The organism is Pseudonocardia hydrocarbonoxydans (assembly GCF_006539565.1).
Classification (GTDB): Bacteria; Actinomycetota; Actinomycetes; order Mycobacteriales; family Pseudonocardiaceae; genus Pseudonocardia; species Pseudonocardia hydrocarbonoxydans.
In genome coordinates this window covers 1-55,283 of the sequence record NZ_BJNG01000040.1, presented here as the reverse complement: position 1 = coordinate 55,283, position 55,283 = coordinate 1, and the positions used below count along the sequence as shown (strand labels likewise).

The following is a 55,283-nucleotide window of genomic DNA, read 5'->3' as shown; positions in this document are numbered from 1 at the left end:
AGGACCCAGGCGCCGACGCCGTCGGCGCCCCCCGCGGCGAAGCCCTCCGCGGCCGCGCGGTACTCCGCGGCCCGGCGCAGGTGCCCGACCTCCGGAACGGCCAGGCCGCGCGGGTCGAGCCCGGCGGTCAGCGCGGTGAGCCGGGCCGCCGCCCGGGCGACGACGCCGCTCGCCGAGCCGAACGGTGCCAGCGCCAGCAACTCTCCGTGCACGACCGCGACCAGCACCGGGGCCGGGGCCCGCGTGCCACCGGTGACGAGACCGGCCAGCAGCGCCAGCCGTTCGGTGACGCCGGGGCCGCTGCGCGGACGGCCCAGCTCGGCGTGGTGCCGGTCGGCGGGCACCAGGTCGGTGGCGGCCAGGACGTGCAGCCGGGCCAGCGCCTGCGAGGGGGAGGTGCGCCACGCGGCGAGCAGCCGGCCGGACTCCTCGGCGATCCGCACGGCGCCCGCGAGCACCGGGTCGGTGACGGTGTCGGGGGACTCGAACGGCGCGCCGTCGAGTGCGGCCGACGCACGGGCCGCGCGGATCCCGGCCTCCGCGGCGCCGGCGGGCCAGCCCTGCCGGTTCGCCGGGTGGTTGTGCACGGCCACCACCGCGTCGCGGGCCCTCGTCACCGCCTCGGCGACGCCGGGGAGCTCGGTCAGCGGAGCGAGCGGGTCGGTGGCGATCACCCGATCCATGCTGCCAGTAGGGGGGGTACTGGTCGGACAGCCGGTGCGCCGGTCGGTGCCGGGCGCTAGCGTCCACCCGAGAACGTGCGCCGGGCACTGACGCTCGGCGTGATGACGAGCAGGAGGGTGTACGGATGGCCGACTCGGGACCCACGTTGAGCAACCTGTCCATGGAGAGCCGCAGCTTCCCTCCCAGCGAGGAGTTCGCCGCCCAGGCCAACGCCACCGAGGAGTGGTACGCCCGCGGTGACGACGACCGCGAGGGGTTCTGGGCCGAGCAGGCCGAGCGGCTGCACTGGCACCAGAAGTGGGACCAGGTGCTGGACTGGCAGCCCCCGTTCGCGAAGTGGTTCGTGGGCGGCAAGCTCAACGTCGCCTACAACTGCGTCGACCGCCACGTCGACGAGGGCCACGGCGACCAGGTCGCGTTCCACTGGGAGGGCGAGCCCGGCGACACCCGCACCATCACCTACGCCGACCTCAAGTCGGAGGTCAGCAAGGCGGCCAACGCGCTCACCGAGCTGGGCGTGCAGGCGGGCGACCGCGTCGCGATCCAGCTGCCGATGATCCCCGAGGCCGTGTTCTCGATGCTGGCGTGTGCGCGCCTGGGCGCGATGCACAGCGTCGTGTTCGGCGGGTTCTCCCCGGGCGCGCTCAAGGCGCGCATCGAGGACGCCGAGTGCAAGCTGCTGATCACCTCCGACGGGCAGTACCGGCGGGGCAAGCCGGCGCCGATGAAGGAGAACACCGACGAGGCGGTCGCGCAGACGCCCACGATCGAGCACGTGCTCGTCGTCAAGCGCACCGAGACCGACGTGCCGTGGACCGAGGGCCGCGACGTCTGGTGGCACGACATCGTCGACCGGCAGTCCGGTGAGCACGAGGCGCAGCCCTTCGACGCCGAGCACCCGCTGTTCATCCTCTACACCTCGGGCACCACCGGGAAGCCCAAGGGCATCCTGCACACCTCGGGCGGCTACCTCACGCAGGCCGCCTACACCCACCACGTGGTGTTCGACCACAAGCCGGGCGAGAGCGTGTACTGGTGCACCGCCGACATCGGCTGGGTGACCGGCCACAGCTACATCGTCTACGGGCCGCTGGCCAACCGCGCCACCTCCGTCATGTACGAGGGCACGCCCAACACCCCGCACGAGGGGCGGCACTGGGAGATCGTGCAGAAGTACGGCGTCTCGATCTACTACACCGCGCCCACGCTGATCCGCACGTTCATGAAGTGGGGCAAGGAGATCCCGGAGAAGTACGACCTCTCCAGCCTCCGCGTGCTCGGCAGCGTCGGCGAGCCGATCAACCCCGAGGCCTGGATGTGGTACCGGGAGAACGTCGGCCGCGACAACTGCCCGATCGTCGACACCTGGTGGCAGACCGAGACCGGCGCGATCATGATCGCGCCGCTGCCCGGCGTCACGGCGACCAAGCCCGGCTCGGCGATGCGCGCCCTGCCCGGCATCAGCGCGGAGGTCGTGACGGAGGAGGCGCAGCCGGTCGGCCCCGGCGGCGGCGGGTACCTGGTGCTCGACAAGCCGTGGCCGTCGATGCTGCGCGGCATCTGGGGCGACGAGGAGCGCTTCCGCGACACCTACTGGTCCCGGTTCGCCGACCAGGGCTACTACTTCGCGGGCGACGGCGCCAAGTACGACGACGACGGCGCGATCTGGCTGCTCGGCCGCGTCGACGACGTGATGAACGTGTCCGGGCACCGCATCTCCACCACCGAGGTGGAGTCGGCGCTGGTCAGCCACCCGACCGTGGCCGAGGCCGCGGTCGTCGGGGCCTCGGACGAGACCACCGGGCAGGGCATCGTCGCGTTCGTCATCCTGCGCGGCAACGCGGCCAAGGACGGCGGCGAGGACGCGATCAAGGCGCTGCGCGACCACGTCGCCAAGGAGATCGGCCCGATCGCGAAGCCGCGCCAGATCATGGTCGTGGAGGAGCTGCCCAAGACCCGCTCGGGCAAGATCATGCGCCGGCTGCTGCGCGACGTCGCGGAGAACCGCGAGGTCGGCGACGTCACCACGCTCGCCGACTCCACCGTCATGGACCTGATCTCCTCGGGGCTGAAGGAAGGCAAGTCGGAGGACTGATCGACGACGACCTGCACGTGCGAGGGCCGCTGGTGCTTCCCGCGAGGGAGCTGCACTGGCGGTTCTCGCGTGCGTCGGGGCCGGGCGGGCAGGGCGTCAACACCACCGACTCCCGGGTGGAGCTGTCGTTCGACCTGGCCCGGTCGCCGAGCGTGCCCGACGACCTGCGCTCCCGGGCGCTCGCCCGGTTGGGCGCACGCCTCGTCGACGGGGTGCTGACGGTGGTCGCCTCGGAGCACCGCAGCCAGTTGCGCAACCGCGAGGCGGCCCGGGAGCGCCTCGCCGCCACCCTGCGGGGCGCCACGGCGGCCGACCCGCCCTCCCGTCGCCCGACGAAGCCGTCGAAGGGGGCCCGGCGCCGCCGGATGGACGAGAAGACCCGGCGGGGCCGGATCAAGCGGCTCCGGGGCCGTCCCGAGGACTGACGGGCCGCAACTCGGGGCCCCGAAACCGCGAACCGCAGGTTAGGGTCTGGTCCAGGTGCGCCGGGAAGTCTGGTCGGCAACGTCGTCGCCGAACCCGAACGACTCCGGAGCCGCCCGTGATCGCCCCCCGCCGCCTGGTCGCCCCGGTCAACGAGTTCGCGCGCTACCTGCGCACCGAGACCGTCGGCGGCGTGGTGCTGCTGGTCGCCACGGCCGTCGCGCTGATCTGGGCGAACTCGCCGTGGGCCGAGGGGTACGTCGCGCTGCGCGGCACCGTGGTGGGCCCCGCGTCCCTGCATCTGGACCTCACGCTGGCCCAGTGGGCCACCGACGGGCTGCTCGCGGTGTTCTTCTTCGTGGTGGGCCTCGAGCTCAAGCGCGAGCTGGTCGTGGGGGAGCTCTCCAGCGTGCGCCAGGCGCTGCTCCCGGTGGCCGCGGCGCTGGGCGGGATGGTCGTCCCGGCCTGCCTCGCGCTGCTGGTCGGGCGGGGGGCGCCGGGGATGGACCAGGCGTGGGCGATCCCCGTCGCCACCGACATCGCGTTCGCGCTGGGGGTGCTCGCGCTCGCCGGGTCCGCGCTGCCGGTCACCGCGCGGGTGTTCCTGCTGGGCCTGGCCGTGGCCGACGACCTGGGGGCCATCGCCGTCATCGCCTTCGTCTTCAGCTCGGGCCTGAACCTGCTCGCGCTCGGGGCCGGGCTGCTCGGCGCGGCGCTGTACTGGTGGCTGCAGCGGCGACGGGTCCGCGCGTGGTGGATCTACGTGCCACTGGGCGTCGCGGTCTGGGTGGCGATCCACGAGGCGGGCATCCACGCCACGATCGCCGGGGTGCTGCTGGGCCTGCTCACCCGCGTCCGCCCCGACGACGGCGAGGAGTACGCGCCCGCCCTGCGCCTGGAGCACCGGCTGCAGCCGTGGTCGGCCGGGTTCTGCGTGCCGGTGTTCGCGCTGTTCGCGGCCGGGGTGCCGGTCGGGGCCGACGCGCTGCGCGAGGTGTTCAGCACCCCGGTGCCGCTGGCCGTCATGGCCGGGCTGCTGGTCGGCAAGATCATCGGCATCCTGGGCTTCGCCTGGCTGGCCATCCGGATCACCCCGGCGTGCCGCCCGCGCGGGCTGGGCTGGCGCGACATGGCGGCGGTGTCGATGCTGGGCGGCGTCGGGTTCACCGTCAGCCTGCTCATCGCGGAGCTGTCCCTCGTCGACCAGCCCGAGGTCCTCGACGCCGCCAAGGCGGCCGTCCTCATCGCCTCCGCGGCGGCCGCGCTGATCGGCGCGGCGCTGCTCGTCCGGCGCGGGCGGGTGCACGCGACGCCCGCCCCGCCACCCTGATCAGGTCGATCCGACGCGCCTGGCCGGGCACCGGGGCCGGGGCCGTGGAAGGATGGCCTCCCGATCATCGAGACGCGCAGACAGCACGTGCAGGAGGACAGTGGTGGCCAGCCCGACCAGCTCCAGCGGCACGGAGGTTCCGCCCGTGCTCCCCTCGATCCCGCTCTCCAAGGAGCCGGTCGTCCCGGCCTCGGAACAGTCGATCGGCGGGCTCGTCCGCGAGGCCACCGCGCAGGTGTCGACGCTGGTGCGCGCCGAGGTCGAGCTCGCCCGGTCCGAGGTCACCGCCGAGGTGAAGAAGGGCCTGCAGGGCAGCGTCTTCTTCATCGTCGCGCTGGTCGTGGCCCTGTTCAGCCTGTTCTTCCTGTTCTTCGCCCTCGGCGAGACGCTGGCGCTGTTCCTCAACCGCTCGGCGTCGTTCTGGATCGTCTTCGGCATCATGATCCTCGTCGCGGGCCTGTTCGGGCTGCTCGGCTACCTGCGGGTGCGCCGGATCCGCAAGCCCGAGCGCACGATCTCCTCGCTCAAGGAGTCGGCGCAGGTGCTGTCGCAGCGCGGCCGCGGCGAGGCGCACCCGCAGCTGAACGGCCACGGCACCCGCTGACGCCGTGCGCGCGCCCGATCCGTCGTCGGTGCGCGTCCCCGGGCCGTGGACGCACCGGGAGGTCTCGGCCAACGGGATCCGGCAGCACGTCGTCGAGTGCGGGGACGGCCCGCTGGTCGTGCTGCTGCACGGGTTCCCGGAGTTCTGGTGGTCCTGGAGACACCAGCTCGTCGGCCTCGCCGAGCGCGGGTTCCGGGCCGTCGCGGTCGACCTGCGCGGCTACGGCGACACCGACAAGCCGCCCCGCGGCTACGACCTGTGGACCCTCGCCGGGGACGCGTCGGGCCTGATCGGCGCGCTGGGGGAGACCCGTGCGCACGTCGTCGGGCACGACTGGGGCGGCCTCATCGGCTGGACCGTCGCCGCGCTGCACCCGCGCCGGGTCCGGACGCTCACCGCGGTCGCCGCGCCGCACCCGCTCGCGGTGCGGTCGGCGTTCGTGCGCGACCTGCGCGGGCAGGGGCGCGCCACGGCGGGCTACGCGCTGGCGTTCCAGGTGCCGCGCCGGCCCGAGCGCGACCTGTGCCGCGACGACGGCGCGCGCGTCGGGGCGATCATGCGCGCGTGGGCGGGGCCCGGGTGGGCGGCGACGGACGACTTCGCCGCCGCCGTGGCCCGCTGCCGCGGCGCGATCGCGGTGCCCGGGGTCGCGCACTGCGCCATGGAGTACTACCGGTGGGCGCTGCGCTCGCAGTTCCGCGGTGACGGGCGCCGGTACGCCGCGGCGGTCTCCCGGCCGGTCGAGGCGCCGGTGCTGCAGATCCACGGGGAGCTGGACCCGTGCCTGCTGCCGTCGACGGCGGTGCGGTCGGCGCGGTGGGCCGCCGGGGAGTTCCGGACGGAGCTGCTGCCCGGCGTCGGCCACTTCCCGCACCAGGAGCGCCCGGACGCCACCACCGAGCTGCTGGCCGGGTTCCTGACCCGCTAGGAGTGGTGCTCCGCGCGGGCGGCCACGGCGGTGTCGGGGTTGTCGGCGAACACCCCGTCGACGCCGGCGGCGAAGAACGCGGCGTACTCGGCGAACACGTCGCCGTAGTCGGTCTCCGACCCGGCCGAGCGCAGGTCGACGGGCAGGAACTGGTTCTCGTTGCGGAAGGTGTAGGGGTGCACCACGAGGCCGACGGCGCGCGCGTCGGCGACCAGCGTGGTGGGCCTGCCCAGCGTGCCGTCGGGGTTGCGGGAGATCACCAGGTCCTTGTCCGGCCCGATGCCGTCGGCGAACGTGGCGAGCTCGGCCAGGCCCTCGGGGGTGACGAGGTCGAGGTAGGTGCGGGTGCCGCCGGCGGCGGCGACGTCGGCCGGGACGCCCTCGGCCTCCAGCAGCGCGACGAGCCGCACCGCGAGCTCGGCGTCGAGCGCGCGCAGGTTCGTCGTCTCGAACGACTGCACGAACACCGGGGCGTCGGCCCGGTTGAGCCCGGCGTCGTCGAGCGCGCGCACCAGAGCGGGCTCGAGCGGGAGGCCCAGCCCGGCGAAGTAGGTGGGGTGCTTGGTCTCCGGGTACACGCCGATCTCGCGGCCCAGCTCGTGCGACAGGCGCTCGCGCAGCTCGAGGACCTCGACGAACGTGGGGATCACGAACCGCCGGTCGTAGATCGTGTTCTCCTGCCGGACCAGCGGGATCCGCTCGACCGCGCGCAGCGTCCGCAGCTCGGCGAGGGTGAAGTCCTCGGTGAACCAGCCGGTGTGCTGGGCGCCGTCCACGGTCTTGGTGGTGCGCCGGCCCGCGAACTCCGGGTGGTCCGCGACGTCGGTCGTGCCGCCGATCTCCGACTCGTGCCGGGCCACCAGCACGCCGTCGGCGGTGGTGACCAGGTCGGGCTCGATGAAGTCGGCGCCCATCCGCGCCGCCAGCTCGTAGGACGCGAGGGTGTGCTCGGGCCGGTAGCCCGAGGCGCCGCGGTGCCCGATGACGACGGGCCACGCCGTCTGCCCCTCCCTCGCCGGGACGACGGGCGCGGCGGCGGAGGGAACCCCCGCCACTGTGACGGCAGCGGCAACGGCCACGGTGAATCCTCGCAGGGGGAGACGGACGGGCATGGGGTCAGACTCGACGGGGCGGGTCAATGCGCCGTCACGGGAGCGCGTCGGTGCCGGGTCGGGGGAGTGAACGGCAGGTGCGGCGACAGTACCGGCGGGGCGCCGCTCTAGGCTCCCCCCGTGCGCGTCCTGGTCGTCGGGTCCGGTGCTCGAGAGCACGCCATCCTCCTCGCCCTCGCGCAGGATCCCGGGGTGACGGCGCTCGCCTGCGCCCCGGGCAATGCGGGAACGGCCTCGGTGGCCGAGCAGCGGGGGCTCGACGTCGTCGATCCCGCCGCCGTCACCGCGCTGGCCGGGCAGTGGCAGGCCGACCTGGTGGTGATCGGGCCCGAGGTGCCGCTGGTCGCCGGCGTCGCCGACGCCGTGCGCGCCGCCGGCATCCCCTGCTTCGGGCCGGGCGCCGAGGCCGCCCGGATCGAGGGCTCCAAGGCGTTCGCCAAGGACGTCATGGCCGCGGCGGGGGTGCCCACCGCCGGCTGCGAGATCGTCGTCAACCCGGCCCACCTCGACGCCGCGCTCGACCGCTTCGACCCGCCGTACGTCGTCAAGGACGACGGGCTCGCGGCCGGCAAGGGCGTCGTCGTCACCCCCGACCGCGATCTCGCCCGCGCGCACGCCATGACCCTGCTCGACGGCGGGCACCCGGTGCTGCTGGAGGCGTTCCTCGACGGGCCGGAGGCGTCGCTGTTCTGCCTCGTCGACGGCGGGACGGTGGTGCCGCTGCTGCCCGCGCAGGACTTCAAGCGCGTCGGTGACGACGACAGCGGCCCCAACACCGGCGGGATGGGCGCCTACGCGCCGCTGCCGTGGGCGTCCCCCGGCCTGGCCGACGAGCTGGTCGAGCTGGTCGTGGCGCCGGTCGCGCGGGAGATGGTGGCACGCGGCACCCCGTTCTCCGGGCTGCTGTACGCCGGGCTGGCGCTCACCTCGCGCGGGCCCTCGGTGATCGAGTTCAACTGCCGGTTCGGCGATCCGGAGACCCAGGCCGTGCTCGCGCTGCTGCGCACCCCGCTGGCCGGTCTGCTGCACGCCACGGCGACCGGCGCGCTGTCCGGCGTACCGCCGCTGGAGTGGGCCGAGGGCGCCGCGGTCACCGTCGTCGTGGCCGCCGAGGGCTACCCGGGCACCCCGCGGGTGGGCGACCCGATCACCGGGGCCGACGGCGAGGGCGTGCTGCACGCCGGCACCCGCCGCCGCGACGACGGTGCCGTGGTCTCCTCCGGGGGGCGGGTGCTGTCGGTCGTGGGCACCGGGGCGGATCTCGCCGCCGCACGCGAGGACGCCTACCGCCGCGTCGACGCGGTGCACCTGGCGGGCTCGCACCACCGCACCGACATCGCCCTGAAGGCCGTCCGCGGAGAGATCACCGTTCCCACGGCCGGGTGACAAGGTTACGCAACGTCACCCGATCTGAGGATGTGACGCGGGCGCTCCCGCATTTGGGGCAGCCTTCCGTGCAGGTCGTGCGCTCATTCGGCGGCGCAACGGGGCGAATCGGTCACTGACGGCAACTTGCGGGCGATCCGGGGAGCGGCCAGTCTCTGCGCGTCCGGAGCCCGACACGGCCGTCGCTCCCCGCATCCACCGGCCGCGGACGCGGTGCTCCGGGCAGCTCCCTTCCCCCGAAGCAGAGGAACACCGCATGAGCAACCCCCGTCACGCCGCTCCGAGCCGGGCCGCCGCACTCGCCGGTCGGGTCGCCGTGGGCGCCGTCGGTGCCCCGGTCGCGCTGCTCGCCGTCGCCGGTCCGGCGTCGGCCGCCGCCCTCGACGACCATCGCCTCTCCGCCGACCTGGCCGCCGACTCCTTCTCCGTCGACGGCGAGATGTCCGAGGCGTCGCTGCCGGAGCCCGCCGGTGTCGGGGGTCTCCCGGCCGGTGACGCCTTCGACCTCGCGGCCCTCCCGGGCCTGCCCGCCCTGCCGGGCCTTCCCGGTGCCGACGGCCTGCCGGAGCTCCCGGCCGACTCGCTGCCGGGCACGGACGCCCTGCCCGCGCTCCCGGGTGCGGACTCGCTGCCCGGCGCCGACGCCCTGCCCGAGATCCCGCTGTCGGCCGCGATGGACCTCGAGGCGGAGAGCGACGACCTTGAGAGCGGCGACCTGGAGAGCGGCGCCGGCACCCTGCCCTCCCCCGGCCTCTTCTCCGCCACGGACCTCGTCAGCGGCATCGTCTGACGTCGTTGGCCGCCGCGGGCGGGCCGGGCTCCTCTGGGGGGAGCGCGGCCCGCCCGTCGCGCTTCCTAGGCTCGACACCGTGACGACCCCCCTGCCGACCGTCTCCCGCCGCGCCGCCATCCCGCCGTTCCACGTCATGGACGTGTGGGCGGCCGCCGCGGAGCGGCAGCGCACGCACGGCGACCTGGTCAACCTCTCCGCGGGCCAGCCCTCGACCGGTGCCCCGCAGGCCGTGCGGGCCGCCGCGACGGCCGCGATCGCCGACGAGGTCCTCGGCTACACCGTGGCGCTGGGCGTCCCCGAGCTGCGGGCCGCGATCGCCGGCCACTACGGCCGTACCCACGGCCTCGACGTGCCGCCCGAGCAGGTCGTGGTCACCACCGGTTCGTCGGGCGGGTTCCTGCTCGCGTTCCTCGCCGCCTTCGACGCGGGTGACCGCGTCGCGATGGCCCGCCCCGGCTACCCCTGCTACCGCAACATCCTCTCGGCGCTGGGCTGCGAGGTCGTCGAGCTGCCGTGCGGGCCGCAGACGCGCTACCAGCCGACCGTGGAGATGCTGGAGGCGCTCGACGAGCCGGTGAAGGGCCTGGTCGTGGCCAGCCCGGCGAACCCGACGGGCACCGTGCTCGATCCCGCCGAGCTCGCGGCGCTCGCGCGGTACTGCGAGCGCAGCGGCGTCCAGCTCGTCAGCGACGAGATCTACCACGGCATCTCCTACCCCGGCGCGCCCGCGACCTCGTGCGCCTGGGAGACCTCGCGCGAGGCGATCGTCGTCAACTCCTTCTCCAAGTACTTCTCGATGACGGGCTGGCGGCTGGGCTGGCTGCTGCTGCCGCCGCGGCTGCTGCGCGCGGCCGACTGCGTGGCGGGCAACTTCACCGTCTGCCCGCCCGCCCCGGCGCAGCGCGCGGCGCTGGGGGCGTTCGCGGAGTCGAGCTACGCCGAGGCCGACGGGCACGTGGGCCGCTACGCGGTCAACCGCGACCTGCTGCTCGCCGGCCTGCCCCGGATCGGGATCACGACGCTCGCCCCCGCCGACGGCGCCTTCTACGTCTACGCCGAGGTGTCGCACCTGACGGCCGACTCGATGGAGCTGACGCGGCGCCTGCTCGCCGACGTCGGCCTCGCCGTGGCGCCGGGCCTGGACTTCGACCCCGTCGACGGGCACCGCTGGATCCGGTTCTCCTGCGCCGGGTCCACCGAGGACGTCCGCGAGGCGCTGACCAGGTTGGAGGCGTGGATCGGGACCGTCCCCCGCTGATCGGCAGTACTGTCCCGCGCCATGGACGGTGAGCCGCGCATCCAGGCCTGGGACCGGCGGGTGGACTGGTGGCTCACGGGCCTCGCGGTCCTGTTCCTCGTGGCCTACGCCTGGCAGGTGCTCGACCCGGCGATGGGCGAGCCGGGCGCGACGCTGCTGGAGGCGGTCGTCACCGGTGTCTGGATCGTGTTCGGCCTGGACTACCTGGTGCGCATCTGGCTGGCGCAGAACCGGTGGCGGTTCGTCTACACGCACCTGCTGGACCTGGCGATCCTGCTGCTGCCGATGTTCCGCCAGCTCCGCGCGCTGCGGGTGATCACCGTGATCAGCGTGCTCAACCGCCAGCTGCGTGACGACGTGCGCGGCCGCGTCGTGTTCTACGTCGTCGGCACGGTGGCGCTGGTGGGGTTCGTCGCCTCACTGGCCGTGCTCGACGCCGAGCGGGACGCCCCCGGCGCGTCGATCACCACCTTCGGCGACGCGGTGTGGTGGACGCTGACCACGATCTCCACCGTCGGCTACGGCGACCGCTTCCCGGTGACGTTCGAGGGTCGGGTCGTCGCGGGATCGCTGATGGTCGCCGGGATCGCGCTGCTCGGCGTGGTGACGGCGTCGATCGCGAGCTGGTTCGTGGAGAACCTGCGCAAGGCCGGGGAGCGGATCGGCGACGAGCTGGAGGACGAGTTCGACGACGTCGAGGGGCAGCTGGGGCAGGTGCTGGCCGAGCTGCGGGCGATCAGCGCCCGCCTGGACGCGCTGGAGCGCGACCGGCACCCGACGACCTGAGCCCCCGCTGCACCGGGGCGTAGGCGGCGCGCCCGTCGGCCCGGCCGTCCTCGCCGGTGCCGGCCCCCGGGGCGCCGATCCGGTCGAGCGCCACGGCGATGTCGGCGTCGTCGACGTCGGCGTGGGTCATCAGCCGGACCTGGCCGGACATCGCCACCGCCCGCACGCCCGCGTCGGCGAGGCGGCGCAGCGTGCCGTCGAGGTCGGCGACGGGGATCAGGACGATGTTGGTCTGCGGGACCGCCGCCTGCCAGCCGCGCTCGCGCAGGCCGTCGGCGAGGGTGCGGGCGCGGCGGTGGTCGTCGGCGAGGCGGTCGATCCGGTCGAGCGCGACGAGCCCGGCCGCGGCCAGCACGCCGCCCTGGCGGACCCCGCCGCCGAGCATCTTGCGCAGCCGCCGGGCCTCGTCCACGAACTCCGTCGACCCCGCCACCACGGAGCCGACGGGCGCGCCGAGGCCCTTGCTCAGGCACACCTGCACGGTGTCGGCGCCCACGGTGAGGGCACCGGGCGGCACCCCGAGCGCGGCGGCGGCGTTCCACAGCCGGGCGCCGTCGAGGTGCACGCGCAGCTTCGCGGCGCGCGCCGCGGCGGCCACGGCCGCGTGCTCCTCGGGGGCGGTGACGGTGCCGCCCGCGGCGTTGTGGGTGTTCTCCAGGCACAGCAGCGTGGTGCGCAGCGTGAAGTAGGGCCCGGGCGTGCCCGCGGCGCGGCGTACGGCGTCGGGGGTGACCTTGCCCGGGCCGCCGTCGTGCGGCAGCGGGCGCGGCATGCCGCCGGCGAGCCACGCGGCCGTGCCCAGCTCGGCGTCGAGGACGTGCGCGCCGGCGGGGGCGAGGAACGCGTCGCCGCGGCTCAGGTGGGCCATCAGCGCGATGAGGTTGCCCATCGACCCGCTCGGCGTCCACAGCGCGTCGGCGGCGCCGAGCAGGCCCGCGACGCGGACCTCCAGCTCGCGCATCGTCGGGTCGCCGTCGAGGACGTCGTCGCCCACGTCGGCGGCGGCCATCGCCGCGCGCATCTCGCTGGTGGGACGGGTGACGGTGTCCGACCGCAGGTCGATCGGACCCGCCTTCGCGGACGCCCGGCGGGAGCGTGAGGTGGATCGCACAGTGTCGGATTCAACCAGCCGGACTCGCCCCGGTCGCGCCAGGGTCACGTTCCGGTCACGACATTGGGCCGATCGGGGGAGGTGTGGCGGGGCGTGCAACCGTGTCCGCCCGCGCGCCCGTCCAGGGTCCGGAGGGGGAGTCGGAGGGGGAGGAGGCACCGCGTTGGACGAGTCCGCCGAGGCGGCGTTCGAGGCCTACTTCCGCGCGCGTCGCGACGCCGTGCGGCGCACCGCGTACCTGCTCTGCGGCGACTGGCACCGCGCTGACGACCACGCCCAGGCCGCGTTCGTCGCCCTGCACCGGCACTGGCGCCGGATCCGCGACACGGCCGCGCTCGACGCGTGGATGCGCCGCACGCTCGTGCGCTCGGTCGTCGACGAGTCGCGGCGGCCGTGGCGGCGCGAGCGGTTCACCGACGTCGTGGAGGCGGGCGCCGTCGCGTCCGCCACCGACGGGGTGGCCACCCGCCACGTCCTCGTCGACGGGCTGCGCTCCGTACCGCCCCGCCAGCGCGCGGTTCTGGTGCTGCGCTACCTCGAGGGGCTCGACGTCGCGGGCACCGCCGCCGCGCTGGGCTGCTCGGAGGGCACGGTGAAGAGCCAGACCTCGCACGGGCTCGCCGCGCTGCGCGCGGTGCTCGGCGACACGCTCGACGACCTGCGACCGGCCGGCTGAGGAGGAGGAACCGATGACCGACGACGACCGCCTCGCGGCCCTGTTCTCCCAGGCCGCCGCCGAGACCCCGCCGCCGCCCCGGTTCGACCACGACCGCGTGGTCGCGACCTCGCGCCGGATCACCGCCCGGCGCCGCTCCGCCGTGCTCGGGGGCGCGATGGCGCTGCTCGTCGTCACCGGGGTGGGGGTGGCCGTGGGGCTGCCCCGCCCGGGCGGGGACGCCGTGTCGTCGGCCGCCGCACCGGCCGCCGCGCCGGAGGCGGCCGCGGAGGCCGGGGCCGCCGCCGACGCCGTGCGGGCGGCGCCCGTCCCGCTCGGGCCGGGCACCACGGAGTGCGCGCAGCGCCAGGACCCGCAGCTGCGCGCCGTCCTGGAGGAGGTGCTGCCCGAGGTGGCCGGGGCCGTCGAGGCCGCGGTGACGACCGACTGCCGCCCGGGCGGCGAGCGGGGCGTCAGCCTGGAGGTCTCCGACGGCGGCACGGCGGGCCTGCTCACCGTGGAGTACCTGCCGCCCGGGGAGCCCGCCGGGCCGACGAGCGGGCCGAGTGCGGTGGCCGCGACGGCGTCGGGGGGCACGGTCGTCGTCGGCTCCCGGGGCGAGGGCCCCGGCACGCCCGCCCCGTTCGCCGACCGCCTCGACGCCACCGCCGCCGACCTCGCTCCCCGTCTCTGACCGTCCGCGGGGAGAATGGCCGCGGTGGGGACCCCGAAGGGTGAACGGCGCCGCGCCGAGCTGGTGACGGCCGCCGCGGCCCTGCTGCGCTCCGGCGGGTTCGACGCCGTGCGGCACCGGGCCGTGGCCGAGCGGGCCGGGCTGCCGCTGTCGTCCACCACCTACTACTTCGACTCGCTCGACGACCTGGTCACCGCGGCGGCCGAGCGCACCAGCCGCGACGAGCTGGACGAGGGTCGCGCCCAGCTCGCCGCACTCGCCCCCGGGAGCGCCGACACCCCCGAGCTGGTGGAGCTGGTGATCGACCAGCTGCTGGGCCCGGAGTCCCGCGACGGCGGCCTGGACGCGGTGCTGCTGCGCTACGAGCGGCTGGTCGGGGCGGGCCGCCGTCCCTACCTCGCGCCGCTGATGCGCGAGCTGCGCGGCGAGCTGGACGCGCTGCTCGTCGAGATCCTGGTCCGGTCCGGGCGGCGGCTGGAGCCGGCGGCGCTGCGGGACCTCGTCTGCATGGTGGACGGGGCCGTGATCAGCGCGCTGATCGAGGCCGACCCGGATCCCCGGGCCGCCGCGCGCGAGGTGCTGCTGCGGCTGCTGTGAGGCCGCCGGCGCACCCGGGGACGAGCACGGCGGACAGCGCCGTCGAGGCCGGGACGTGGTCCGCGATCCCGGGGCCGGGGTCGTCGCCGCGGTACTCCGACCGGCTGCCCGTAGGCTGACCCGACGTGATGCCCCCCGCCGCGATCCCCAACGTGCTGGCCGCCCGCTACGCGAGCGCCGAGCTCGTGCGCCTCTGGTCACCCGAGCACAAGATCGTCCTCGAGCGCCGCCTATGGATCGCCGTGCTGCGGGCCCAGCGCGACCTGGGCGTCGCGGTACCCGACGGGGTGGTCGAGGACTACGAGCGCGTGATCGACGACGTCGACCTCGCCTCGATCGCGGCGCGCGAGCGCGTCACCCGGCACGACGTGAAGGCGCGGATCGAGGAGTTCAACGCCCTCGCCGGGCACGAGCACGTCCACAAGGGTCTGACCAGCCGCGACCTCACCGAGAACGTCGAGCAGCTGCAGATCCGCCTCTCCCTGACCCACGTCCGCGACCGCACGGTGGCCGTGCTCGCCCGCCTCGCCCGCCGCGCCGCGGAGCACGCCGAGCTGACGATGGCCGGCCGCAGCCACAACGTCGCCGCGCAGGCCACCACGCTGGGCAAGCGCTTCGCGAGCGCGGCCGACGAGCTGCTGGTGGCGTTCGCGCGGCTGGAGGAGCTGCGGGCGCGCTACCCGCTGCGCGGGATCAAGGGCCCGATGGGCACCGCGCAGGACATGCTCGACCTCCTCGGCACTCCCGAGCGCCTGGCGGAGCTGGAGTCCCGGGTGGCGGCCCACCTCGGCTTCGAGGCCACGCTGACCAGCGTCGGCCAGGTCTACCCGCGGTCGCTGGACTTCGACGTGCTCTCCGCGCTGGTGCAGCTGGCGGCGGCGCCGTCGTCGCTGGCCACCACGATCCGGCTGATGGCCGGGATCGAGCTGGCGACGGAGGGCTTCCAGCCCGGCCAGGTCGGGTCCTCGGCGATGCCGCACAAGATGAACTCGCGCTCCACCGAGCGGATCAACGGGATGATGGTCCTGCTCCGCGGCTACGCCGGGATGGCCGGTGAGCTGGCCGGGGCGCAGTGGAACGAGGGCGACGTCGCCGACTCCGTGGTCCGCCGGGTCGCGCTGCCCGACGCGTTCTTCGCCCTCGACGGGCTGATCGAGACCACGCTGACGGTCCTCGACGAGTTCGGCGCCTACCCGGCCGTCATCGCCCGCGAGCTCGACCGTTACCTGCCGTTCCTGGCCACCACCTCGGTGCTGATGGCCGCCGTGAGGGCGGGCGTCGGGCGGGAGACCGCGCACGAGGTGATCAAGGAGCACGCCGTGGGCGTGGCGCTGGAGATGCGGGAGAAGGGCCGGTCCGACAACGACCTGATGGCCCGCCTCGCCGCCGACGAGCGCCTCGGCGGCTCGTTCGACGGCCTCCTCACCGACCCGCTGGCCTTCACCGGGGCGGCCGCCGCGCAGGTCGCCGCCGTCGTCGCGCGGGTGGACGGGATCGTCGCCGCGCACCCCGAGGCCGCCGCCTACACCCCCGGAGCCATCCTGTGAAGCTGCTGCACAGCGGCAAGGTCCGCGACGTCTACGCCGACGGCGACGACCTGATCCTCGTCGCCTCCGACCGGCTCTCGATCTACGACGTCGTGCTGCCCACCCCGGTGCCGGACAAGGGCGCGCTGCTCACCCAGCTCTCGCTGTGGTGGTTCGAGCAGCTCTCCGACCTGGTGCCGCACCACGTCCTGTCCCAGGACGTGCCCGCCGAGTTCGCCGGGCGGGCGGTGCGCTGCCGGCGCCTGGAGATGCTGCCCGTCGAGTGCATCGCGCGCGGGTACCTGGCCGGGCTGGGGCTCAAGGAGTACGAGAAGCACGGCAGCGTGTCCGGGGTGGAGCTGCCGCCCGGGCTCGTCGAGGGCTCGAAGCTGCCGGAGCCGATCTTCACCCCGACCACCAAGGCGCCCGTCGGGGAGCACGACGAGTTCATGTCGTTCACGCAGGTGGAGGAGCTGATCGGGGTGGACCGGGCCGTGCGGGTCCGCGACCTGACCCTCGCGGTCTACGAGCGCGGGGCGACGACGGCCGCCGCGCACGGGCTGCTCGTCGCCGACACGAAGCTGGAGTTCGGGCTCGACCCGGCGGGGGAGATCGTGCTCGCCGACGAGGTCCTGACGTCGGACTCGTCGCGCTACTGGCCCGCCGACCGCTGGGCGCCGGGTGGCCCGCAGTTCTCCTTCGACAAGCAGTACGTGCGTGACTGGTCCGCCGGCCTGGACTGGGACCGCACCCCGCCCGGGCCCGAGGTCCCCGCCGAGGTCGTCGACGCCACCCGCGCGCGATACGTCGAGGTCTACGAGCGCCTCACCGGTCGTGAGTGGAAAACGTCGCCCTGACGACGGTTCCCGCGCACGGGGTGTTCACGTCGACGTGAGTCCATGGGCGGGTGGCTCGCCTGATCGTCTCCCTGTCCGGACTGACCGACGACTCCCTGCCCCGCGGCGCCGCGTTCGCCGCCGCCCTCGACGCCCGCGGCGTGCCGCTGTCGCAGCTTTACCGCCCCGGTGCCTGGACCGGGCAGGCCGACCCGCCGCTCGTCGACTGGCTGCGCGGGCGCCGCGGCCGCGGTGACGCGATCGTCCTGCACGGGTTCGACCACAGCGCCGGCCCCGCCCGCGTCGGGCGCCGCGCCGAGTTCGCCGCGCTGCCGCGGCACGAGGCCGGCCTGCGGCTGCGCGCCGCCCGCCGCACGCTCGGCGCGGTCGGCCTGCGCACCGACCTGTTCGTCCCGCCCCGCTGGATCGCCTCCACCGGCACCGTCGACGCGCTGCGCGAGCAGGGGTTCACGATGTACGCCGACGAGAACGGGGTGCACCGCCTCGACGGCCCCGGCTCGGTCCGGGCCCGCGTGCTGGGGTTCCGGGCCTCGGGTGATCGGCGACCGGTGGCCGACGACGCCCGCGCCGCCGAGGCCTGGCGGTGCCGGTTGCTGGTGGCGGAGACGGTCCGGGTGGCACGCCGCGACGGCGTCGTGCGGATCAACGTGCGTGCGAAGGACCTGCGCCGCTCGGCCCGCGTCGACGCGGCGCTGGCGGCGATCGACGCGGCACTGGCCGCGGGCGCGACCCCGGTGACCTACCGCCTCCCCACCACCACGCCCGCCCGCGCCGCCTGACCCGCGAGTCGGGACATCCGTGCGACCGGGTCCGCCTCAGAGTGCCGTCGTCGCGCCCTCGTCGAGCACGGTCAGCGCGGTGCCCTCGGGGGCGAGGGAGGTGAACAGCCCGTAGAACACCTGGGGCCGGGCGAGCAGGCCCTGGTGGATCGGCACGGCGGTGCGCGGGGCGATCGAGCGCAGGTAGTCGACGCACTCCGACGCCTTGAGCCACGGTGCCGCGGTGGGCAGGAACAGGACGTCGACGGGCGCCGGGAGGGCGGGGAAGGCGTCACCGGGGTGCAGGTGGGTGCCGTCGACGAGGTAGGCGTTGTTGGGGATCACCGGGATGTCCGGGTGGATGACCGCGTGCTCGCCGCCGAGCACCTCGACCCGCGCCCCGGCCAGCTCCAGGACCTCCCCGGGTGCGGTCACCTCGTGGTCGACGCCGGACAGCCCGCCGGCCGTCCCGGGGTCGACGACCAGCCGGGCGTCCGGGTTGGCGCGCAGCAGCGGTCGCAGCCGCTCGACGTCGAGGTGGTCGGGGTGCTGGTGGGTGACCAGGACGGCGTCCAGTCCCGTGATCGACTCGAAGTCGGACGAGAACGAACCGGGGTCGACGAGCAGGCGCGCGGCGCCGGTGTCGAGCAGCACGCACGAGTGGCCGAAGTGGGTGATCTGCACGGCGTCCAGCCTGCCACCGCCCGCCCCCGCGTGGCGGCTCGACGACGCCTACCGGACGAGGGTGGCCTCCTCGGCCGGGTCGAGCCCCGCCTGCCGCGGGCGATCGGGCCCGAGGGCCCGCTCGTGGGCGAGCGCCGCGCGGGCGGTCTCGGCCACCGGCCGGCACACCAGCCCCGCAGCGGCCGCCGGAGCGGTGTCCCTGGCCACGATCCCGACGTGTGTCGCCGGCAACCAGAGGGGCAACGACCGTGGCCCGGCCCACGGCGCCACCCCCGCCGCCTCCAGCGCGGCGGGGGCGACCGGCACCGGGACGAGGTCCGGGGCGCCGACCGCGGCCGCGATCGCGTCGAGCACCGCACCGAGCGTCGTCCGGGGCCCGCTCGCGTCGAACGTGCCGCCCAGACCGCGCTCCCCGGCGTCGACGATCCACGCGGCGAGGTCGCGGACGTCGACGATCTGCAGGGGCTGGTCCGGCGCGTCCGGGATCACCGCGCGCCCACCCCGGGCGAACCGGGCGGGCCAGTAGCCGAAGCGGTCGCTGAGGTCGCCGGGGCCGCAGATCAGCCCGGCGCGCACGATCAGGGCGTCCGGGTGCGCGGCCCGCACCGCCTCCTCCGAGGCCACCTTGACCGCCCCGTAGTCGCCGTCCTCGCGCGGCGCGAGCAGCGGTGCGTCGACGCCCTGCCCCGGGGTCGCGGGGTCCGCGTAGACGCTGACCGTCGACACGAACGTCCGGTGCGCGGCGTCGACCACGGCGAGGGCCTCCCGCACCCACGGCAGCGACCGGGCCACCTCGACGACGGCGTCGAAACGCTGCCCACGCAGTGCGTCGAGCGATCCCGGGACGTCCCGGTCGGCGACGACGAGCGTCGCCCCGTCCGGCACCGGCCCGGACGACCCGCGCGCCACGCACGTCACCTCGTGCCCGCACGCCACCGCCCCGGCCGCCACCGCGTGCGACAGGAACCGCGTCCCCCCGAGAACCAGCCATCTCCCCATGGCCCCGTCCTACGGCTCCGCGACGGCGCGATCAAGGAATTTCGCCCGTGGCCGATGAGTCGGGCGCGGCACCGTCGTCGGACGGGCATGAGCAACGGATACGCGGACGTGAACGGCCTGCACATGTACTACGAGACCCACGGCGACGAGGGCACGCCGCTGGTGCTGCTGCACGGCGGGGTGATGACCATCGACCTCACCTACGCCGCGCTGATCCCGACGCTGGCGACGAGGCACCGCGTGATCGGCGTGGAGTTCCAGGCCCACGGCCGCACCGCCGACATCGACCGCGACCTCACCTACGCCAACCTCGCGGGCGACGTCGTCGGTCTGCTCGACCACCTCGGCATCGACCGCGCCCACGTGATGGGGCACAGCATGGGCGGCGGCACGACCATCGAGCTCGCGGTCAGCCACCCCGACCGCCTGCGGAAGGTGGTGCCCATCTCGGCGAGCGTCCGCCCGGACGGCGCGCACCCGGACCTGTCCGACCCCTCGACCTTCGCCACCTCCCCGATCATGCCCACCGAGCAGGACTTCGCCGACATGGCGCGGGCCTACGCCGAGCGCTCCCCGCACCCCGAGCGCTTCGACGACCTGCCCGCCCGGTCGATGACCTCGCTCAACGGCTGGTCGGGCTGGACCGACGAGCAGCTCGCCGCCGTCACCGCCCCGACGCTGATCGTGATCGGCGACCGCGACTTCACCGTGCCCGCCCACGGTGCGGTGATGCAGCAGCTGATCCCCGGATCGCAGCTGGCGATCCTGCCCGGCACCACCCACATGCAGGCTCCGCGACGGGCCGATCTGCTGCTGCCCATGCTCGCCGCGTTCCTCGACTGAGCAGGGCCGTAGGCTCTGGCGCGTGGCCAGAGTTGTGGTGGACGTGATGCCCAAACCGGAGATCCTCGACGTGCAGGGTCAGGCGGTCACTCGGGCGCTGGGCCGGATCGGCGTGGCGGGGGTGACCGAGGTGCGGCAGGGCAAGCACTTCGAGCTCGACGTCGACGACGCGATCGACGACGCGACCCTGCACCGCATCGCCGGCGAGCTGCTCGCCAACCCGGTGATCGAGGACTGGGTGGTGACGCGCAAGTGAGGATCGGGGTCATCACGTTCCCCGGCACCCTCGACGACGTCGACGCGGCCCGCGCGGTGCGCTACGCGGGCGCCGAGCCGGTGTCCCTGTGGCACGCCGACCACGACCTGGCAGGCGTCGACGCGGTGGTCGTGCCCGGCGGCTTCTCCTACGGCGACTACCTGCGCGCCGGCGCGATCGCCAGCCTCGCGCCGATCATGACCGAGGTGAAGGACGCCGCCCGGCGCGGGATGCCGGTGCTGGGCATCTGCAACGGCTTCCAGATCCTGTGCGAGGCGGGCCTGCTGCCCGGTGCGCTGGCCCGCAACTCCGGCCTGCACTTCGTCTGCCGGGACCAGCGGCTGCGGATCGAGTCCACCGCCACGGCGTGGACGGGCGCGGCCACGGCGGGCCAGGAGATCCTGGTGCCGCTCAAGTCGGGGGAGGGCCGGTTCGTCGCCGACGCCGACACCGTCGCGCGGCTGGAGGGCGAGGGCCGGGTCGTGTTCCGCTACCTGGGCGGCAACCCGAACGGTGCGCTGGCCGACATCGCCGGCATCTCCTCCGCCGACGGTCGTGTCGTCGGCCTGATGCCGCACCCCGAGCACGCCATCGACCCGCTGACCGGCCCCTCCGACGACGGCCTCGTGCTGTTCACCTCGGTGCTGGGAGCGGCGGTCGGCTGAGGTGACGGTGTCCGGACGTGCCGTCCTCCTCGTCGAGGACGATCCCGGCGACGCCTTCCTGGTGGGTGAGCTGCTCGCCGAGGTGGAGCCCGAGCTGCGGCTGACGGTGGCGACCTCGCTCGCCGAGGTCGTCGCGGGTGACCTGCTGTCCGGTCCGGAGTGCGTCCTGCTCGACCTCAACCTGCCCGGCACCCACGGGCTGGAGGGCCTGCACGCGATCCTGCGGGCCGACGCCGGGGCCGCGGTGTGCGTGCTCACCGGCCTGGACGACGAGCACCTCGGGGTCGCCGCCGTCGCCGCCGGGGCGCAGGACTACCTGGTGAAGGGCAAGGTCGACGGGCAGGTCCTGATCCGCGCGATCCGGTACGCCGTGGAGCGCCGCCGCGCCGAGACCAGCGCCCTGCGCCTGCGCGAGGAGCGGCTGGTCGCGGCGGAGGCCACCCGCCTGGAACGCGGGCTGCTGCCCACGCCGCTGCTGGCCGGCAGCCATGTCGCCGCACGGTCGTTCTACCGGTCGGGCCGCGCCCGGTCGGTGCTCGGCGGCGACTTCTACGACGCCGTCCGCGGCCCGGACGGCACGGTCCACGCGATCATCGGCGACGTCTGCGGGCACGGCCCGGACGAGGCGGCCCTGGGCGCGCTGCTGCGGGTGTCGTGGCGGGCGCTGGTCCTCGCGGGCGTCGACGAGCCGCAGGTGCTGCCGAAGCTGCAGCAGGTCCTGGTCAGCGAGCGGCACGACCAGACGCTGTTCACCACCGTCTGCACGGTCGCGATCCCCCCGGACGGTGAGGGGCTGGTCCGGCTCGCGGGCCACCCCGCGCCGGTGTCGCTGCACCCCCCACGGCAGGTGGAGCCGATGATCGGGCTCCCGCTCGGGATCGCCGCCGAGACCCGGTGGGAGGCCGAGCGGCTGAGCCTGCACCCCGGCTGGTCGCTGCTGATGTTCACCGACGGACTGATCGAGGGGAAGGGTCCGATGCCCGACGAGCCGCTGTGGCCGGAAGGCCTGATCGAGCTGCTGGTCGCCGAGTCCGCCACCCCGGCCGAGGACCTGCCGGTCCGGCTCGTGGAGCGCGTGCAGGAGCTCAACGGGGGCCCGCTGTCCGACGACGTCGCGATCCTGCTGCTCACGGCGGCCGCCCCGTGACCACACGGGCACTGCTGCGCAGGCGCCCCGCGCCCACCGAGAACCCGGGGGACCGGTGGCCGCTGGGCAGGCTGTTCGCCGTCGGGGCCGCGACGCTGGCGCTGCTGGCCGTCGCCGCGATCTGGGCGGGCGGCGTCGCCCTGTCCGGGTTGACGGCCTCGCGTGCGGTGCTGCTCGACCGCGTCTCGCCCGCGCTCGACTCGGCGCAGAGCCTGTCGGTGGCCCTGCTCGACCAGGAGACCGGCGTCCGCGGCTACAGCCTCACCGCGCGGCCCGACTTCCTGGCGCCCTACCGCACGGGCGTCGACGCCGAGGCCGCCGCCCTCGGGGAGCTGCGCGGGCTCCTCGACACCCCGGACCTGTCCGCCGACCTCGACGCGCTGGTCGGGGCCGTGCAGCGCTGGCGCACCGAGCACGCCGAGCCCACCGTCGCCGCGGTCGACGCCGGGGCGCCCGTGCCCGACCCGGAGGCGGGCCGGGCCCTGTTCGACGAGGTCCGGACGCGGGCGGACGTGCTCCTGGGCAACCTCGCCGAACGCCAGCGCGAGGCCCGCGCCGACGTCTCCGCGGCGGCGGGGTTCCTGCAGGGCACCGCCGTCGTCGTCGGCGCGCTCCTGGTACTGGTGCTCGCCGCCGCCGCGATCGGCCTGCGCCGCACCGTGCTGCAGCCGGTGTCGGACCTCGTCGGTCAGGTGAAGGCGGTGGTCGACGGCGACGCCGACCGGCACATCGTCGCCGACGGGCCGCGCGAGATCGTCGAGCTGGGGGCCGACGTCGAGGCGATGCGGGTGCGCATACTCGCCGACCTCGCCCGCGTCGAGGAGGCCAACCGCAGGCTCGCCGACCAGGGACAGGAGCTGGAACGCTCCAACCGCGACCTGGAGCAGTTCGCCTACGTCGCGAGCCACGACCTGCAGGAGCCGCTGCGCAAGGTGTCGAGCTTCTGCCAGCTGCTGCAGCGCCGCTACGGCGGGCAGCTCGACGAGCGCGCCGACCAGTACATCGAGTTCGCCGTCGACGGGGCGCAGCGCATGCAGCGCCTGATCAACGACCTGCTCGCGTTCTCCCGGGTCGGGCGCACCACCGAGGGCTTCGTCGACGTGCCGCTCGGCGAGGTGGCCGCCGCCGTCGTCACCGGTCTGGAGACGACCCGCGCCGAGCTCGGCGGCGAGATCGTCGTCGGGCCGCTGCCCACCGTCCTCGGCGACCCCCAGCTGCTGCGGCAGCTGCTGGCCAACCTCGTCGGCAACGGCCTGAAGTTCCACCGCGAGGGCGTGCCGCCGGTGGTGCGGGTCGAGGGCACCGAGCAGGACGGCCGCGTCGAGATCACCGTGTCCGACAACGGGATCGGCATCCAGCCCGAGTACGACGACAAGATCTTCGTGATCTTCCAGCGGCTGCACGCCCGCGACGTCTACGCCGGCACCGGGATCGGCCTGGCGCTGTCCAAGAAGATCGCCGAGTTCCACGGTGGCACCATCCGGGTCGTGCACGACGAGGGCCCCGGCGCCACCGTCGCCGTCACCTTCCCGGCCCCGTCCGACCTTCCCGAGGAGCTCCCCGCATGAGCACGCCCGAGCCGCGCATCGTCAACGTCCTGCTGGTGGAGGACGACCCGGGCGACGTGCTGATGACCCGCGAGGCGTTCGACGAGTACCTGCACAACCGCCTCGACGTCGTCACCGACGGGGCGGAGGCGCTGTCCTACCTGCGCAACGAGGCGCCCTACGCCGACGTGCCGCGCCCCGACCTCATCCTGCTCGACCTCAACCTGCCCCGCCGCGACGGCCGCGAGGTGTTGGAGGAGGTGAAGAAGGACCCGTCGCTGCAGCACATCCCGGTGATCGTGCTGACGACCTCGCAGGCCGAGGAGGACGTGCTGCGCAGCTACCAGCTGCACGCCAACGCCTACGTGACCAAGCCCGTCGACTTCGAGGGGTTCATCGAGGCGATCAAGCAGATCGACCACTTCTTCGTCTCCGTCGTCCAGCTGCCCACGGGCCGCGACGGCGGCTGACTGCGGGCGTTCCGTAGGCTCAGCAGCCGTGGTCGCCTCCTCCCCCGCAGTGCCCGCCGTCGACACCGTCGAACTGGCCGCCGCCTCCCCGGACCAGCCGCAGCCCTACCGCGAGCTCGGCCTCAAGGACGACGAGTACGAGCGCATCCGGTCGATCCTCGGCCGCCGCCCGACCGACGCCGAGCTCGCCATGTACTCGGTCATGTGGAGCGAGCACTGCTCGTACAAGTCCTCGAAGGTGCACCTGGCCTACTTCGGGGAGAAGACCACCCCCGCGATGCGGCAGAAGATGCTGGCCGGGATCGGGGAGAACGCGGGCGTCGTCGACATCGGCGACGGCTGGGCCGTCACGTTCAAGGTCGAGTCGCACAACCACCCGTCCTACGTCGAGCCGTTCCAGGGCGCGGCCACCGGCGTCGGCGGGATCGTCCGCGACATCATGGCGATGGGTGCCCGCCCGATCGCGGTGGCCGACCCCCTGCGCTTCGGCCCCGCCGACGCCCCCGACACCGCCCGCGTGCTGCCCGGCGTCGTGGCCGGGGTGGGCACCTACGGCAACTCCCTCGGCCTGCCCAACATCGGCGGCGAGGTCGTCTTCGACGCCGGGTACGCGGGCAACCCGCTGGTCAACGCGCTGTGCGTGGGCGCGATGCGCACCGAGGACCTGCACCTGGCGTTCGCATCGGGCACCGGCAACCTGATCGTGCTGTTCGGCGCCCGCACCGGCCTCGACGGCATCGGCGGCGTCTCGGTGCTGGCCAGCGAGACCTTCAGCGACGGCACCGGCCGCAAGAAGCTCCCCGCGGTGCAGGTGGGCGACCCGTTCACCGAGAAGGTGCTCATCGAGTGCTGCCTGGAGCTCTACCACGCGGGGCTCGTCGTCGGGATCCAGGACCTCGGCGGCGCGGGCCTGTCGTGCGCCACCTCCGAGCTGGCCAGCGCCGGTGACGGCGGCATGCGCATCGACCTCGACGCCGTGCCGCTGCGGGCCTCCGGGATGACGGCCGCGGAGATCCTGTCCAGCGAGTCGCAGGAGCGCATGTGCGCGGTCGTGCGTCCCCAGGACGTCGAGGCGTTCCTGGCGGTCTGCGCGAAGTGGGACGTGCTGGCGAACGTCATCGGCGAGGTCGTCGACGGCGGGCGGCTGGTCATCACCTTCCGCGGCGAGACCGTCGTCGACGTGCCGCCGCGCACCGTCGCCCACGACGGCCCGGTCTACGAGCGCCCGGTGCGGCGCGGCCCGGGGCAGGACGCGCTCGTCGCCGACGTCCCCGACCGGCTGCCGCGCCCGTCCGGGCGGGCCGCGCTGCGCGCGGAGATCCTGCGGATGGCCGCGAGCCCGAACCTGTGCAGCCGGGCCTGGGTCACCGACCAGTACGACCGTTACGTCCGCGGCAACACCACCAGCGCGCAGCCCGCCGACGCGGGCATGGTGCGCGTCGACGAGGTCACCGGGCGCGGGATCGCCGTGGCCACCGACTGCAACGCCCGCTTCGTCGCGCTCGACCCGTACGCCGGGGCGCAGCTCGCGCTCGCCGAGGCCTACCGCAACGTGGCGACGAGCGGGGCCGTGCCGCTGGCCGTCAGCGACTGCCTGAACTTCGGCTCGCCGGAGGACCCGCACGTCATGTGGCAGTTCCAGCAGGCCGTCCGGGGCATCGCGGACGGCTGCGCGCTGCTCGGCATCCCGGTCACCGGCGGCAACGTGAGCTTCTACAACCAGACCGGCGACCGCGCGATCCTGCCGACGCCGGTGGTCGGCGTGCTCGGCGTCATCGACGATGTCGCGCGCCGGGTGCCGTCGGGCTTCGTCCGCGACGGCGACACGGTCGTGCTGCTCGGTGACACCCGCGACGAGCTCGGCGGCAGCGAGTGGGCCCACCACGTGCACGGGCACCTCGGCGGCCGCCCGCCCGCGGTCGACCTGGCCGCGGAGCACCGGCTTGCCGGGCTGCTGGCGGCCTCGGCGGCCCGTGGCCTGGTCACCGGATCGCACGACCTGTCCGACGGCGGGCTCGCGCAGGCGCTGGTGGAGGCCTGTCTGGTGGGCGGCCGCGGCGCGCGCGTCGAGCTGCCGCACCCCGACGCGTTCGTGGCGCTGTTCGCCGAGTCGGCGGGCCGGGTGCTGGTGACGGCGGCGCCCGAGCAGGTCGACGACCTGCTGGCCGCCGCGTCGACGGCGGGGGTCCCGGCACACGTCCTCGGCACGACCGGGGGGCCGGCCCTGGCCGTCGGCCCGCTCGAGCCGCTGCCGCTGCCCGCCCTGCGGTCCGCGTGGGAGGGCACGCTGCCCGCACTGTTCGACCACCCGGTTCCGGGGTGAGTACCTGTCCGATCGGACGGGGTACCCCGTGACGGACGGACGGGTACCCGACGCGGTCGGGTCCTGGCTCGACGGCGGGCCGGAGCCGGACCGGGCGGTGCTGCGTGCGGCGGTGAAGGAGAGCCTCGCGGCGCTGGCCGCGGCCGCTCCGGGGCGCAGTGTGGAGGTCCGGATCCCGCCGTTCGGGGCGGTGCAGTGCGTCGCCGGGCCCCGGCACACGCGCGGCACTCCGCCGAACGTGGTGGAGGCCGATCCGCGGACCTGGCTGCTGCTGGTCACGGGCCGTCTGAGCTGGACCGATGCCGAGTCGACGGGGAGACTGCGGGCGTCGGGCAGCCGATCGGGTGAGGTCGGCACCGTCCTGCCACTGGTCTGAACGGCGGATTCTCGGGTCCACGGTGGCCCGGCGGGCCGAAAACGGTCGTACTGGCGTAAGTACGGGGTGATGCGGAGAATCACGCCGTCCGGGGTACGGGTCCCGGCAGACGGGTGACAGGAGGTGTCGAGATGGTCGCAGCACGCAGTCGTGCCGGCGTGCCGGCCCACCGGCCGTCGGCATCGGCGCTGCACCACCTCGCCGCGCTCTGGGCCGAGATCGCCCCCGCGCCCGACCCCACCCTCCCCGCCCGGCTGGCCACCCTCCTGCGGCGCCTGGCCACCACGCTGGCGGCCGAGCCGTTCTGGCCGATCGCCGCCCGCGACATCGGCGCCGACCTGCTCACCAGCGGGATCTGCGGTCCGGTCGCCGACGTGGCCCGGGCCGCCGAGGAGATCCTGCCCCCGACGCTGCGGCTGATGCGCGAGCTCGGCCCGGCCGCCGTCGGGCCCGGCGGTGCGGACGGTGACCAGCGGCTGGCCGCCGCCCTCGACGAGCTCGTCACCGGCTTCACCGGCGCCCTGCGCGACCGCGCCGTCGCCGACCAGGTCGGCCTGCTCTCGCACACGATGCGGGCGCAGGCGGGCGTCCGGCGGGCGCTGGCGCTGAGCGAGAGCCACTACCGCACCGTCTACACCCAGGGCGCGGTGGGGATCGGCATCGTCAGCCTCGACGGGTTCGTCCTCGACCTCAACCCGGCCCTGCGCACCATGTTCGGGATCGCGGGCCCGCTCGACCAGCCCCGTCCGGTCACCGACTTCGTGCACCCCGACGACATCCCGGAGGTCATCGAGCGGTTCAAGCGGCTCGACGTGGACGGCCGGGCCCCCGACGACGGCGACGTCCTGCGGATGCAGCTGCGGTTCGTCCGCCCCGACGGGCTGGTGCTGTTCACCGACGTCGTCACCTCGCTGGTGCGCACCGACGAGGGCACGGCCACCCACCTGATCGCCGTCGTCGACGACCGGTCCGAGCGCACCCGGCTGCGGCTGCGGCTGCGACGCGCCGCCTACCACGACCAGCTCACGCAGCTGCCCAACCGCTCGCTCACCGAGCAGTGGGTGCACCGCGCGTTCGAGGCGGGCGGGCCGGAGCACGTCGGCATCTGCGCGCTCGACCTCGACGGGCTCACCGGCGTCAACGACGGGCTGGGGCACCAGGTCGGCGACCAGCTCCTGCTCGCGGTGGCGGCGCGGCTGCAGATGGCCTCGGGCGACCACCTCGTCACGCGCACCGGGGGCGACGAGTTCGCGGTGCTCGTCGCCGAGCCCGACGGCGTCGCCGGGCTCTGCCGGGTCGCCGACCGCGTGCTGGAGGCGTTCGCCACCCCGTTCCTGGTGGGCGGCCACACCCTCACGATGACCGCCAGCATCGGCGTGGCCGCGGCGCCGACGGCCACCGCGTGCCCCGAGGAGCTGATGCGCGCCGCCGACGTCGCGCTGAACTGGGCCAAGTCGCGCGGCGGCGCCCGCCGGGTGGTCTTCGACCCCGAGCGGGACGCCGGTGAGTCGGCCCGGTTCGAGCTGCTCTCCGGCCTGCCCGGCGCGATCGACCGCGGCGAGTTCCGGCTGGTGTACCAGCCGCTCGTCGGCCTGAGCGGCGACCGCCGGATGCGCGGGGTGGAGGCGCTGGTCCGCTGGCAGCACCCGGTGCAGGGGCTGCTCGCCCCGGGCCGGTTCATCGAGCTGGCCGAGCGCAGCGGGTCCATCGTGCCGCTGGGCCGGTGGATCCTGCACACGGCGTGCGCCCAGGCCGCGCAGTGGTACCGGGAGCTGGGCGGGGACGCGCCGTACGTCAGCGTGAACGTCTCGCCGGTGCAGCTCGTGGAGCCCGACTGGGTCGGCGTCGTCGCCTCCGCGCTGCACGCCACGGGGCTGCCGGCCCGGCTGCTCCAGCTGGAGATCACCGAGCAGGCGGTGCTCGGCGACGAGACGGCGGCCCTCGAGGCGCTGGTGGCGCTGCGCGCCTCGGGTGTCCGCCTCGCGCTCGACGACTTCGGCACCGGCTACTCGAGCCTGGCGTGGCTGCGGCGGCTCCCGGTGCACGCCCTGAAGATCGACGGCTCGTTCATCGACGGCCTGCGCCACACCGACCCCGATCCCGTCGACTCGGCGATCGTCGGGTCACTGGTCGGGATGGCCCACGCCCTCGGGCTGGAGGTGACCGCCGAGTGGGTGGAGACCCGCGTCCAGGCGGATCGGCTCACGGCGCTGGGCTGTGACGTGGGACAGGGCCGCTGGTTCGGTGACGCCGGTCCCGCCGGATGGGTTCCGGGCCTCGCGCGGCGTAGCATCGGCACCTGACCGGCCGTCGAGAGGTCTGCGACAGGAGAGTGCGTGTTGGGTCCGAACCCGGAATCCGACCACCCGACCATCGACGACGAGCCCCGCGAGGAGTGCGGCGTGTTCGGCGCGTGGGCGCCCGGGGAGGACGTCGCGAAGCTCGCCTACTACGGGCTCTACGCGCTGCAGCACCGCGGCCAGGAGGCCGCAGGCATCGCGGTGTCCGACGGCCGGCGGATGGTCGTGTTCAAGGACCTCGGCCTGGTCAGCCAGGTGTTCGACGAGCAGATCCTCAGCTCGCTCAAGGGCCACATCGCGATCGGGCACTGCCGCTACTCCACCACCGGGTCCACGACCTGGGAGAACGCGCAGCCCACGTTCCGCACCACGGCCACCGGCAGCGGCATCGCCCTGGGCCACAACGGCAACCTGGTCAACACCGCCGAGCTGCGCGACGAGGTCGCCGCACTCGCCGCGGCGCCCGCGTCCACCCGGGCGCAGATGCAGGCCAGCACCGACTCCGACCTGGTCGCCGAGCTGATCGCCGCCACCGCCGCCGACATCGGGGTGGAGGAGGCCGCGATGCGGCTGCTGCCCCGGCTGCGCGGCGCGTTCTCCCTGGTCTTCGGCGACGAGCAGACGCTCTACGCCGCGCGCGACCGCCACGGCGTCCGCCCGCTGGTGCTCGGCCGGCTGGAGCGCGGCTGGGTCGTCGCCAGCGAGACCGCGGCGCTCGACATCGTCGGCGCGTCCATGGTCCGCGAGGTCGAGCCGGGCGAGCTGCTGGCCATCGACGCCGACGGCATGCGCAGCTCGCGCTTCGCCGCGCCCGAGCCCAAGGGCTGCGTCTTCGAGTACGTGTACCTGGCCCGGCCGGACACCACGATCTCCGGGCGCTCGGTGCACGCCACCCGCGTCGACATCGGGCGGCGGCTGGCCCAGGAGCACCCCGTCGAGGCCGACCTGGTGATCCCCACGCCGGAGTCGGGCACGCCCGCGGCCATCGGCTACGCGCAGGAGTCCGGCATCCCCTACGGCCAGGGCCTGGTCAAGAACGCCTACGTGGGGCGCACCTTCATCCAGCCCAGCCAGACGATCCGCCAGCTCGGCATCCGGCTCAAGCTCAACCCGCTGCGCGAGGTCATCCGCGGCAAGCGGCTCGTGGTCGTCGACGACTCGATCGTGCGCGGCAACACCCAGCGCGCGCTGGTGCGGATGCTGCGCGAGGCCGGGGCGCTGGAGGTGCACGTGCGCATCGCGTCCCCGCCGGTGCGCTGGCCGTGCTTCTACGGCATCGACTTCGCCACCCGCGCCGAGCTCGTGGCCAGCGGCATCGACACCGACGGCGTACGGCGCTCGATCGGCGCCGACACCCTGGGCTACGTGTCGCTGGAGGGCCTGATCGCCGCCAGCGAGCAGCCCCGCTCCCGGCTCTGCTCCGCCTGTTTCGACGGCGAGTACCCGATCCCGCTGCCGGAGGAGGCGCGGCTGGGCAAGCACCTCCTCGAGGCCGTGCCCGACGTCCCGGACGTGCCCGGCCCCGACGTGTCCGGCGCCGCATCGGGCGACGCCGGGCCGGTGGCCGTCGGCTACGGTGCTTCGGGCGCTCTCGAGCGTCCCTGATCCCCACGCGTACCGGGACCCGCCACCGCGCACCCGCCGCCCGCCCGAGAGCGAGAACGAGTATGCCGACCGATCTGCCCGGAGCCAGCTACGCCGCCGCAGGCGTGGACATCGAGGCAGGCGAACGGGCCGTCGACGCGCTGCGCCCGTACGCGGAGAAGGCCAACCGGCCCGAGGTGCTCGGCGGGATCGGCGGCTTCGCGGGCCTGTTCGCGCTCAAGATCGGCAAGTACACCGAGCCGGTGCTCGCCTCCTCCACCGACGGCGTGGGCACGAAGGTCGCGATCGCGCAGGCGATGGACAAGCACGACACCATCGGGCTCGACCTCGTCGCGATGGTCGTCGACGACCTCGTGGTGTGCGGCGCGGAGCCGCTGTTCATGCAGGACTACATCGCCGTCGGCAAGCTCGTCCCGGAGATGGTCGCCTCCGTCGTCAAGGGGATCGCGGAGGGCTGCCAGCAGGCCGGCTGCGCGCTGCTGGGTGGCGAGACCGCCGAGCACCCGGGCCTGATGGAGGTCGGCGGCTACGACATCTCCGGCACCGGCGTGGGCATCGTCGAGGCCGACGCCATGCTGCGGCCCGACCGCGTCCGGCCCGGCGACGTGCTGCTCGCCATGGGGGCCTCGGGCCTGCACTCCAACGGCTACTCGCTGGCCCGGCACGTGCTCCTCGACATCGCGCGGATGTCGCTGGAGGGCCACGTCGAGGAGTTCGGGCACACGCTGGGCGAGGAGCTGCTCGTCCCCACCCGCATCTATGCGCGCGACTGCCTGGCGCTGGCCGCCGAGACCGGCGTCCGCACGTTCGCGCACGTCACCGGCGGAGGGCTGGGCCGCAACCTGGAGCGGGTGCTGCCCGACGGCCTCAGCGCCCACGTCGAGCGCAACACCTGGACGCCCGCGCCGATCTTCAACCTCATCGCCTCCCGGGGCCGCGTCGAGCGCGCCGAGATGGAGAAGACGTTCAACATGGGCGTGGGCATGGTGGCCGTGCTGCCCGCCGACGACGTCGACCGCGCGCTGGCCGTGCTCACGGCCCGACACGTGCCCGCCTGGGTCCTGGGTGAGGTCTCCCGCACCGAGGACGCGGCGGCACCACGCGTCATGCTCCGGGGCGACCACCCGCGGTTCTGACCCGCGGACCGACGCCCGGATGCCCCGGTGACGGGCGCGTCGCGCCCGTCACCGCAGGATCAACGTCCGGGGTCGTCGTCCCTGTCGGACTCGGGGGCGTAGGGGTCGTACTCGTCCTCCGCCTCCGTGTCGTGGAGCACCGTCCCACTACCGATCTCGCGCTGCAGCGCGTCGAGATCCATCGTGGGGGAGCTGTACTTGAGCTCACGGGCCACCTTCGTCTGCTTGGCCTTGGCTCGTCCGCGCCCCATGGCTGGTCCCCCTTACAACAGGGAAGGGGCGGCCGGATGTCTCGGCGGCCCCATTCATGTCATCAGTGTCCTGGCACCACCGTACCGTGCCTACGGCCGCGCGTGCGACGTGGCACCGTCGGTGTCACGTCGGCTTCGTCACCCGGCTCCCGCAGACCCCGCAGGGTGAGCAGGGCCAGTGCCGCGGCGGCCGTGCCCAGCGCCAGCATCGCGGGCCATCCGGCGGCCTGCGCGACGGCCCCGCCGAGCACCGGCGTCACCGCGGCACCGACGTAGTTGGCCGTGTTCGACACCGCCATGGCCGTCGCGGCGCGCCCGGGTGGCGCCATCTCGCCCGCGGCGGTGAACACCAGCCCGTTCCAGCTGACGGCCAGCGCCGCGGCGGGCACGAGCACCACGGCGAGCAGGACGGCCGGTCCGGGCTGCAGGAGCGCGGCCGCCCCGAAGCCGGCGGCGACGAGCACGGCGACGACCCGCAGCGGTCGCAGCCGGCTGCCGGCCCGGTCGGACCAGACGCCGTTGCCGAGGCGCCCGGCCGCGCCGAGCAGCTGGGTGAGCGCGAGCAGCGCGCCCGCGGCGGCCAGTGGCACGCCGCTGCCGGTGTGCAGGACCTCCACGAGGAACACCGAACCGAGGAACTGGGGGACGACCAGCAGCAGCCCGGCCGTGCTCAGGCGCAGCAGCCTGCGGTCGGCGACGACGTCGCGCATCCGCCCCGCCGACCGGGTGCCGCGCGCGGGGGCGTCCGGGGGCTCGCGGACGAGCAGCGTGACGGCCGCCGCGGCGACCAGGCACACCAGCGCGAGGGCGACGAACACCGCGGGCACCCCGCCCACGCCCGCGATGACGGGCAGCGCGACCGCCGCGAGCGCCGCGCCGAGCGGCACCGACGTCTGCCGCACCGCCATCGCCATGCCCCGGCTGTGCGCCGGGAACCAGGTCAGCACCGCGCGCCCGCTCGCCGCGTTGACCGACGCCCCGGAGGCCCCGGCCGCCATGAGCAGTGCACCCGCGGCGACGGGGTGGGTCACCAGCGCGGTGGCGCCGAGCGCCGCCGCGGAGCCGACGAGCCCGATCGCCATCACGCCGCGCTCCCCGTACCGGTCGGCGGCGGCGCCCCACGGGATCAGCGTCGGCACGAGCCCGACCGAGATCGCGCCGATCAGCAGGCCGACCCCGGCGAGGTCCAGGTCGAAGTAGGCGCGCAGTGCCGGGGTGACGGCGGCGAGCCCGAGGAAGTACGCCGCGGTGGCGGCCTGCGCGCCGGTGCCCACGGCGAGCACCACCCAGCGGTACCGGGGCGTGTCCACGGGTCGGACGCTACGCCCGGGTCCCGCTATCCGGGAGCAGCGTCTCGTCCTGTGGGACGGTCAGTGGCGCAGCCCGCTCTGGGCGGCGCGGCCGGGCGGCGGCGCGGCCTCCTCCTCGGGCACCGAGTCCGGGTCGATCCGGGCGGGGGCGGCGTACTCCTCGGTCCCGGCGACCAGATCGGCGTCGACGGGTACGGACCGCTTGACCAGCGCCAGCGCCACCGGCCCCAGCTCGTGGTGCTGCACGACGGTGCCGACCCGGCCCACCGGGCGCCCACCGAGGGTGACCGGGGCGCCGGGGCCAGGCAGGTGCTCGTCACCCGCGTCGAGGTGCAGGAGCACCAGACGGCGCGGCGGGCGGCCGAGGTTGGCGACGCGTGCGACCGTCTCCTGGCCGCGGTAGCAGCCCTTCGTCAGGTGCACGGCCGCGCCGATCCAGCCGACCTCGTGCGGGATCGTGCGCTCGTCGGTGTCGACGCCCAGCCGCGGCCGCCCCGCCTCCACGCGCAACGCCTCGAAGGCCATGGTGCCCGCCTCGTGGGCGCCCGCGGCGGTGAGCCGGGCCCACCACGCGGGCTGGTCGGCGCGCGGCACGAGCAGGTCGGCCGCGTCGACGCCGGGCCACGGCATGCGGTGCACGACCCCGCCACCGGGGAGGGCGAGGACGCCGTGGGGCTGCTCGGGTACCGGGACGCCGGCCGCGGTGAGCACCGCCGCGGTGTCGGGCCCGACCACGCTCAGCACGGCGAACTCGGCCGTGGCATCGCGCGGCTGCACCTTCGACCAGAACACCATCTTCGTGAGGTAGTCCAGCAGCTCGGGGAGCTCGCCGGGCTCGGTGTCGAGGTACACGACGTCGTCCGCGTGGGCCACGACCATGTGGTGCTGCACCCGGCCCTGCAGGTCCAGGATCAGCGCCTCGGTGCCGGTGTCGGCCGGCAGCTCGCTCACGTGCTGGGTGAGCAGCAGGTGCAGCCAGCTCAGCCGGTCCTCGCCGGGCACGGCGATCACGCCGCGGTGGGAGCGGTCGACGACGGCCGCCGAGCGGGCCATGCGGCGCTGCTCGGCCGGCGGGTCGCCCCGGTGGGCGGCGACGGCCGAGTCGCGGTCGGGGGCCTCGGGCGCGACCTCGCTCATCGGGTGCCCGCGCAGTCCGCGCAGTGGCCCGACAGCGCGACGTGGGTGACGTCGAGCTCGAACCCGGCGACCTCCCGCAGTCGCTCGGCGAGGCCGTTCATCAGGTCCGACGGGGACTCCACGACGGCGCCGCACTCGTGACAGACCAGGTGGACGTGCTGGTGCTCCTGTTCGGAGTAGTTCGGCGCGCCGTGGCCCAGGTGCGTGTGCCGCACCACGCCCAGCTTCTCCAGCAGGTCCAGCGTGCGGTAGATCGTCGTGATGTTGACCGCCGGGGCCACCGTCTGCACCTGCGCACAGATCTGCTCGGGCGTGGCGTGCCCGAGCGTGCGGACGGCGTCGAGCACGAGCTGGCGCTGGGGCGTCATCCGGAGACCGCGCTGGTGCAGCGTGCGCTTCAGGTCCTCCGGACGTGATGCGTCGGCAGGCCGCTCACCTGCGGTGTCGGTCCGGGTCGAGGTGTCCACCCGCCCGATGGTAGGCCGCTCCGGCGTGCACCGCGGCTGCCCGTCCGGTCACCCGTCGGTATGCTGCGAAAGGGTGAACGGCCGGGCTCGGGCGAAACGACCCCCCTACCCTCGGCGCAATGCACGGTGACGGCACGCACGGGAGGGCAAGCGATGACGAGTGACGCGGGGGTGCCCGGCGCCCCACGCTTCGACGTCGTGCTGCGCGGCTACGACCGCCGCCAGGTCGACGAGCACGTCGACCGGCTGCAGCGGGTGCTCGCCCGGATGCGGGCGGACCTGGAGGTCGTGCGGAGCCAGCCGATGCCGGTCGTCACGCCGAGCCAGCCCCGGTCCCGGCCGACGCCGCGGCCCCGGCCCGGTGCCCCGGCGGGCAACCCGGACACGATCGGCACCTTCACCGACCGCATGGAGAGCATCCTGGCGGCCGCGGAGGAGGAGGCGGCCGAGATCCGCCGCAACGCCCACCTGGCGGCGCGTGCCGAGACCGACGGCGTCCGGGCCCAGGTGGCCGACCTGATGCGCCAGCGCGATGCCGTGCTGGCCGAGCTCACCCGTATGCGCTCGCAGCTCGAGGGCCTGCTCGCCGCGCCGACCGCGCAGCTCTCGGCCCGCGAGCCCGCCCGGCCCGGGGCCCCGCGCCCGGACCTCCCGCGTCCCGACGCCCAGCGTCCCGACGCCCAGCGCCCGGATGCCCCGCGTCCCGACGCCCAGCGCCCGGATGCCCCGCGCCCGGATGCCCCTCGTCCCGACGGCCAGCGTCCCGACGCGGTCCGGCCCGGGGCGGGGCCGCGACCCGAGCCGTCGCCGCGCCCGGGGCCCGGCCCGTCCCCGCGCCCCCCGGCGGCCGATCCCCGGCCCGCCGATCCGGCCCGCAGCGCTCCGTCGCCGTCCACCACCTCCGCCACGGCCCGTCCCGCCCCGTCGCCCGGAGCCCCCGCGTCCGGAGCCCCCGCACCCGGGGCCCCCGCACCCGGGGCCGCCGTCCCCGAGTTCGCGACGTTCGGGCAGGCGACGCCGGGGCCCCCGGCCACGGGCTCCACGGCCGGTGGATCCGTCCCACCGCACCCCGGCGCGGCCCGTCCTGGCCCGTCCCGGCCGGCCGGGACCGCGGAGAAGCCCTCCGCCGACGGTGCTGCCGAGACGCCCTCCCCGGCCACCACGGCGCTGCCGTCGCGCACGCCGGGTGCCGCCCCGGCCGCGGGCGCGTCGACGGCGTCCGGTGCCAGCGCGCCGTCCGGCTCCGGCCCGGCGGCGCCGTCGACCGACCGCCGCGGGCAGGCCCCCGGTGCCGCGTCCGAGCCTGCCCCGCCCGCCGCGGGGAAGAACCCGGCCCGACCGGGGTCCCCGGCCGCCGGGCGCCCGACGAACGGCTCGCCGTCGACGAGCCCGGCCCCGGCCGCCGACGAGGCGTCCGGCGCGCGCCCCGAGCGCGAGGCGGAGAAGAAGGCCGCGCACCGGTTGCCCACGGGCGCCTACCCGGCCGTCGACCAGAACTCGTCCCTGCGGCCGCGCAGCAAGCCCGAGCCCGAGCCCGCCGACCTCTTCCGGCCCCGCGGCTCCGGGGCCCCGGAGGCGGCGAAGCCCGCCGAGCCCACGGTCGCGGTGCGGCGGGGCGAGCAGGCCGACGCAGCGAAGGACGGACCGTCGACCGAGCAGCCGACCACCGCGGTCGGTGCCGTCCGCCCGAAGGACGCCCCGAAGAACCCGGAGCCGGGCACGAGCGCCGGCGGCGGCACCCGCCCGACCTCACCCTCACGCTCCGCGTGATCCCGGTCGCACACCGTTACGCCGAACGGCGTACGGTGTGCTGCCATGCAGCCGGCCCTGACGCCTGAGATCCTGATCCCGGCCGGGATCGGGGCGCTCCTCCTGCTCGTCGCCGTGGTGGTCGTCCGGAGACTCCGGCGGCGCCGGGCCCGGGCCCGGATGCGGCCGACCGTCGCCGACGCGGTGCGCGACGCCGGCCCCGTCGGGCCGGAGCCGGGTCCCGCCGTGCCGGAGGACCCCGCCGTGCCGGCCGGGCCCGTCGACGGCCCGCCGGACCGGGGCGAGGGGTCGTCGGAGCACGGCGTGGACCCGGCGGACCGGGTGGGGTCGGGACGGACGGTCGCCGCGGCCGTCGCCCACGCGTTCGCCGTCCGGGAGGCGCGGGGCCGCCCGGCCGTGGACGGGGCCCCGGCCACGGCGCACGCGCACCTCGTGGGCGAGGGGGACGCGGCCGGCGCCTGGTCCGCCCCCGGCGGCCCGCCCGCCGACCGCGGTGACGCCCGTGACCGGCTGCTGGCCGTGCTGCTGGACGACCCGGTGCGCGCGGTCGGTGCCACCGTGGAGCTGGAGGCGTGCCGACGCCAGCTCGCCCGGCTGACCGAGGCCGTGCAGCACGAGCGCGACGCCCTCGGCTCCGTGCTCGCCCGACTCGCCGACGCCGGCCTGGCCCCCGACCAGCTCGCCCGCCTCTCGGGCCTGTCCGACGACGAGCTGCGCGGCCTGCTCGCCGCGCGCGTCGGGGCGGGCTGAGGGCGTTCAGCCCGCGATGCGGCTCAGCCGTGCCGAGAGGTGCGGCTGCAGCGGCTGGCCCATCATGGCGCGCTCGTCGACGTAGGCCAGGTCGCCGCCCTCCACGAGACCGTAGAGCCGGTGGGAGGCCTGCACGTCCTGTGCGGTCGGGGTGCGCACGACGGCGTCGGTCCGGATCTCCCAGGAGCGCAGGTCGAGCGCGCGGCCGAAGAACACCTCGACGATGCCGGTGGCGTGGGTGATCAGCACCTCCAGCTCGCCGCCGTCCTGCGGCCGCCAGAAGCCGGTCTCGCGCGCGGCCGGGCGGATGACCTTGCCGTCGTCGTCGAGCAGCCAGGCGCGCGCCTCGTAGGACAGGAACGGGCGGCCGTCGTGGGCGAAGACGAGCTGCTGGCCGTAGGCGAAGGGGCCGTCGATCGTGGGGTAGACGACCTCGCCCGCCCCGCGCCACACCCCGATCAGCGGGAGCAGGCCCAGGCACTGCTGGTGCAGGTCCGGGCCCTCGCGCAGGTTGGCGGTGTCGTCGGGGACCGGGAGGTCCTCGAAGCGCGGACGGTTGCGGCGCGGGGAGTCGGGGGCGGCGTTCGCCGGGCCGGTGATGGTGCCCGGCAGCTCGCCGTCGGGCCCGCTCACGACGCGGGCTCCGTCGACGGCTCGGCCGTCGTCTCGGTGGTGAACAGCCTGCGGAGCAGGTAGCCGGTGTAGGCCACCGTCCCCGCGCTGGCCGCGATCAACAAGCCGGTGAAGAACCACTGCACAGGACGACCCTAGCCCTGCCGCGCCCCGGACCCCGAACGGCAGTAAAGCCACTGTGCCGCCAGGAGACGGCGGCACAGTGGCTTTACTGCCATTTCGGGAAGGTGCGAGCCGGGCCTACGCCACCGACACCTGCGTCTGGTGCAGGCCGGGGGCCTCGGCGGTGAGGACGGACTCGCCGTTGCCGCTGCGGCTCAGGGCGCGCAGCGTCCAGGTGCCGGGGGCGGCGAAGAAGCGGAAGTCGCCGCTCGCGCTCGCCACCACCTCGGCGGTGAACTCCCCGGTGCCGTCGAGCAGCCGCACGAACGCGCCGCCGACGGGCTCGCCCCCGGCCACGACGCGCCCGGCGAGGACGGTCTCCTTGGACAGGTCGGTGCCTGCGGGCAGCGACACGGACTGGTCAGGCGCGGCACACATCAGGACCGTGCCCCCAGCTCGATCGGGACGCCGATCAGCGAGCCGTACTCGGTCCAGCTGCCGTCGTAGTTCTTGACGTCGCCGTGCCCGAGCAGCTCGTGCAGCACGACCCAGGTGTGGGAGCTGCGCTCGCCGATGCGGCAGTAGGCGATGGTGGAGCGGGACCCGTCGAAGCCCTCGTCGCCGTAGAGCTTCGCCAGGTCCTCGTCGGACTTGAACGTGCCGTCCTCGTTGGCCGCCTTGCTCCACGGGATGTTGATCGCGCCCGGGATGTGGCCGGGGCGCTGGCTCTGCTCCTGCGGCAGGTGGGCCGGCGCGAGGATCTTGCCGGAGAACTCGTCGGGCGAGCGGACGTCGACCAGGTTCTTGCTGCCGATCGCCTCGACGACCTCGTCGCGGAACGCGCGGATCGAGGTGTCCGCGGGCTTCGCGGTGTAGGTGGTGGGCGTGCGCTCGACCACGTCGGTGGTGAGCGGGCGCCCGTCGAGCTCCCACTTCTTGCGCCCGCCGTCGAGCAGCTTGACGTCGGCGTGGCCGTAGAGCTTGAACTGCCAGTAGGCGTAGGCGGCGAACCAGTTGTTGTTGCCGCCGTAGAGGACCACGGTGTCGTCGTTGCCGACGCCCTTCGCCGACAGCAGCGCGCCGAACTGCTCGGCGTCGACGATGTCGCGGCGGACGGCGTCCTGCAGCTCGGTGGTCCAGTTGATCTTGACGGCGCCGGCCAGGTGGCCGCCGTCGTAGGCGGCGGTGTCCTCGTCGACCTCGAGGAACACGATGCCGTCGGTGCCGATGTTCTTCTCGGCCCAATCGGCGCTGACGAGGACGTCCTCGCGGCTCATGCTGATGCTCCCTGCGTGGTGCGGTCGGTGCGGAATCGGTGGATGAGGGCGTACATCTCGCAGCCGAGGCAGAAGCCGAACGCGGCGTTGAGGAAGGCGGCGACGAGCGCGAACGCCGTGGCCACCACGCCGAGCGCGGCGAGCCCGGTGAGGTAGCCGATCGTGCCGACGAGCGCGAACACGAACCCGACGAGCTGGGAGAACCGCACGGGTGCGGCGTCCTCCCGCTCGGTGGGCGGGCTCAGGCGCGGGGCGACGAACGTGCGGAACAGCAGCGGGTACGGCGCGAAGCGCGGCCCGGCGAACGCGGCGAGCGCGAACACGACGGCCTGCGCGGCGAGCAGCCAGCCGCTGCCGGTGAGCAGCACGATCGCCAGCACGACGGTCGTCAGCGCGGCGGCGAAGCGCACACCGCGCGGATCGAGCTGGGGGTCCGAGACGGACACGGGGGTACTCCTGAGTCGAGCGGGGGTGAGGGGACGCGGAGGCTCAGGAGGCGCGACACAGGCAGCTGCCGACGCGGCACAGGTCCACTGCGCGGCGACGGGTCAGCGGCCAGTTCACAGCGCCGAGGGTAACGCAGGATCCCGCCGTGCGGGACCGTCGTCCCGAAAGGCGGACGGCGTCACACCTCACCGTGGGCCGAGCACCGGGTCGAGCGCCGCGTCGAGGTCGGCCCGGCGGGGCAGCCCGGACAGCCGCAGCAGCTCCGCCCCCGCCCGGTCGAAGGCGACGACGGTGGGCGTGCGGAGCACGCCGAGGGTGCGCGCGACGTCCGGGCGCTGCGCCACGTCGATCTCCGCGTGGACGACGCCCGGCCGCCGCGCGCGCAGGTCGTCGATGAGCTCGGCGGTGCGCCGGCACGGCGTGCAGACCGGCGAGGACAGCTGCAGCAGCAGCACCCGGTCCTCCGCGCCGGGAGCGGCACCGGCCAGCGCCCAGCCGCCGGTGGCCGCGCCCCGGCGGATCCGGCCGTCGCGGCGGCGCAGCAGCAGGCCGGCGGCCGTGGCCAGCAGCAGCGCGGCGACGAGCACCAGTAGTCCGATCGGGTCCACGTCGGGCCGAACGCCGGGCGCAGCGGGTTTAGTCCGGGCCGCTCAGCCCGACGTCGTCGCGGCGGCGCCCAGCACGAGGTCGGTGGTGCTGCCGCTGATCTCCAGCACGCCGTCGACGGCCCGCAGCTCGGTGGGCGTGACCTGCAGCGGGAGCGAACCGGGGTCGACGTCGACGGTGAACCGGTCGCGCAGGGCGCTCTGCGTGGACTCCGGCAGCGGCGGGGCGTCGGGTCCGCCCAGGCGGATGTCGCGCGGCACGATCCGCACCAGGCCGTCGGTGAGCTCCAGTGCGACGATCGCGGTCACCTCGGTCTCCTCGCCCAGCGCCGCGGTGGTGCCGACGAGCCGGGCGACGGTGTCGGGGTCGGCGTCGGCCAGCGCGGGGTCGGCCCCGTCCTCGACGGCCTGCTCGAGCGCCTCGGCGTCGAGCGACTCGATGCGCAGCCGGTCGACGTCACCGAGCAGCCGCTCGAGATCGTCGGCGCCGACCCGGACGGTGCCGTCGGCCTCGGCGGCGCGCAGCGACTTCGGACCCGACCCGAGCACCTCCGAGAGCGGGGCCTGCACGTCGCGCAGCTGCGCGACGACCTCCACCTCCTGCAGCATGCCGACCTGCAGCCGGTCGGCGGCGACGTCGATGCTGGAGTACCGGCCGGCCAGCGCCTGGGTGACGAACGGGAAGCCGTTGATCCGGACGTCCGGGTCGTCGGGCAGGCCGATCTGCTCGCGCATCTGCCGGGAGACGGCGGACTCGGCCAGGGCGGCGGCCCCGAAGTCGACGCCCACGAGCACGCCCACGAGCACGATCAGCCCGACGATCAGGCGCTTCATCCGACCCTCCGATGACGTCCAGCGGTATCCGGAGACCGTAGAGCGGGCGGCCGCGGGCCCGTCGTCCGGGCGGCCCCGACGCCGTGAGCTGCACCGCGCCGCTAGGGGTACCGGTGCGTAGCGGGCTATTCTTCGTCGATCCGCGTGAGGTCACTCACGGGTCACGCGGAAGTGAACACGGTGCGTCAGCGTCGCCCGCCGTTTCTCCAGGAGGGGCCGTGCCCCGCCCCGATTGGGAGGAACCAGATGGAGCTCCTTCTGCTGACGGCCGACCCCGACCCGGGATCGGTACTGCCGGCGCTGACGCTGCTGCCGCACGGGGTCCGTACCGCGGCTCCGGAGGTGGCGGCGCTGCTCGACGCGGGCCCGCACGACGCCGTCCTCGTCGACGCGCGCACCGACCTGGTCGCCGCACGCAGCCTGTGCCGGCTGCTCGGGAGCACCGGCACCGACGTCCCGGTCGTCGCGGTGCTCACCGAGGGCGGGCTGGTCGCGGTGTCGGGGGAGTGGGTCGTCGACGAGATCCTGCTGCCCGGCGCGGGCCCGGCGGAGGTCGACGCCCGGCTGCGCCTGCTCAAGGCCCGGCCCGGGGCCGACAGCGGCGCCGGGAGCGGCGCGCTGGTGCTCGGCGAGCTGGTGATCGACGAGGCCACCTACGCGGCGCGCCTGCGGGGGCGGCTGCTCGAGCTCACCTACAAGGAGTTCGAGCTGCTCAAGTACCTGGCGCAGCACGCGGGCCGGGTGTTCACCCGCGCGCAGCTGCTGCAGGAGGTCTGGGGCTACGACTTCTTCGGCGGCACCCGCACCGTCGACGTCCACGTCCGGCGGCTGCGCGCCAAGCTCGGCACCGAGCACGAGCAGATGATCGGCACTGTCCGCAACGTCGGCTACAAGTTCGTGCGCCCCGGCCGCGGCTCGCTGGGCGCGCCCGCGCTGGAGGCCGACGACGAGGACGCCGAGTCCGACGAGCGGTTCTCCTTCCGCGCGTAGGCTCGCCCGTGTGATCGAACTGCAGTGGCGGGCCGGGCTCGACGACGACGGCGTCGCGGTGGTCCGCGCGCTGGCCTCGGCGGCCGCGGCCGCCGACGGGAGCGCCCCGCTGTCCGACGAGGTGCTGCTGGCGCTGCGCAGCCCCGGTGCCGCGCACCTGTTCGCCTGCTCCGGGCCCGACCTCGTCGGCTTCGCCCACCTCGACCCCGAGGGCGGCGGCGAACTGGTCGTGCACCCCGGGCACCGCCGCGCCGGGCTGGGTACCCGCATCGCGCGCGCGATGGTGGAACGCGCCGGCGACGCCGCGCTGCGGGTGTGGGCGCACGGCGAGCACCCCGGCGCCGTCGCGCTGGCCGGGCGGCTGGGCTTCGTGCGCTCCCGCGAGCTCTGGCAGATGTACCTGGACATGCCCGACGCCCCGGCCGCCGTCGCCCTGCCGGACGGGGTGACGCTGCGGCCGTTCGTCGTCGGCGCCGACGAGGACGAGTTCCTGCGCGTCAACAACGCGGCCTTCGACTGGCACCCCGAGCAGGGCGGCTGGGGTGTCGAGCAGGTGCGGGCGCGGGAGGCCGAGCCCTGGTTCGACGCCGAGGGCTTCCTGCTCGCCGTCGACGCCGCCGACCGGCTGCGCGGCTTCCACTGGACCAAGGTGCACACCGAGCCCGAGCGCATCGGCGAGGTCTACGTGCTGGGCGTCGACCCGTCGGCGCAGGGCACCGGGCTCGGCGCCGCGCTGACGATCGCGGGCCTGCGGCACCTGCACGCCCGGGGGCTGCGCCGGGTCCTGCTCTACGTCGAGTCCGACAACGAGGCGGCGGTGCGGGTGTACCGCAAGCTGGGCTTCGAGGTGCGCCACAGCGACGTCCTCTTCACCCGCGCCGCGGCGACCGTCGGCTGAGGTCCACGTCCGGTTCATCCCGGCGCAACGTTCACGGCGATACGGAACCCGCTGGTCACGGAGGGGTCACGGCTACGACCGATCGGGTGTGATGGCTCACCTTCGGTGATGTGTTCATCCCTCGTTTACCTGATCGGGGGGGTGCGTCCACCGTCGCTACCTACCGTCCGCGGCGAGCGGCCACCCCGAGGCCGCAACGACCTTCCCGGTCCGACGACGGAGGAACCTCACGTGAAGACACTGCGGCACAGCGCACGTGCCCGAATCGCCGCGGTCGGCCTGGCCACCAGTGGCGCCCTGCTGCTCGCCGGCTGCGGCGCGGCCAACGAGTCCGGTGCGCCCGCAGGCGGCGACGGCGGATCCGCGCTCTCCGGCACCCTCGCCGGTGCCGGCGCCAGCGCGCAGGCCTCCGCGATGGAGGCGTGGGTGGCCGGCTTCAACGTGGCCAACCCGGGCGTGCAGGTGACCTACGACCCGGTGGGCTCCGGTGGCGGGCGCGAGCAGTTCGAGGCCGGCGCCACCGACTTCGGCGGGTCGGACGCCTACCTCGACGAGGAGGAGCTGCCCGGGACCATCGAGCGCTGTGGCGGCAACGTCCTCGAGCTCCCCGCCTACATCTCGCCGATCGCGATCGCGTTCAACCTCGAGGGCGTCGACAGCCTGAACCTCGGCCCGGCCACGATCGGCGGCATCTTCGCCAAGCAGATCACGAACTGGAACGACCCGGCCATCGCGGCCGACAACCCGGGCGTCACGCTGCCCGACCTGCCGATCACCGTCGTGCACCGCTCCGACGAGTCCGGCACCACCGAGAACTTCCAGGAGTACCTGGCCGCCGCGGCTCCCGAGGCCTGGACCTTCGAGGTCAGCGGCGACTGGCCCGCCGAGGTCCAGGGCGAGGCCGCCCCGCAGAACGCCGGCGTGGTCCAGGCCATCGGCGCGGGCAACGGCACGATCGGCTACGCCGAGGCCAGCCAGGTCGGTGACCTGGGCGTGGCCGCGGTCGGCGTGGGCGACGAGTTCGTGGAGTACACCCCGGAGGCCGCCGCGGCGGTCGTCGACGCGTCGCCGCGGGTGGAGGGCCGCCCCGAGGGCAGCTTCGCCATCGACATCGCCCGGGACACCACCGAGTCCGGCGCCTACCCGATCGTCCTGGTGTCCTACGAGCTGGCCTGCGGCACCTACGACGACCCGAACAAGGCCGAGCTGGTCAAGGCCTTCCTGTCCTACGTGATCAGCGAGGAGGGCCAGGCGGCGTCCGGGGAGAACGCGGGTTCCGCCCCGATCTCCGACGAGAGCCGCCAGCAGTTCCAGACCGCGATCGACTCGATCACCGGTGGGGCCTGAGTGACCTTCGTTCCCTAGCCAGCGCGCCCGGGCGGCCGTCATCATGAGATGGCGGCCCCCGGGTTCGTCCACGGGCGCAGCGTCGCGCCGCCCACCACCTCCGCCCGTGAAAGGACGACGTGAGCATCTCCACCGAGCCCCAGGCATCGCCGCCGGGCGCATCGACCCGGGGCAGACCGTCGCGGCAGGTCGGCGACCGGGTGTTCGCCGGGTTCGCCACGGGAGCGGGCATCCTGATCCTGCTCATGCTGGCCGGTGTCGCGGCCTTCCTGCTGGCCGAGGGTTTCCCCGCCATCGTCGCCCCCGCGGAGGACGTACCGGGCGGCCAGGGCTTCGTCGCGTTCGCCTGGCCGTTGCTGTTCGGGACGCTCCTGGCCGCGACGATCGCGCTGGTCGTCGCCACCCCCTTCGCGGTCGGGGTGGCCCTGTTCATCAGCCACTTCGCGCCCCGCAGGCTCGCGTCCGGCCTCGGCTACCTGATGGACCTTCTCGCCGCCATCCCCAGCCTGGTCTACGGGCTGTGGGGGGTCACGGTGCTGGCACCGGCGACCGTGCCGTCGGCCCGGTGGCTGGCCGACAACCTCGGCTTCATCCCGCTGTTCGCCGGCCCGGCGTCGACCACCGGGCGGACGATGCTCGTCGCCGGCCTCGTGCTGGCGGTCATGATCCTGCCGATCATCAGCGCGGTCAGCCGTGAGGTCTTCCTGCAGACCCCGCGCCTGCACGAGGAGGCGGCACTCGCCCTCGGCGCCACCCGCTGGGAGATGATCAGGATGGCGGTGCTGCCGTTCGGCCGCTCCGGCATCATCAGCGGCGCGATGCTCGGCCTGGGCCGGGCGCTGGGCGAGACCATCGCCGTCGCCCTGATCCTGTCCGGGCTCGGGATCATCACCTTCAACCTGATCAGCGGGCAGAACTCGCTGACCATCGCCGCCAACATCGCGCTCGACTTCCCGGAGTCCAGCGGCCTGGCGATCAACGCCCTGATCGCCTCGGGCCTGGTGCTGTTCCTGGTGACGTTCCTGGTGAACGCCTTCGCCCGGTACATCATCAACCGTCGCAGCGAGTTCTCGGGAGCGAACTGATGACCACGTCGACATCCAAGCCCGCGGGCACCGTCGGCGCGGGGGAGGTCGGCCCCGCCACGTCGTCGCCGAGCCCCGGCAAGCTCCCGCCGCGGGCGCCCTGGCTCGTCGTCGGGGCGGTCGCCTCCGTCGCGGTCCTGCTGCTGTTCGTGGGCGTGAGCCCGGCACTGGTCGTCATCGGCGGGCTGGCCGCGAACATCCTCGGCATCTGCCTCTGGTCCCGGCTGGTGGAGGGGCGCCGGGCCGCGACCGACCGCATGGTCACCGCGGTCGTCGCGACCGCGTTCGTCATCGCGATGATCCCGCTGGTCTCGCTGCTGTACACGGTGGTCTCCCGCGGCGCGGCACGGATGGACGCGGCGTTCTTCACCAACTCGATGCTCGGGGTCGTCGGTGAGGGCGGCGGCGCCTATCACGCGATCATGGGCACGCTGATCGTCACCGGGCTCGCCGCGCTGATCTCCGTCCCGATCGGCATCATGACCGCGGTCTACCTGGTCGAGTACGGCAAGGGCCGGCTGGCCAGGTCCATCACGTTCCTGGTCGACGTCATGACCGGGATCCCGTCGATCGTGGCCGGGCTGTTCGCCGTGGCGCTGTTCCAGCTCTTCTTCGGCCCGGGCATCCGGCTGGGCATCATGGGTGCGGTCGCGCTGACCGTGCTGATGATCCCCGTCGTGGTCCGGTCGGTCGAGGAGATGCTCAAGATCGTGCCCAACGAGCTGCGCGAGGCCTCCTACGCGCTGGGCGTCTCCAAGTGGCGCACCATCGTCAAGGTCGTCCTGCGCACCTCGGTGGCCGGCATCGCCACCGGCATCACGCTGGCGGTCGCCCGGGTCATCGGGGAGACGGCGCCGCTGCTCATCACCCTCGGAGCCGTCACCGGGGTGAACTTCAACCCGTTCGAGGGCCGCATGTCGTCGCTGCCGGTCTTCTCCTACTACTCCTACGTCGCGCCGGGTGCCTCGCCCGCGCCCTCGATCGACCGGGCCTGGGCCGCGGCGCTGGTGCTGATGCTCATCGTGATGGCGCTCAGCCTGCTCGCCCGCCTCATCTCGTACCTGTTCTCGCCGAAGATCCGATAGGACCCACCGTGGCCAAGAGCATCGAGGTCCGCGACCTCAACATCTACTACGGCGCCTTCCGCGCGGTCGAGGGCGTCACCATGTCCATCCGGCCGGCGCAGGTGACCGCGCTGATCGGCCCGTCCGGCTGCGGGAAGTCGACCTTCCTGCGCTCGATCAACCGCATGCACGAGGTGATCCCGGGGGCGTACGTCGAGGGCTCGCTGACGCTCAACGGCAACGACCTCTACGCGCCGGGGACCGACCCGGTGAGCGTGCGTCGTCAGGTCGGCATGGTGTTCCAGCGGCCCAACCCGTTCCCCACGATGTCGATCTACGACAACGTGGTCGCGGGCTACAAGCTGAACAGCAGGAAGGCCAGCAAGACGGTCACCGACGAGCTCGTGGAGCGTTCGCTGCGCGGGGCCAACCTGTGGAACGAGGTCAAGGACCGACTCGACAAGCCCGGCGCCGGGCTCTCCGGCGGCCAGCAGCAGCGCCTATGCATCGCCCGGGCCATCGCCGTGCAGCCCGACGTCCTGCTGATGGACGAGCCGTGCTCCGCGCTCGACCCGATCTCCACGCTCGCGATCGAGGACCTGATCAACGAGCTGAAGACCGAGTACACGATCGTCATCGTCACCCACAACATGCAGCAGGCCGCGCGGGTGAGCGACTACACCGGGTTCTTCAACATCGAGGGCACCGGCAAGCCGGGCAAGCTGGTGGAGATGGACGAGACCAAGACGATCTTCTCCCAGCCCCGGGAGAAGGCCACCGAGGACTACGTCTCCGGTCGCTTCGGCTGATCCGCCGTCAGCCGCGCCGCGAGCTCGGCCGCCCGCGCGGCGATGTCGTCGCGGACCAGGCGCATCCGCTCGAGGCCCTCGATCCCGCGCTCCGACGGCTCGTCGGTGTCCCAGTTCTCCACCGGCGTGCCGTCGACCGGCTCGACGTGGGCCTCGGCCCCGAGGGTGACGACGAGATCGGCCGCGGCCACCAGGTCGGCGGTGAGCGCGCGCGGGACCCCGCCGGAGATGTCGACGCCGACCTCGCGCAGGGACTCGACCGACAGCGCGTTGAGCCCCGTGCCGGGGCGGGTGCCGGCCGAGGACGCCGCGACGGCGTCACCCGCCGCGGCCCGCATCAGCCCCTCGGCCATCTGCGACTTCCCGCCGTTGCGCACGCAGACGAACAGCACGCTGCTCACGCGGCCGGCACCCCCAGCTCGTCGAGCAGGACGCGGACCCGGCGCTCGATCTCGTCGCGGACCGGGCGCACGGCGGCGACGTCCATGCCGGCCGGGTCGTCGAGCACCCACTCCTCGTAGCGGCGGCCGGGGAAGACGGGGCAGGCGTCGCCGCAGCCCATGGTGATCACGGCGTCGGCGGCCCGCACGATCTCGTCGGTCCAGGGCTTGGGGTACTCGCCGGAGATGTCGATACCGCGCTCGGCCATGGCCGCCACCGCGGCCGGGTTGACGCGCGAGCCGGGCTCGGAGCCGCCGGACCAGGCGACCGCGCGGTCGCCCGCGTAGTGGGTGAAGAAGCCCATCGCCATCTGCGAGCGGCCGGCGTTGTGGGTGCACAGGAACAGGACGACCGGGATCCCGTCGTGGGCCTTGCCCTCCACCCTGGCAAGAGCCTTGAGTCGCTGGCGGGCGAAGCGCTCGGCGAGCAGCGGGAGGTAGTTCAGCACCACGGCGCGCCCGGCGAACTCGTCGTAGGACGAGTGCAGGAACCGCTCGATGGTCTCGGTGCCGAACATGTCGCGGAAGGTGTCGGACAGGCGGACGGCGGCGGTGCGCAGGGCGAGCGCCTGGTCGATGGACAGGTTGTCGCGGTGGTGGGTGGGGGCGCTCATGCGGACCTCGTTCCGGACGGGTGGACGGCGGGGGCCAGGCGGGAGATCCGGCCGGCGAGATCGGTGAGCGCCCGGTCGAACGCCGCGGGGTCGGTGGCCGCCACGTCGCCGGCGCGGGCGGGATCGGCCACCGACCAGTGGGTGGCCGGGGTGTCGAGCTCCTCGTGGGCGCGGTCGCAGACGGTGATGACGAGGTCGTCGGGGCGCAGCACGTCGGCCGCGTGCTGCGGCGTCGCGGGGTGCAGCGGCACCCGGTGACGCCGCGCGGCGGCCACCGCGCCGGGATGCACGGCGGGTGCGGGGGCGGTGCCCGCCGACGTGGCGGGCACCGCGCTCCCGGCGTTCCAGAGGGCGGCGGCGAGCTGGGAGCGCGCGGAGTTCTGCGTGCAGACGAACACCACCCGCGGCGCCTCCCGGTGCGCGGCGGGGAAGAGCGCGTCGAGGGTGCCGGGGACGAGCCCGAGGTAGGTGCGCCTGCGGTCGCCCTCCGAGCGGGTGCGGCGCACGATCCCGGCCCGCTCCAGGACCCGCACGTGGTGGGCGAGCAGGTTGGACGGCATCGTCAGCAGGGCCTGCAGCTCGCTCGGGGACGCGTCGCCGAACGCCAGCGCGTCGACGACGGCCAGGCGCGACGGGTCGCCGAGTGCTTGGTGCACCGCGGCACGTTCCTCGATGTTCATTGAGTCAATGATTGCTGAGTTATCATCGCCACGTCAAGCGGTCTTGCAGTCTGATTCGAGATCAATGAAGGTAGACGGGTGTCGAATCAGGATGCCTGCACGCCGGGCTCGAGCCCGCCCCCGCTGCTCGACGCCGACGAGGCGGCCGCGCTCGCCGCGGCCTTCAAGGCGGTCGGCGACCCCACCCGGCTGCGGCTGCTGCACCTCATCGCCGCCCACGACGGCGGGGAGGCCTGCGTCTGCGACCTGACCGCGGCGTTCGACCTCGCCGGGCCGACGATCAGCCACCACCTCAGGGTGCTCCGCGAGGCGGGTCTGGTCACCGGTGACCGGCGCGGCACCTGGATCTACTACCGCGTCCGCCCCGACGCACTGGCGGCGCTGTCGCGGGTGCTGCTGATGGAAGGTGTCCCCGCGTGACCACTCCCGAACTGGACCGGCCGGTCGTCGCCCGGCTGTCCACACTGGACCGGTTCCTCCCGGTCTGGATCGTCGCGGCGATGGTCGCGGGGCTGCTGCTCGGCCGCCTGGTGCCCGGGATGGGCCCGGCACTCGACGCCGTCGCCATCGACGGCGTCTCGCTGCCGATCGCGCTCGGCCTGCTGATCATGATGTACCCGGTGCTGGCCAAGGTCCGCTACGACCGGCTCGACACCGTCACCGGCGACCGCAGGCTCCTGCTGAGCTCGCTGGTGCTGAACTGGGTGCTGGGCCCGGCGCTGATGTTCGCCCTCGCCTGGCTGCTGCTGCCGGACCTGCCCGAGTACCGCACCGGGCTGATCATCGTCGGCCTCGCGCGGTGCATCGCGATGGTCATCATCTGGAACGACCTGGCCTGCGGGGACCGCGAGGCCGCGGCCGTGCTCGTCGCCGTCAACTCGGTGTTCCAGGTGATCGCGTTCGCCGCGCTGGGCTGGTTCTACCTCACGGTGCTGCCCGGCTGGCTGGGCCTGCCGCAGACCGATCTCGACGTCTCGCCGTGGCAGATCGCGGCCTCGGTGCTGATCTTCCTGGGGATCCCGCTGGTGGCCGGGTTCCTGTCGCGCGTGCTGGGGGAGCGGGCCAAGGGCCGCGAGTGGTACGAGACGCGGTTCCTGCCGCGGATCGGCCCGTTCGCGCTCTACGGCCTGCTCTTCACGATCGTCGTGCTGTTCGCGCTGCAGGGTGAGGCCATCACCTCGGCCCCGCTCGACGTCGCGCGGATCGCGCTGCCGCTGCTGATCTACTTCTTCGTGATGTGGTTCGGCTCGCTGGTGCTCGGGCGTGCGCTCGGGATGGGCTACGAGCGGTCCACGACGCTGGCGTTCACCGCGGCGGGCAACAACTTCGAGCTCGCCATCGCCGTCGCCATCGCGACGTTCGGCGTGACCAGCGGGCAGGCGCTCGCCGGGGTGGTCGGGCCGCTGATCGAGGTGCCGGTGCTGGTGGCGCTGGTGTACGTGTCGCTGGCCCTGCGCAGGCGCTGGTGGGGGGTGGCGTCGTGACGCCGTCGGTGCTGTTCGTGTGCGTGCACAACGCCGGGCGCTCGCAGATGGCCGCGGCGCTGCTGCACCACCACGCCGAGGGTGCCGTGCAGGTGCGCTCGGCCGGCTCCGCCCCCGCCGACTCGATCAACCCGGCCGTGCGGGAGGTGATGGACGAGATCGGGATCGACCTGTCGCGGGAGTTCCCGAAGCCGCTCACCGCCGACGCCGTGGAGTCCTCCGACGTGGTGATCACGATGGGCTGCGGCGACGTCTGCCCGGTCTTTCCCGGCACCCGCTACCTCGACTGGCAGCTCGAGGACCCGGCCGGCCGCACGGCGGCGGAGATCCGCCCCATCCGCGACGACATCGACCGCCGGGTCCGGGCGCTCCTGGCCGAGCTCCGCTCGCCCTGATCCCCCCGGCTCCGCCCCCGGTCGCAGTGGGGTGGCTTCACTGCAACCAGGTTGCAGTGAAGCCACCCCACTGCAACGCGCGGGGGCGCGAGGGCGCGGGGCGGGGCGGGCGGGGCGGCTCTGTCAGGCGGGGGTGCAGCAGGTGTCGTCGGCATCCGCGGTGGCGTAGAAGGTCTCGCTGTCGGCCAGCACCGTGTAGACCTCCCAGCGCTCGCCGCCCGGCCCCGTCACCCAGACCTTGTCCTGGGTGGCGAAGCAGCAGGTGGTGCCGATCTCCTCGTCGGTGAACAGGCCGGCCTCGGTGAACCGGGCGATCTCGGAGTGCACGGTCTCGCTGTCCTCCACCTCGACGCCGAGGTGGTTGAGCGAGCCGCCCTGCCCGGGGTTCTCCAGGAGCACGAGCTTCAGCGGCGGCTGCGCGACGGCGAAGTTGGCGTAGCCGGGCTTGCGCTTGGCCGGCTCGACGCCGAGCAGCGTGGTGTAGAAGGCGACGGCCTGGTCGATGTCGTCGACGTTGAGGGCGAGCTGGACACGGGACACGGGGTCCTCCTCGGGAAGAGTGATTCGACGTTCGTCGAAAGGGTGCCTCGCTGATTCGACATATGTCAAGTAGTCTCGGCGACATGCCCCGCGCGCTGCCCGTCATCGACCTGACCGCCCCCATCTGCTGCGCCCCGGTCGCGGCCGGCCGCATGGGGGAGGCGGAGGCGCTGGAGGTGGCGCTGCGGCTCAAGGCGCTCGCCGACCCCACGCGGGTGCGGCTGATGTCGATGCTGCTCACCGAGGGGGAGCTGTGCACCTGCGACCTCGCGGCCGAGGTCGGGCTCTCCGACGCCACCGTCAGCCACCACCTCGCGCAGCTGCGCAAGGCCGGGCTGGCCGAGGGCACGCGCCGGGGGATGAACGTCTGGTACCGCGCGCGCCCCGAGTCGCTCGGCGCGCTGGGCCGGGTGCTCGACCCCACCCCTCAGATCGGGATGGCGTCCGGCTCCTCGCCGGTGACGGCGTAGACGGTCTCGCGGGCCACGGCCACGGCGTGGTCGGCGAAGCGCTCGTAGTAGCGCGCCAGCAGCGTGACGTCGACGGCGGTGGCCACCCCGTGCGGCCAGTGCGGGTCCATGAGCACCTCGAACATGCGGCGGTGCAGCACGTCCATCGCGTCGTCGTCGTGGTCGAGCTCGATGGCCCGCACGACGTTGCGCGAGCGGACGACGTCGGCGGCCTTCACCGCCAGCGCCACCGCGACCCGGCCCATCTCGGCGAAGTCGTCGCGCACCTCCGGGGGCAGGGTGGGCGCCGGATGGCGGCGCTGCACGGCCTCCGCGACGTGCAGGGCGAGGCGGTTCATCCGGTCGATGTCGCCCGCCGAACGCAGGGTCGACACGACCGAGCGCAGGTCGCCTGCCACCGGCTGGTGGAACAGCAGGGCGTCGCGGGCGAGCTCCTCGGTCTCGACGCGCAGCGCGTCGAGCTCTGGCTCGCGCGCGATCACCTGCAGCGCGAGGCGCTCACGACACTCCAGCAGGGCCGCCGTGGCGCTCTGCAGCGACCCGGCGGCGTGCGTGCACATCCGCCCCACCAGGTCGGAGAGATCGGCGAGCTGCTGGGGCAGCGGAGCCGGGACCACCGGCCGCTCAGACCGTCAGCGGGCCGGGCATCCGGCCCGTGACGACGTAGACGATGCGCCGGGCCACCGCGACGGCGTGGTCGGCGTAGCGCTCGTAGAAGCGGGCGAGCAGGGTGATGTCGACCGCCGGGCCGACGCCGTGGGTCCACGTCGGGTCCATGAGCACCGTGAACATGTGCCGGTGCAGGTCGTCCATCGCGTCGTCGTCGCGCTCCAGCTCCTCGGCGCGCCGCAGGTCGCGGGTGCGGATGACGTCGCCCGCCTTGTGCGCCAGCTCCACGCCGACCCGGCCCATCTCGGCGAAGTAGGGGCCGATCTCCTGCGGCAGCACCGGCTCCGGGTGGCGGCGGCGGGCGGCCTGGGCGACGTGCAGCGCGAGGTCGCCCATCCGCTCGATGTCGCCCGCGCCGTGGATGGCCGACACGACCGTGCGCAGGTCGGTGGCCACCGGGGCCTGCAGCGCGAGGAGCGCGAACGCCTTCTCCTCGGCGGCGGCCCGCAGCTCGTCGATGCGGATGTCGGAGGTGATGACCTCCTCCGCCAGCTGCAGGTCGCTCTCCAGGAGGGCCGTCGTGGCCTTCGCCATCGCCTCCGCGACCTGGTCGCACATTCCGGCGAGCCCGTCGGCCAGGCCGTCGAGTTGTTCCTGGTAGGCGTCACGCATGCCACTCAGACTAGAGGGGCGGGCGGCCCCGGGCAGCGCGCCGGGGTGAACCGGAGGTGAACGCTGACCTGCGGATCAGGTACAGGTCGCCGCCGGACCGGCCGCCGGCGCGGCCGCGGCCGTCGACGGGGCGCGCACGACGCCGTCGAAGGAGGTGCCCAGGACGAGCTGCAGCACGCCGCTCGCGGAGGGATCGGGCTGCGGCACGGCGGACGGCACGGTGGCCGCCAGCAGCTCCGCCGCCGCCGCCCGGTCGGGGGAGAAGCGGATGACGGTGCCGGGCGCGGGCGCCTCGGCGTTGCCGATCTCGCCCACCCCGAACCCGAGGGTCCCGAGCGTGCCGCCGATCTCGGCGGCCAGCCCCTGCCGGTCGGAGGCGTTGAGGACGTCGACGGTGACGTCGGCGGGCGCGGGACCGGCCCCCGCGGCGAGGACGGTCTGGTCGGGCGGCGGCGTGCCCTCGCGCAGGGCGGTGAACAGGGCGGCGGCGTCGGCGCCCCGGAGCAGGGTGTTGCCCTGGCTGCTGGTCTCGGTCGAGGTCGGGACCGCGGTGAAGGTGACGCCGTCGGCGGAGAAGGAACGCACGGCGCGCGCGGCGGCCAGGATGCGGTCGAGGTCGGCCGCGTCGGCGCTCAGCGCGCCGCCGAGCGCGGGGCCGAGCGATCCCGTCCGGGCGGGGTCGAGCAGGACCTCGCGCGACAGCACCTTCTCCAGCACAGCCGCGACCAGCCGCTGCTGGCGCTCCAGGACGCCGCGCCCGCCGGGCGGGTCGCCCTCGACGGTGCGGGCGCCCACCAGGTCGCGCGCCGTCGGCCCGTCCAGCGTGGTGACGCCGGGCCGGGGCACGACCGTGCCGAGCAGGCCGTCGACGACGGGCTGCTCGACGCACACCTCCACCCCGCCCACGGCGTCGACGAGATCGCCGATGCCGTCGAGGTCCAGCCCGACGAAGCGGGTGACGGCCAGGCCGGTGAGCTGCTGCACGACGCGCGTGACGCACTGGGGACCGCCGACGTCGAACGCCGACATCAGCGGCGTGCGGACCTGGGCGGGGACGGTCTCGTCGACGTAGTCGCGTGCGGTGGGGTCCCAGCGCCGGCACGGCGGCCGGTTGACCTCCAGGTCGCGCGGGATCGACAGGCCCACGACGCCGTCGCCGTCCGCGGGGACGTGCGCGAGCAGCACGGTGTCGGTGCGCGGGCCGCCCGCGGCCGCACCGGCCGGATCGGTGCCGACGATGAGCACGTTCTCGGCCCCCGCCTGCGCCTCGGCGTCGACGATGGCGCCGGAGCCGGGGTCCAGTGCCGTCACCCGGGTCAGCGCGGCGTCGAGGCGGGCCTTGCCGACGTACTGGAACGCGGTCACCGCGAACACCGCCAGTGCCAGGACGGCCAGCAGCACCTGCCCCGCCCCCGGTCGCACCCGGACCCGAGCGGGTGCGGGCACGGGGGCGTCGGCGTCGGTCTCGGCGAAGGTGATCCCGGCGTGCGCCGCGGTGAGGCGGGACAGGGTCTCGTCGATGCGCCGGGCCTCGTCGGACGCCGGCCCCCCGTCGGTGCCCGCCGTGCGTCGACGGCCGGGGGCCGCCGGGCCGGCGTCCGCGGGGCCGCGGGTGGCGGGTGGTGCCGGATCCGCGGGGGTGGGGCCGGTGGACG

At 74.6% G+C, this 55,283-nt stretch carries 61 protein-coding genes and 1 pseudogene (1 of these 62 running past the window's edge); 38 read left to right on the top strand and 24 right to left on the bottom strand.

Annotation, left to right across the window (positions count from 1 at the left end):
• Positions 1-674, bottom strand: partial view of an oxidoreductase gene (locus tag PHY01_RS22150; protein ID WP_370467449.1) — the 5' portion only. 67 nt of this gene lie to the left of the window's left edge; only the first 674 of its 741 coding nucleotides appear in the window; the start codon lies at positions 672-674; its stop codon lies beyond the left edge, outside the window.
• Positions 675-808: 134 nt separating this feature from the next.
• Here PHY01_RS22150 and acs point away from each other — a divergent pair, with 134 nt between their 5' ends.
• The 5 genes from acs (at position 809) to PHY01_RS22125 (ending at position 6,064) form a co-directional block, all read left to right on the top strand.
• Complete coding sequence (gene acs / locus PHY01_RS22145) at positions 809-2,779, top strand: acetate--CoA ligase (protein ID WP_141281459.1); 1,971 nt, start codon at positions 809-811, stop codon at positions 2,777-2,779.
• Positions 2,779-3,204 (top strand): alternative ribosome rescue aminoacyl-tRNA hydrolase ArfB, encoded by a 426-nt coding sequence (gene arfB, locus PHY01_RS22140; protein ID WP_141281504.1) that lies wholly within the window; start codon positions 2,779-2,781, stop codon positions 3,202-3,204. The genes acs and arfB overlap by 1 nt, the downstream gene beginning before the upstream one ends.
• A gap of 116 nt (positions 3,205-3,320) precedes the next feature.
• The gene (gene nhaA, locus PHY01_RS22135; RefSeq protein WP_246086069.1) at positions 3,321-4,532 is read left to right on the top strand and encodes a Na+/H+ antiporter NhaA; all 1,212 of its coding nucleotides are present in this window, start codon (positions 3,321-3,323) and stop codon (positions 4,530-4,532) included.
• A gap of 145 nt (positions 4,533-4,677) precedes the next feature.
• A complete protein-coding gene (locus PHY01_RS22130; protein WP_246086068.1) occupies positions 4,678-5,136 on the top strand; it encodes a phage holin family protein in 459 nt (152 codons plus the stop codon).
• Between the two features lie 4 nt (positions 5,137-5,140).
• Positions 5,141-6,064 (top strand): alpha/beta fold hydrolase, encoded by a 924-nt coding sequence (locus PHY01_RS22125; protein WP_141281455.1) that lies wholly within the window; start codon positions 5,141-5,143, stop codon positions 6,062-6,064.
• On the opposite strand, the gene PHY01_RS22120 is transcribed toward PHY01_RS22125, so the two are convergent.
• A complete protein-coding gene (locus PHY01_RS22120; protein ID WP_141281453.1) occupies positions 6,061-7,176 on the bottom strand; it encodes a glycerophosphodiester phosphodiesterase in 1,116 nt (371 codons plus the stop codon). The two genes, PHY01_RS22125 and PHY01_RS22120, sit on opposite strands and share 4 nt — an antisense overlap.
• A gap of 120 nt (positions 7,177-7,296) precedes the next feature.
• Between PHY01_RS22120 and purD the strand changes: the two genes are divergently transcribed.
• From purD to PHY01_RS22100, 4 genes are all read left to right on the top strand, one after another.
• On the top strand, positions 7,297-8,562 hold the full coding sequence (gene purD / locus PHY01_RS22115; RefSeq protein WP_141281451.1) for a phosphoribosylamine--glycine ligase: 1,266 nt from the start codon (positions 7,297-7,299) through the stop codon (positions 8,560-8,562).
• Between the two features lie 256 nt (positions 8,563-8,818).
• A complete protein-coding gene (locus tag PHY01_RS22110; protein WP_141281449.1) occupies positions 8,819-9,352 on the top strand; it encodes a hypothetical protein in 534 nt (177 codons plus the stop codon).
• A gap of 136 nt (positions 9,353-9,488) precedes the next feature.
• Entirely contained in the window at positions 9,489-10,613 is a 1,125-nt protein-coding gene (locus PHY01_RS22105; RefSeq protein ID WP_141281500.1) for a pyridoxal phosphate-dependent aminotransferase, read from the top strand.
• A 21-nt stretch (positions 10,614-10,634) separates the two neighbouring features.
• The gene (locus tag PHY01_RS22100; protein ID WP_141281447.1) at positions 10,635-11,399 is read left to right on the top strand and encodes a potassium channel family protein; all 765 of its coding nucleotides are present in this window, start codon (positions 10,635-10,637) and stop codon (positions 11,397-11,399) included.
• Here the strand turns inward: PHY01_RS22100 and PHY01_RS22095 are convergent.
• Positions 11,350-12,510 (bottom strand): threonine aldolase family protein, encoded by a 1,161-nt coding sequence (locus tag PHY01_RS22095; protein WP_141281445.1) that lies wholly within the window; start codon positions 12,508-12,510, stop codon positions 11,350-11,352. The genes PHY01_RS22100 and PHY01_RS22095 overlap by 50 nt on opposite strands.
• 163 nt (positions 12,511-12,673) lie before the next feature.
• On the opposite strand from PHY01_RS22095, the gene PHY01_RS22090 reads away from it, so the two are divergent.
• From PHY01_RS22090 to PHY01_RS22065, 6 genes are all read left to right on the top strand, one after another.
• On the top strand, positions 12,674-13,186 hold the full coding sequence (locus tag PHY01_RS22090; RefSeq protein WP_141281444.1) for a SigE family RNA polymerase sigma factor: 513 nt from the start codon (positions 12,674-12,676) through the stop codon (positions 13,184-13,186).
• A gap of 13 nt (positions 13,187-13,199) precedes the next feature.
• Positions 13,200-13,859 carry a hypothetical protein gene (locus tag PHY01_RS22085; RefSeq protein ID WP_141281443.1) on the top strand — a complete coding sequence of 220 codons (660 nt, stop codon included), beginning with the start codon at positions 13,200-13,202 and terminating at the stop codon, positions 13,857-13,859.
• A gap of 15 nt (positions 13,860-13,874) precedes the next feature.
• On the top strand, positions 13,875-14,456 hold the full coding sequence (locus PHY01_RS22080) for a TetR/AcrR family transcriptional regulator (protein WP_141281442.1): 582 nt from the start codon (positions 13,875-13,877) through the stop codon (positions 14,454-14,456).
• A 128-nt stretch (positions 14,457-14,584) separates the two neighbouring features.
• Positions 14,585-16,003: an adenylosuccinate lyase gene (gene purB, locus PHY01_RS22075; RefSeq protein WP_141281498.1), complete on the top strand. Its 1,419-nt coding sequence runs from the start codon at positions 14,585-14,587 to the stop codon at positions 16,001-16,003.
• On the top strand, positions 16,000-16,839 hold the full coding sequence (locus PHY01_RS22070; RefSeq protein ID WP_141281441.1) for a phosphoribosylaminoimidazolesuccinocarboxamide synthase: 840 nt from the start codon (positions 16,000-16,002) through the stop codon (positions 16,837-16,839). Before purB ends, PHY01_RS22070 begins: the two co-directional genes overlap by 4 nt.
• A 50-nt stretch (positions 16,840-16,889) precedes the next feature.
• Positions 16,890-17,618, top strand: a complete 729-nt coding sequence (locus PHY01_RS22065; RefSeq protein ID WP_141281440.1) for a DUF2334 domain-containing protein — start codon at positions 16,890-16,892, stop codon at positions 17,616-17,618.
• Between the two features lie 36 nt (positions 17,619-17,654).
• Here PHY01_RS22065 and PHY01_RS22060 read toward each other — a convergent pair whose 3' ends face one another.
• Both PHY01_RS22060 and PHY01_RS22055 read right to left on the bottom strand, forming a co-directional pair.
• The gene (locus PHY01_RS22060; RefSeq protein WP_141281439.1) at positions 17,655-18,281 is read right to left on the bottom strand and encodes an MBL fold metallo-hydrolase; all 627 of its coding nucleotides are present in this window, start codon (positions 18,279-18,281) and stop codon (positions 17,655-17,657) included.
• 48 nt (positions 18,282-18,329) lie between these two features.
• Positions 18,330-19,190 carry an NAD-dependent epimerase/dehydratase family protein gene (locus PHY01_RS22055; RefSeq protein WP_307723983.1) on the bottom strand — a complete coding sequence of 287 codons (861 nt, stop codon included), beginning with the start codon at positions 19,188-19,190 and terminating at the stop codon, positions 18,330-18,332.
• Between the two features lie 177 nt (positions 19,191-19,367).
• Between PHY01_RS22055 and PHY01_RS22050 the strand changes: the two genes are divergently transcribed.
• From PHY01_RS22050 to purM, 11 genes are all read left to right on the top strand, one after another.
• Entirely contained in the window at positions 19,368-20,123 is a 756-nt protein-coding gene (locus PHY01_RS22050; RefSeq protein ID WP_218030281.1) for an alpha/beta fold hydrolase, read from the top strand.
• Between the two features lie 22 nt (positions 20,124-20,145).
• On the top strand, positions 20,146-20,379 hold the full coding sequence (purS, locus tag PHY01_RS22045; protein ID WP_141281433.1) for a phosphoribosylformylglycinamidine synthase subunit PurS: 234 nt from the start codon (positions 20,146-20,148) through the stop codon (positions 20,377-20,379).
• Positions 20,376-21,044, top strand: coding sequence for a phosphoribosylformylglycinamidine synthase subunit PurQ (gene purQ, locus PHY01_RS22040; protein WP_141281431.1), 669 nt, complete (start codon positions 20,376-20,378; stop codon positions 21,042-21,044). Before purS ends, purQ begins: the two co-directional genes overlap by 4 nt.
• Before the next feature lie 7 nt (positions 21,045-21,051).
• The gene (locus tag PHY01_RS22035) at positions 21,052-22,191 is read left to right on the top strand and encodes a PP2C family protein-serine/threonine phosphatase (RefSeq protein WP_246086066.1); all 1,140 of its coding nucleotides are present in this window, start codon (positions 21,052-21,054) and stop codon (positions 22,189-22,191) included.
• On the top strand, positions 22,188-23,759 hold the full coding sequence (locus PHY01_RS22030; protein ID WP_141281427.1) for a sensor histidine kinase: 1,572 nt from the start codon (positions 22,188-22,190) through the stop codon (positions 23,757-23,759). Before PHY01_RS22035 ends, PHY01_RS22030 begins: the two co-directional genes overlap by 4 nt.
• Positions 23,756-24,208, top strand: a complete 453-nt coding sequence (locus PHY01_RS22025; RefSeq protein ID WP_141281425.1) for a response regulator — start codon at positions 23,756-23,758, stop codon at positions 24,206-24,208. The genes PHY01_RS22030 and PHY01_RS22025 overlap by 4 nt, the downstream gene beginning before the upstream one ends.
• Before the next feature lie 28 nt (positions 24,209-24,236).
• Complete coding sequence (purL, locus tag PHY01_RS22020) at positions 24,237-26,531, top strand: phosphoribosylformylglycinamidine synthase subunit PurL (RefSeq protein WP_246086065.1); 2,295 nt, start codon at positions 24,237-24,239, stop codon at positions 26,529-26,531.
• A gap of 28 nt (positions 26,532-26,559) precedes the next feature.
• Positions 26,560-26,907 (top strand): sterol carrier family protein, encoded by a 348-nt coding sequence (locus PHY01_RS22015; RefSeq protein WP_141281423.1) that lies wholly within the window; start codon positions 26,560-26,562, stop codon positions 26,905-26,907.
• Positions 26,908-27,038: 131 nt separating this feature from the next.
• Entirely contained in the window at positions 27,039-29,210 is a 2,172-nt protein-coding gene (locus PHY01_RS22010; RefSeq protein WP_141281421.1) for a putative bifunctional diguanylate cyclase/phosphodiesterase, read from the top strand.
• 33 nt (positions 29,211-29,243) lie between these two features.
• Positions 29,244-30,812, top strand: a complete 1,569-nt coding sequence (purF, locus tag PHY01_RS22005; protein ID WP_141281419.1) for an amidophosphoribosyltransferase — start codon at positions 29,244-29,246, stop codon at positions 30,810-30,812.
• A gap of 62 nt (positions 30,813-30,874) precedes the next feature.
• The gene (gene purM / locus PHY01_RS22000; protein ID WP_141281417.1) at positions 30,875-31,948 is read left to right on the top strand and encodes a phosphoribosylformylglycinamidine cyclo-ligase; all 1,074 of its coding nucleotides are present in this window, start codon (positions 30,875-30,877) and stop codon (positions 31,946-31,948) included.
• Positions 31,949-32,007: 59 nt separating this feature from the next.
• On the opposite strand, the gene PHY01_RS21995 is transcribed toward purM, so the two are convergent.
• The 4 genes from PHY01_RS21995 to PHY01_RS21980 all read right to left on the bottom strand — a co-directional run bounded on the left by PHY01_RS21995 (position 32,008) and on the right by PHY01_RS21980 (position 35,014).
• On the bottom strand, positions 32,008-32,199 hold the full coding sequence (locus PHY01_RS21995; protein WP_141281415.1) for a DUF3073 domain-containing protein: 192 nt from the start codon (positions 32,197-32,199) through the stop codon (positions 32,008-32,010).
• A 62-nt stretch (positions 32,200-32,261) separates the two neighbouring features.
• On the bottom strand, positions 32,262-33,509 hold the full coding sequence (locus PHY01_RS21990) for an MFS transporter (protein ID WP_170183926.1): 1,248 nt from the start codon (positions 33,507-33,509) through the stop codon (positions 32,262-32,264).
• 60 nt (positions 33,510-33,569) lie between these two features.
• Complete coding sequence (gene ygfZ / locus PHY01_RS21985) at positions 33,570-34,646, bottom strand: CAF17-like 4Fe-4S cluster assembly/insertion protein YgfZ (protein ID WP_141281411.1); 1,077 nt, start codon at positions 34,644-34,646, stop codon at positions 33,570-33,572.
• Positions 34,643-35,014: a Fur family transcriptional regulator gene (locus PHY01_RS21980; RefSeq protein WP_141281494.1), complete on the bottom strand. Its 372-nt coding sequence runs from the start codon at positions 35,012-35,014 to the stop codon at positions 34,643-34,645. The genes ygfZ and PHY01_RS21980 overlap by 4 nt, the downstream gene beginning before the upstream one ends.
• A gap of 252 nt (positions 35,015-35,266) precedes the next feature.
• Between PHY01_RS21980 and PHY01_RS21975 the strand changes: the two genes are divergently transcribed.
• Positions 35,267-36,883 carry a DivIVA domain-containing protein gene (locus tag PHY01_RS21975; RefSeq protein WP_141281409.1) on the top strand — a complete coding sequence of 539 codons (1,617 nt, stop codon included), beginning with the start codon at positions 35,267-35,269 and terminating at the stop codon, positions 36,881-36,883.
• A gap of 45 nt (positions 36,884-36,928) precedes the next feature.
• Positions 36,929-37,633 carry a hypothetical protein gene (locus PHY01_RS21970; RefSeq protein WP_141281407.1) on the top strand — a complete coding sequence of 235 codons (705 nt, stop codon included), beginning with the start codon at positions 36,929-36,931 and terminating at the stop codon, positions 37,631-37,633.
• A gap of 6 nt (positions 37,634-37,639) precedes the next feature.
• Here PHY01_RS21970 and PHY01_RS21965 read toward each other — a convergent pair whose 3' ends face one another.
• The 7 genes from PHY01_RS21965 to PHY01_RS21940 all read right to left on the bottom strand — a co-directional run bounded on the left by PHY01_RS21965 (position 37,640) and on the right by PHY01_RS21940 (position 41,531).
• Entirely contained in the window at positions 37,640-38,245 is a 606-nt protein-coding gene (locus PHY01_RS21965) for a heme-binding beta-barrel domain-containing protein (RefSeq protein ID WP_141281492.1), read from the bottom strand.
• A gap of 17 nt (positions 38,246-38,262) precedes the next feature.
• Positions 38,263-38,391, bottom strand: a complete 129-nt coding sequence (locus PHY01_RS28030; RefSeq protein WP_281283692.1) for a hypothetical protein — start codon at positions 38,389-38,391, stop codon at positions 38,263-38,265.
• Positions 38,392-38,506: 115 nt separating this feature from the next.
• Positions 38,507-38,806 (bottom strand): DUF1416 domain-containing protein, encoded by a 300-nt coding sequence (locus tag PHY01_RS21960; RefSeq protein WP_141281405.1) that lies wholly within the window; start codon positions 38,804-38,806, stop codon positions 38,507-38,509.
• A complete protein-coding gene (locus PHY01_RS21955; RefSeq protein ID WP_141281403.1) occupies positions 38,806-39,645 on the bottom strand; it encodes a sulfurtransferase in 840 nt (279 codons plus the stop codon). Before PHY01_RS21955 ends, PHY01_RS21960 begins: the two co-directional genes overlap by 1 nt.
• Positions 39,642-40,091, bottom strand: a complete 450-nt coding sequence (locus PHY01_RS21950; protein WP_141281401.1) for a DUF4395 domain-containing protein — start codon at positions 40,089-40,091, stop codon at positions 39,642-39,644. The genes PHY01_RS21955 and PHY01_RS21950 overlap by 4 nt, the downstream gene beginning before the upstream one ends.
• A 186-nt stretch (positions 40,092-40,277) precedes the next feature.
• Positions 40,278-40,700 carry a thioredoxin family protein gene (locus tag PHY01_RS21945; RefSeq protein ID WP_141281399.1) on the bottom strand — a complete coding sequence of 141 codons (423 nt, stop codon included), beginning with the start codon at positions 40,698-40,700 and terminating at the stop codon, positions 40,278-40,280.
• A 42-nt stretch (positions 40,701-40,742) separates the two neighbouring features.
• Positions 40,743-41,531, bottom strand: coding sequence for an LmeA family phospholipid-binding protein (locus PHY01_RS21940; protein WP_141281397.1), 789 nt, complete (start codon positions 41,529-41,531; stop codon positions 40,743-40,745).
• 246 nt (positions 41,532-41,777) lie between these two features.
• On the opposite strand from PHY01_RS21940, the gene PHY01_RS21935 reads away from it, so the two are divergent.
• The 6 genes from PHY01_RS21935 (at position 41,778) to pstB (ending at position 47,724) form a co-directional block, all read left to right on the top strand.
• Positions 41,778-42,521 carry a winged helix-turn-helix transcriptional regulator gene (locus tag PHY01_RS21935; RefSeq protein WP_141281395.1) on the top strand — a complete coding sequence of 248 codons (744 nt, stop codon included), beginning with the start codon at positions 41,778-41,780 and terminating at the stop codon, positions 42,519-42,521.
• Between the two features lie 10 nt (positions 42,522-42,531).
• Positions 42,532-43,419, top strand: coding sequence for a mycothiol synthase (gene mshD / locus PHY01_RS21930; RefSeq protein WP_246086064.1), 888 nt, complete (start codon positions 42,532-42,534; stop codon positions 43,417-43,419).
• Between the two features lie 240 nt (positions 43,420-43,659).
• Entirely contained in the window at positions 43,660-44,766 is a 1,107-nt protein-coding gene (gene pstS / locus PHY01_RS21925) for a phosphate ABC transporter substrate-binding protein PstS (protein ID WP_370467425.1), read from the top strand.
• A gap of 200 nt (positions 44,767-44,966) precedes the next feature.
• On the top strand, positions 44,967-45,851 hold the full coding sequence (gene pstC, locus PHY01_RS21920; protein ID WP_246086073.1) for a phosphate ABC transporter permease subunit PstC: 885 nt from the start codon (positions 44,967-44,969) through the stop codon (positions 45,849-45,851).
• Positions 45,851-46,936 carry a phosphate ABC transporter permease PstA gene (gene pstA / locus PHY01_RS21915; protein WP_141281391.1) on the top strand — a complete coding sequence of 362 codons (1,086 nt, stop codon included), beginning with the start codon at positions 45,851-45,853 and terminating at the stop codon, positions 46,934-46,936. The genes pstC and pstA overlap by 1 nt, the downstream gene beginning before the upstream one ends.
• 8 nt (positions 46,937-46,944) lie before the next feature.
• Positions 46,945-47,724 (top strand): phosphate ABC transporter ATP-binding protein PstB, encoded by a 780-nt coding sequence (pstB, locus tag PHY01_RS21910; protein WP_141281389.1) that lies wholly within the window; start codon positions 46,945-46,947, stop codon positions 47,722-47,724.
• Here pstB and PHY01_RS21905 read toward each other — a convergent pair.
• From PHY01_RS21905 to PHY01_RS21895, 4 genes and pseudogenes are all read right to left on the bottom strand, one after another.
• Complete coding sequence (locus PHY01_RS21905) at positions 47,700-48,125, bottom strand: arsenate-mycothiol transferase ArsC (RefSeq protein WP_141281387.1); 426 nt, start codon at positions 48,123-48,125, stop codon at positions 47,700-47,702. The genes pstB and PHY01_RS21905 overlap by 25 nt on opposite strands.
• The gene (locus tag PHY01_RS28400; RefSeq protein WP_440590688.1) at positions 48,122-48,523 is read right to left on the bottom strand and encodes an arsenate reductase ArsC; all 402 of its coding nucleotides are present in this window, start codon (positions 48,521-48,523) and stop codon (positions 48,122-48,124) included. The genes PHY01_RS21905 and PHY01_RS28400 overlap by 4 nt, the downstream gene beginning before the upstream one ends.
• 39 nt (positions 48,524-48,562) lie before the next feature.
• A pseudogene (locus PHY01_RS28395) lies at positions 48,563-48,778 on the bottom strand (three-helix bundle dimerization domain-containing protein); the annotation flags it as partial.
• Positions 48,775-49,458, bottom strand: coding sequence for an arsenate reductase/protein-tyrosine-phosphatase family protein (locus PHY01_RS21895; RefSeq protein WP_141281383.1), 684 nt, complete (start codon positions 49,456-49,458; stop codon positions 48,775-48,777). The pseudogene PHY01_RS28395 and the gene PHY01_RS21895, both read right to left, overlap by 4 nt.
• A gap of 78 nt (positions 49,459-49,536) precedes the next feature.
• Here PHY01_RS21895 and PHY01_RS21890 point away from each other — a divergent pair, with 78 nt between their 5' ends.
• The 3 genes from PHY01_RS21890 to PHY01_RS21880 are packed head-to-tail and all read left to right on the top strand — an operon-like array spanning position 49,537 to position 51,337.
• Positions 49,537-49,878, top strand: a complete 342-nt coding sequence (locus PHY01_RS21890; RefSeq protein ID WP_141281381.1) for an ArsR/SmtB family transcription factor — start codon at positions 49,537-49,539, stop codon at positions 49,876-49,878.
• Positions 49,875-50,942, top strand: coding sequence for an ACR3 family arsenite efflux transporter (arsB, locus tag PHY01_RS21885; protein WP_281283691.1), 1,068 nt, complete (start codon positions 49,875-49,877; stop codon positions 50,940-50,942). The genes PHY01_RS21890 and arsB overlap by 4 nt, the downstream gene beginning before the upstream one ends.
• 47 nt (positions 50,943-50,989) lie before the next feature.
• Positions 50,990-51,337, top strand: a complete 348-nt coding sequence (locus PHY01_RS21880; RefSeq protein ID WP_246086072.1) for an arsenate reductase ArsC — start codon at positions 50,990-50,992, stop codon at positions 51,335-51,337.
• 123 nt (positions 51,338-51,460) lie between these two features.
• Here the strand turns inward: PHY01_RS21880 and PHY01_RS21875 are convergent, their stop codons facing one another.
• Positions 51,461-51,877, bottom strand: a complete 417-nt coding sequence (locus PHY01_RS21875) for an ArsI/CadI family heavy metal resistance metalloenzyme (protein ID WP_141281377.1) — start codon at positions 51,875-51,877, stop codon at positions 51,461-51,463.
• Between the two features lie 83 nt (positions 51,878-51,960).
• On the opposite strand from PHY01_RS21875, the gene PHY01_RS21870 reads away from it, so the two are divergent.
• On the top strand, positions 51,961-52,347 hold the full coding sequence (locus PHY01_RS21870; RefSeq protein ID WP_141281375.1) for an Rv2640c family ArsR-like transcriptional regulator: 387 nt from the start codon (positions 51,961-51,963) through the stop codon (positions 52,345-52,347).
• Here PHY01_RS21870 and phoU (PHY01_RS21865) read toward each other — a convergent pair.
• From phoU (PHY01_RS21865) to PHY01_RS21855, 3 genes are all read right to left on the bottom strand, one after another.
• Complete coding sequence (phoU, locus tag PHY01_RS21865) at positions 52,305-52,964, bottom strand: phosphate signaling complex protein PhoU (RefSeq protein ID WP_246086062.1); 660 nt, start codon at positions 52,962-52,964, stop codon at positions 52,305-52,307. The two genes, PHY01_RS21870 and phoU (PHY01_RS21865), sit on opposite strands and share 43 nt — an antisense overlap.
• 7 nt (positions 52,965-52,971) lie before the next feature.
• On the bottom strand, positions 52,972-53,628 hold the full coding sequence (gene phoU / locus PHY01_RS21860) for a phosphate signaling complex protein PhoU (protein WP_141281373.1): 657 nt from the start codon (positions 53,626-53,628) through the stop codon (positions 52,972-52,974).
• A gap of 75 nt (positions 53,629-53,703) precedes the next feature.
• The coding region (locus PHY01_RS21855; protein ID WP_141281370.1) for an LCP family protein at positions 53,704-55,283 on the bottom strand (1,580 nt) is incomplete at its 5' end.

Bases quoted from the DNA above. Each gene is read 5' to 3' on its own strand.
- purM (WP_141281417.1), top strand. From the start codon at position 30,875: ATGCCGACCGATCTGCCCGGAGCCAGCTACGCCGCCGCAGGCGTGGAC.
- PHY01_RS21975 (WP_141281409.1), top strand. From the start codon at position 35,267: ATGACGAGTGACGCGGGGGTGCCCGGCGCCCCACGCTTCGACGTCGTG.
- PHY01_RS22120 (WP_141281453.1), bottom strand. From the start codon at position 7,176: ATGCCCGTCCGTCTCCCCCTGCGAGGATTCACCGTGGCCGTTGCCGCT.
- acs (WP_141281459.1), top strand. From the start codon at position 809: ATGGCCGACTCGGGACCCACGTTGAGCAACCTGTCCATGGAGAGCCGC.
- PHY01_RS21880 (WP_246086072.1), top strand. From the start codon at position 50,990: ATGGCCGCGGCGCTGCTGCACCACCACGCCGAGGGTGCCGTGCAGGTG.
- PHY01_RS22080 (WP_141281442.1), top strand. From the start codon at position 13,875: ATGGCCGCGGTGGGGACCCCGAAGGGTGAACGGCGCCGCGCCGAGCTG.
- PHY01_RS21895 (WP_141281383.1), bottom strand. From the start codon at position 49,458: ATGAACATCGAGGAACGTGCCGCGGTGCACCAAGCACTCGGCGACCCG.
- purB (WP_141281498.1), top strand. From the start codon at position 14,585: ATGCCCCCCGCCGCGATCCCCAACGTGCTGGCCGCCCGCTACGCGAGC.
- PHY01_RS21960 (WP_141281405.1), bottom strand. From the start codon at position 38,806: ATGTGTGCCGCGCCTGACCAGTCCGTGTCGCTGCCCGCAGGCACCGAC.
- PHY01_RS22110 (WP_141281449.1), top strand. From the start codon at position 8,819: ATGAGCAACCCCCGTCACGCCGCTCCGAGCCGGGCCGCCGCACTCGCC.
- PHY01_RS22025 (WP_141281425.1), top strand. From the start codon at position 23,756: ATGAGCACGCCCGAGCCGCGCATCGTCAACGTCCTGCTGGTGGAGGAC.
- PHY01_RS21995 (WP_141281415.1), bottom strand. From the start codon at position 32,199: ATGGGGCGCGGACGAGCCAAGGCCAAGCAGACGAAGGTGGCCCGTGAG.
- PHY01_RS21970 (WP_141281407.1), top strand. From the start codon at position 36,929: ATGCAGCCGGCCCTGACGCCTGAGATCCTGATCCCGGCCGGGATCGGG.
- PHY01_RS22100 (WP_141281447.1), top strand. From the start codon at position 10,635: ATGGACGGTGAGCCGCGCATCCAGGCCTGGGACCGGCGGGTGGACTGG.
- PHY01_RS21870 (WP_141281375.1), top strand. From the start codon at position 51,961: ATGCCCCGCGCGCTGCCCGTCATCGACCTGACCGCCCCCATCTGCTGC.
- PHY01_RS22050 (WP_218030281.1), top strand. From the start codon at position 19,368: ATGAGCAACGGATACGCGGACGTGAACGGCCTGCACATGTACTACGAG.
- pstA (WP_141281391.1), top strand. From the start codon at position 45,851: ATGACCACGTCGACATCCAAGCCCGCGGGCACCGTCGGCGCGGGGGAG.
- PHY01_RS22010 (WP_141281421.1), top strand. From the start codon at position 27,039: ATGGTCGCAGCACGCAGTCGTGCCGGCGTGCCGGCCCACCGGCCGTCG.
- ygfZ (WP_141281411.1), bottom strand. From the start codon at position 34,646: ATGAGCGAGGTCGCGCCCGAGGCCCCCGACCGCGACTCGGCCGTCGCC.
- PHY01_RS22105 (WP_141281500.1), top strand. From the start codon at position 9,489: ATGGACGTGTGGGCGGCCGCCGCGGAGCGGCAGCGCACGCACGGCGAC.
- PHY01_RS21955 (WP_141281403.1), bottom strand. From the start codon at position 39,645: ATGAGCCGCGAGGACGTCCTCGTCAGCGCCGATTGGGCCGAGAAGAAC.
- PHY01_RS21935 (WP_141281395.1), top strand. From the start codon at position 41,778: ATGGAGCTCCTTCTGCTGACGGCCGACCCCGACCCGGGATCGGTACTG.
- PHY01_RS21940 (WP_141281397.1), bottom strand. From the start codon at position 41,531: ATGAAGCGCCTGATCGTCGGGCTGATCGTGCTCGTGGGCGTGCTCGTG.
- phoU (WP_141281373.1), bottom strand. From the start codon at position 53,628: ATGCGTGACGCCTACCAGGAACAACTCGACGGCCTGGCCGACGGGCTC.
- PHY01_RS21980 (WP_141281494.1), bottom strand. From the start codon at position 35,014: ATGACGCCCCAGCGCCAGCTCGTGCTCGACGCCGTCCGCACGCTCGGG.
- PHY01_RS22085 (WP_141281443.1), top strand. From the start codon at position 13,200: ATGACCGACGACGACCGCCTCGCGGCCCTGTTCTCCCAGGCCGCCGCC.